Source organism: Streptomyces sp. NBC_01261 (assembly GCF_036226385.1).
Lineage (GTDB): Bacteria > Actinomycetota > Actinomycetes > Streptomycetales > Streptomycetaceae > Streptomyces.
On record NZ_CP108463.1, the window covers coordinates 5492293 to 5548947 of the forward strand.

The following is a 56655-nucleotide window of genomic DNA, read 5'->3' on the forward strand; positions in this document are numbered from 1 at the left end:
ACCAGCCAGTGGCCCAGGACGACACCGAGGATCGCGAGGGCGCGCAGGGCGTCCACAGCGCGGTCCCGGTCGGGCGGGGTCGTGGTGTCGACGCGGGCGGCAGCGTGCCGTATGCCGTGCAGACCCCGCCGTATCCCGGTCCCGCCCGTCGTACTGCCCAGAGTCCGCTCACGCATGGGTCACCTCCGAGGTCTCGCCCAGGACGATCCGGGCGAGGTTGGCCAGGGAGGCCGTGCCCGGGGTGAAGTAGTCGCTGTGGCCGACGTCGCCGGCCGCGAAGACATGGGCGCCGAACGCCGGGGACACCGGGTCGGTGCCGAAACCGACGGTCGTGCCGAACAGGTCCGCGCTGACGTGCGGCACACCTCCGACCCAGTCGTCGGCACCGCGACCCGCCCAGATTCGGGCCGGGGTGCGCAGGTCGGCGGCGGAGTCGACTCCCGTACCGGGGCTGCCGATCAGGGCGATGTCGGACACGGCCAGGCCGGGGGCGGCTCGGCCGCAGACCACCGTGCCGTAGGAGTGGCACACCAGCGTGATGTGCGCCGCGCGGCCGGTGACGGCGTGCAGTTGCCGTATGAACTCCCGCAGGTGCGGGGCCGCTTGGTCCGCTCTGCCCGCCGTCAGGACCGTAGTGCTCACCGTGCGCGGGGTCCGGTAGCCGAGCCAGGACACCACCGCCGTACGGGAGTTGGGGGCTTCGCGGGTCAGTTGGCGGTGCAGGTCGAGCGCGGTCGCGCGGAAGCGGTCGTACGTGTCGAGCGTGGTGTCGGAGCCCGGGACCAGGACGGCCACGCGGTCGGCGTGCGCCAAGTCGCCGAAGACTTCGGTCGCTTGGCCCTCGCCCCGGCCGTCGAAGGCGAGGAAGGTCCGGTCCGGGCCGGCCATCGCGTGGTCCACCGCGGCACGACGGTCGTCGCCGTCGGCGGCGGCCATCCGGGACGCCTCACCGGCGTTGGCCCGGTTCGCCGCGTACGCCTCGTCCAGCGTGGCCGGTGCGAGCGGGGCGAGAGCGGCGGGCGCGGGCGCGGGGATCTCCGGCTGCGCCGCGGCCGAGAGGGGGATCACGACGGCCCCGGTGACGAACGCGGCGAGAAGGGCGCGACGCCATCCGCCAGCACGGCGACGCCTACCCGCCCGCGGCCCGGACACCTCGTCGACTTCCTTACTCAGCCCGGCAGTTGCCGCCTCGGCCGCCCCCGTATCGAGCCCTGTGTCGAGCCCCGCCCCCGCACCCATCCCGGTCTCCCCTCCCGGTCCGCCCAGTTGTCGGGCTGGATCATCCGGAAGGAAAACTACGGATCCGAGGTCGTCGTCCGCGTCACGCCAGAGAGCTCACCCGCGCCGTAGCTCTCAGGTACTACGGGTATGACCGGGACGGCCGACCGACAACCGGCAGCCACCCGCCCGGTCACCCACCACGCCCCCGGTCGCTCACCACGCCAGCTGGGCGATCTCCTCCGCCACCACCGCGCACGCGTCCGCCGCCGGGTCGATCAGCGGGAAGTGGCCGACGTCCTCCAGCAGCGTGAGGCCGACGACCTCGCCCGACTTCGCCGCCGCGTCCGCGTAGGACTCGGCGACCGCCTGGGGGACGTCGATGTCGGCGCGGCCCTGGACCAGGGTGGTCGCGATGCCGGTGGGGAGGAGGAGCGACGGGTCCGCGTACGGCAGGCGCTCGGCGAACTTGGCTTCTCCGCCCAGGAGTTGACCGGCCGCTCCGCCGCACACCGCGAGCTTCTCGGCGACCGTGAAGTCGGCGATCGGGGCGAGGGCGACGACGCCGCGCAGCGCGGCGGGGGCGTCGGTGCGCCAGGGGGCGTCCTTCGGGAGGACGTGCCGGGCCGCGGCCCAGAGGGCGAGGTGGCCGCCCGCGGAGTGCCCGGTGATCACCGTGCGGCGCGGATCGGACTGCGGCAGTGCCTCCCGTACGAGCGCGGGGAGCGCGTCCAGCGCCGCCGCGACGTCGTCGAAGGTGTCCGGCCAGCGTCCCGCGACCGGACTCGTCCCGCCCTGCGCGGGCAGGGCCGCGCCCCGCCGGTACTCGACGTTGGCCACCGCGAACCCCCGTCGCGCCAGGAAGTCCGCGAACGGGGTGATGTGGCGGCGGTCGTACGGGGCGCGCCACGCGCCCCCGTGCAGTACTACGACCAGGGGTGGAGCCTCGCCCGGCATACGTTCGCCGCGCGGGGCGTAGAAGTCGATCACCTGGTCGGGGTGCTCGCCGTACGCGGCGGTGCTGTCGGGGTCGACGGCGGGATGCGAGAAGGCCGACTCCTCTTCTGCGGCGGCACGTGCGGCTGCGGCGTCCGGCATGCTCCAACCTCTCAGCGACGATGGGGGTACCTCCCAGGCTTTCGGCACTGGGGGAGGATTTGGACGGTTCGGATGTGGCGGACCTGGGGAAGGTTGCGGCCGTTGGCGGGACGCTATCAGGCCGGTGACGTGCGCGGACACGCGGATGTCACGCTCGGTGAGGGTTAAACGGTTCTGCTGTTTCGTTACGCTGACGCCGTGCCCGTCACGGCACCTCGTCAGCACCCCCAGGAGCCCATCATGTCTGCCGAACCCGACCCCGAACCCGACCCCGAGCCCGGCACCCTGCGCCCCGGTGGCCGCACGGCACGTGTGCGTACGGCGGTGCTGCGGGCCGCGGGTGACGTGCTGGCCGAGCAGGGCGTCGACCGGCTCGACCTCTCGGACGTCGCCCGGCGGGCGGAGGTCGGCAAGACCACGGTGTACCGGCGCTGGGGTTCGGTGACCGCGCTGGTCGCGGACCTCCTCGTCGACATGGCCGAACAGTCGCTGCCGCGCGAGGAGACGGGTTCCCTGCTCGGCGACCTGCGCGCCAACGCCCTGCTCGTGCAGGGCACCCTCGCCGATCCCCGACAGGGTGCCCTGTTCCGCGCCGTCATCGCCGCCGCGACCTGCGACGCCCGTACGGCAGAGGCCCTGCGCCACTTCTACGAGGTACGGGTCGCCGAGTGGACGCCCTGTGTCGAACAGGCCGTGGCGCGTGGGGAGTTGCCCACCGGTACCGATCCCTCTCAGGTCGTACGGGCCGTATCGGCGCCCCTCTACTACGAGTTGCTGACCACCGGGACCGCCCCGGACACCCCCGCCGCGGAGCGCGCCGCGCGCGCCGCGCAGGCCGCCGCCGTGGCAGGGGTGTACGTCATCGGCCTCTCCGGCGATCTAACCGCTCGCATTCCCTACGGCGGTTAGATCGAGGTACAGCTTCTAGCGGACCACGTCTCCCAGCGTCCGGGCCGCCCGCTCCACGTCCCCGAACCCGACGTACAACGGCGTGAATCCGAACCGCAGCACGTCCGGATGCCGGAAGTCGCCGACCACGCCCCGCTCGATCAGCCGTTTCATCACGTCCCCGGCGTCCGCACACCGCAGCGCGACCTGGCTGCCGCGCTCCGCGTGGGCCACCGGAGTCACCGACTCCACCCGCCCGTCGGGCACGTACGACGCCACGCACTCCAGGAAGAAGTCCGTCAGGGCAAGGGACTTGGCCCGCACCGCCTCGATCGAGACACCGTCGCCGTCGCCGTCCCACACCTCAAGGGCCGCTTCGAGGGCGAGCATGGACAGGATGTCCGGCGTACCCACACGACCGCGCAGGGCTCCGGCGGCCGGTTCGTACGCGGAGCGCATACCGAAGGGCTCGGCGTGCGAGTTCCAGCCGGGGAGCGGCGAGTCGAAGCGGTCCTGCAACTCCCGGCGCACATAGAGGTACGCGGGTGAACCCGGGCCGCCGTTCAGGTACTTGTAGGTGCAGCCGACCGCCAGGTCGACCCCGTGCTCGTCCAGCCCGACCGGCAGGGCGCCCGCGCTGTGGCACAGGTCCCAGACGACCACCGCACCCGCCGCGTGCACCGCGGCCGTGAGCGCGGGCAGGTCGTGCAGCCGCCCGGTGCGGTAGTCGACGTGGTTGAGGAGCACCGCCGCCGTACGGTCGCCGAGCGCGCCCGGCACCTCGGCCGGGGCCACCGGCCGCAGCGTGCACCCGGTCATCCGGGCCGCCGACTCGGCGATGTACCCGTCCGTGGGAAAGGTCGTGGCGTCGACGACGATCTCGTCCCGCCCCGAGCCGGCCGTCATCCGCACCGCCGCCACAAGTGCCTTGAAGACATTGACACTTGTGGAGTCGCCGACCACGATCTGCCCGGCCGCCGCCCCGACCAGCGGAGCGATCCGGTCGCCGATCCGCTCGGGCGCGGTCCACCAGCCGCTCTCGTCCCAGGAGCGGATACGCAGCTCGCCCCACTGACGCCGGACGACGTCCTCGACCCGCCCGGGAACACCGACCGGCAGCGCGCCGAGCGAGTTCCCGTCGAGGTAGACAACGTCATCGAGGACGAACTGCGCGCGCACACCGGCCAGTTCGTCACCGGCGTCCAACTTCTCGGCCTTCAGAGCGAGTTCAGACATGGGATCGCGCCGTCCACAGCTCGGGGAACACGTTCTTCTGCGCGCGCTTCTCCAGCCAGGCCACGCCCGCGGAGCCGCCGGTCCCGGTCTTCGCGCCCATCGCGCGCCGGGTGGCGACGAGATGGTCGTTGCGCCATCGCCAGACGAGTTCGGCGACATCGGTCAACGCCTCGCCGAGCCGGGCGAGTTCGTCGTCGGCGGCACCGGAGTAGAGGGCGGTCCACACCTGCTCGACCGCGTCCGACGGCTCGTACCGCAGCGTCACGTCACGCGTCAGTACGGCCTCGGGGACCGCGTGCCCGCGCCGGTCGAGAAGCCCCAACACCTCGTCGTAGAGGCTCGGTTCGTGCAGGGCCTTCTCCAGCTCGGCGTGCACGCGCGGCGCTCCGCGGTGCGGGACGAGCATGGACGCGGACTTCTCGCCGAGGAGGAACTCCATGCGGCGGTACATCGCGGACTGGAAGCCGGAGCCCTCGCCGAGGGCGGCGCGGTAGGAGTTGAACTGGGCCGGGGTGAGCTGGCCGAGGGGCCGCCAGGAGGCGTTGAGCGCGTCGAGTTCCCGTACGGAACGCTTCAGCGCGTCGATCGCGACCGGCACCCGGTCCTCGCGCAGGGCCCGCGCGGCGGTCTCCCACTCGTGGACGATGACGGTGAACCACAGCTCCATGACCTGGGTGGTGACCAGGAAGACCATCTCGCCGGGGTCGTCGGAGCGGGTGTGCTGGAGGTGGGTGAGGACGTCGGCCTGGACGTAGTCCTCGTAGGGGGTCGTCCCCTGAAAGTCGAGATGCGGGGCCTCGGGCTCCTGAGGTTCCTGAGCCGGTTGGGACATCGCTGTCTCCTGATGCGTACTCCGGGTAGCGGTCCGCCCCTGCCGTTGTCGACACGGTGGCCCCGGTCCCCAACGGGCATCCTCCCCAATCGTCCCCCGAGTCCGCAAGGTCCGCCTGGTCACACCAGGCGGACCTGCATCAACGTCCCCGGACTAGCCGAGCGTCTGGGCCGCCGTGGGCGAGGAGTCCTTCAGGAACTGGCTGCACCGCGCGTACTCCTCCTGCTCCCCGATCGCCTGCGCCGCACGGGCGAGGGCGTGCAGGGCGCGCAGGAACCCACGGTTCGGCTCGTGCTCCCAGGGGACGGGGCCGTGCCCCTTCCAGCCGCTCCGGCGCAGCGAGTCCAGCCCGCGGTGGTAGCCCGTACGGGCATAGGCGTACGACTCCACGACACTGCCGCGCTCGAACGCGTCGTCGGCCAGCAGCGCCCAGGCCAGCGAGGAGGTCGGGTACTTCGCGGCGACATCGGCGGGCGTCGCACCGCTCGCGAGGAGGTCGCGCGGCCCGGGGTCTTCGGGGAGGTGGGTCGGGGGCGGTCCCCCGAGGAGGTTCTCGTGAATCGTCATGGGTTCCAGTCTCCCCCAGGGGCGGGGATTGCCTGGCATCCCGTCCGCACGTCGACTCGCTTCGACAAGAGGTGGCTCCTGGATCGTCGTGAGTGACGACGGCAAGAGGGCAAGAGGTTCGGTGTCCATGCCGCCTCCGCGCTGTCGAGTGCGATCGCCCGCCGCGTCGGCAGCACGCCGTGGTCCGGATCATGCACGTTCACCGCGATGCCGTGGCCGAGGAGTTCGTCGCGGGTCAACGCCCTTACGGCGCGCAGGTTTTGGGGTGAGGCGTTGATGTGGGCGGCGAAACCCTGGGGGCGGGGGCGGAGGTAGTAGCCGGGGGTGGGGTGCGGGATGAGCGTAGGGATCGACGCGGGCTGCACGGGAGTGCCTCCTTGCGGTCATCGGGAACTGCTTCACCCTCACCGGCTTTCCAGCGCCCATGCCTTCCGTAGTCCTCTTGGAGAACCTCGGCGGCGCGACGTACGTTGAGGGCGACGATGCGACCCCCTTCGCCAAAGCCTTTGAACGCATCCGTGCAACGGCCCTTCCGGTGGAGGACTCGCTCGCGAGAATCGCCGAGCTGGAAGAGGGCCACCGGAAGTGAGTCACCTCAAGGCTGAGCTGTACGCGTACGACCTCACCGAGGCGATATGGCGGAAGGCCTCTGCCGGCGGCGCGGAGCACGACTGCGTCGAGATAGCCCAACTCCCGGCCGGAGGAAGAGCCGTTCGCGACTCCAAGGACCCCGGCCGAGCCGCCCTGCGCTTCACCGCCTCGGAGTGGACCGCCTCCCGGAAGGGTGTCGTCACCGGCCGGCTGTGACGCGCAAGCCATGTTCAACATGCCCTGCCGGCATGCCAGTCGGCGAGCTTGGCCGCGCGTGTGGTCGCGGTGAACTGTCCTGCGGCGGCCCCCGCCTAGGTGAGAGCGTCGCCTCCCGTTGGCGGCAGCTGCGTGTCGAGTCGGTCGGCGGGGACTCGCTCGATGCGGGTCCAGCCGCTCCAGCCGCGCTCCTTCAGAATCGCCAGCACCAGTTCGGCGCCCGGAGCGGACTCAAGCATGGTCGAGTCCATCAGGGCGACGAACTGATCGTCGAAGCCGTCGTCACCCACCTCGCCGGCCTCCACGGCGCGAATCATCAGGCGCTCCAGGATGTCGGCGATCTCGACGGTTCGTGGATCGTCGGCCGACCAGTCGAGCTCCCCGGTGAGGAAGCCGTAGAACTTCACCATGTCGGGGTCGTCCAGCTCCTCGTGCTTCTTGGCGATCACGGAGTCGATCAGGTCCGGCACCTGCGCGGCGATCATGATCCAGGCATCCCGCTCCAGCTCGATGTACCGCTCCCCGACGCCGAGACCGCGCAGCCGGTCGAGGTAGCCCACGACGCTCTGCGGCAGCGCCAGGTGCTCCCCTGCAGCGAGCCGGGCGAGCCGTCTGCGGGTGTCCCGCAGACGCCCGATCTCGGCGCGCAGATCCTTGTCGATCTCCTGGACACCCCCGGCGAACTCCTCCGGGCCGGCGTCGAGGAGTTCCTGCACCCTGGCCAGCGGTACGCCGGCATCGGCCAGGGTGCGGATCCGGATCAGTCGCACGACCGCGGCGGCATCGTAGGTCCGGTACCCGGACCGGTCGCGCTCGGGCTCCGGCAGCAGCCCGACATGGTGGTAGTGGCGTACCGCCCGTACCGTCACCCCGGCGTACGCCGCCAGCTGGCTGATGGTGAGCATGGGTCTCAGCCTGCCTCAGGCGATCTTCCGGCGATAGGCGGCCATCGCGAAGACGTACGCCACGACGAGGATGCCCCCACACCACGCGAGCGCGATCCAGATGTCGTCGCCGACCGGCTGCCCTGTGAACAGAGCACGGATCGTGTCGACGATCGACGTCACCGGCTGGTGCTCGGCGAACCAGCGCACCGGGCCGGGCATCGTCTTCGTGGGCACGAACGCCGAGCTGACGAACGGCAGGAAGATGAGCGGGTAGGCGAACGCGCCCGCTCCCTCGACCGACGACGCGGAGAGCCCGGGGATCACGGCGAGCCAGGTGAGCGCCAGGGTGAACAGGAACAGGATGCCGGTGATCGCGAGCCATGACGACACTCCCGCCCCCGTCCGGAAGCCCATGAGCACGGCGACGCCCACGACGAGCACGAGCGCGATCAGGTTGGCGACCAGAGAAGTGACGACGTGGGCCCACAGCACACCCGACCGTGCGATCGGCATGGACTGGAACCGCTCGAAGATCCCGCTCTTCACATCGGTGAACAGCCGGTACGCGGTGTAGGAGACGCCCGACGCGATGGTCATGAGCAGGATGCCGGGCAGCATGTACTTCACGTACGAGACCGACCCGGTGTCAATGGCGCCGCCGAACACGTAGACGAACATCAGCATCATGGCGACCGGCGTGATGGCGGTCGTGATGATGGTGTCCAAGCTGCGGGTGACATGGCGCAGGGTCCGCCCGGTGAGCGCGGCGGTGTCGCTGAAGAAGTACGCGGTCATCGTTGTCCTCCCGTGGTCGCGCCGCCGGCATCGCTCGTGTCGTCGCCGCCGATGACCGCGAGGAAGATCTCCTCCAGAGTCGGCTGCTTCTCGACGTACTCGACCTTGGCCGGCGGAAAGAGCCGCTTGAGCTCGGCGAGGGTGCCGTTCACGATGATCCGCCCCCGGCGGAGGATCGCGATCCGGTCGGCCAGTTGCTCGGCCTCCTCCAGGTACTGCGTGGTGAGCAGCACCGTCGTTCCCTGGCCTGCCAACTCCTTGACCGCGTCCCATACTTCGATGCGCGCCTCGGGGTCGAGTCCGGCCGTCGGCTCATCCAGGAAGATCACCGGCGAGTTCCCGACGAGGCTCATCGCGATGTCCAGCCGGCGGCGCATCCCACCCGAATACGTGGACACCCTCCGCGCGCCCGCCTCGCTCAGCGAGAAACGCCTCAGCAGGTCGTCCGCTATCGCGCCGGGGTCCTTGAGGTGGCGCAGTCTGGCGACGAGGGCGAGGTTCTCCCGACCGCTGAGGATCTCGTCGACGGCCGCGAACTGCCCGGTGAGACTGATGGATTCCCGCACGTCCGCCGGTTGGGCGGCGACGTCGAAGCCATGGACGGTCGCCGTCCCCGCGTCGGCCTGCAGGAGCGTGGCGAGGATCCTCACCGTCGTGGTCTTGCCCGCCCCGTTGGAGCCGAGCAGGGCGAAGATGCTGCCCGGCGCCACGTCGAAGTCCACACCGCGCAGCACTTCGAGCTTCCCGTACGACTTCTCCAGACCCCGCACACGCATCGCCGGACCGGCGATTGTCTGGGCCGTCATGGTCATCCGCCTCCTTCGCGGAGCTGTTCCAGGCGAGTGCGAGGAAGCTCCTGCCGGAAGGATGGAGGGTTGACCCTGCGTCAAGGTCAAGCCCGCTTTCCCGACGGGCGATGGTCGGCGTACCTGTACAGCGCCGACTCCCGCAAGGTCGCCCAGGCGCGCAGGTGGGGAGCGCCGAAGGGGATGAGGCCTGGAGCCGCTCACACCTACCCGGCGTCCAGACGCCCCTTCCCCGCCCGCGGCTCCAGCGGCGGAGCCGTCACCCAGCCGTGCGTGAGGCACTCCGGGCGGCGGCAGTCCGGGGCCGGGCGGCGGACGGTCGCGTAGGCCAGGACCGACCCCACCACCAGCACCCCCGCGCACCACAGCATCGCCCGGTCGAAGGCATGGTCGAAGGCGGAGGCCGAGCGGTACGCGTCCGGGCCCATGCCCGCCAGCAGGGGCAGGGCGGCTACCGCGATGAGGCCGGCCGCGCGGGCCGCCGCGTTGTTGATGCCGCTGGCCAGGCCCGCGCGGGCGGTGTCGACGGAGGCGAGGACCGTGGCCGTGAGCGGTGCGACGAGGGTGACCATCCCGGTGCCCATCACCAGGAGGGCCGGTACCACGTCGACGAGGTAGGAGGCGTCCGGGCCGACCCGCAGCATCAGCAGCATCGCCGTCGCGCAGAGCAGCGGGCCGACCGTGAGCGGGATGCGGGGGCCGATGCGCTGGGCCAGTTCGCCCGAGCGGGCCGAGAACAGGAGCATCAGGGCGGTCGTCGGGAGCAGTGCCGTGCCGGCCTGGAGCGCCGAGTAGCCCGCCACTACCTGGAGTTGGAGCGCGGTGAGGAAGAAGAAGCCGCCGAAGGCCGCGTAGACGCAGAGGGTGACGAGGTTGACCGCCGTGAACTGGCGCGAGGCGAAGATACCCGGCGGCATCATCGGGTCGGCGCTGCGCTTCTCGACGTGAACGAAGGCGATGCCTGCCGCCACACCGGCCAGGGCGGTCAGTACGACCACCAGCGAGCCGTTGCGCGCCTCGATCAGGGCGTACGTCACGAGCGCGAGCGACACGGCGCCCAGTGCCGCGCCGAGGACGTCGAAGCGGCCGTGCTTGCGGCCGTCCGCGGACTCGGGAACGTGGCGGACGGCGATGGGGGCGCAGATCAGGGCCATGGGGACATTGATCAGGAACACCCAGCGCCAGCCGGGGCCGTCCACCAGCCAGCCGCCCAGGAACGGGCCGATCGCCGCGCCGATGCCGCCGAAGCCGGACCACAGGCCGACCGCCTTGGCCCGGTCCCCGGGGTGGAAGGAGGCCTGGATCAGGGCGAGGGAGCCGGGAGTCAGGAGCGCGCCGCCGATCCCCTGGAGCGCTCGGGCGGCGACCAGGACACCCACGTTCGGGGCGAGTCCGCACAGCAGCGACGCCACCGCGAACCACACCACACCCAGGACGAAGATCTTGCGGCGGCCGTAGCGGTCGCCGAGCGAACCGCCGAGGAGGATCAGGCCCGCCAGCGTCAGCATGTACGCGTTGACCGTCCACTGAAGGGCGGCCAGGTCGGCGTCGAGATCGCGGCCGATGCGGGGCAGGGCGACGTTGACGACGGTGGAGTCCACCATGGCCATGCTGGAGCCGAGCACCGTGGTCAGCAGGATCCACTTGCCCTGGGGCGAGGCGAGCCGGACGTCGGAGGACATGACCCAGGTATACAACGAGCCCGGTGCCGTGGCACCGGGCTCGCAGCACACCGTATTGGTTACTTGATCTTCGTGCCCGTGGAGCGCAGGTTCGCGCACGCCTCGGTGACGCGGGCCGCCATCGACGCCTCGGCGAGCTTGCCCCAGGTGCGCGGGTCGTAGGTCTTCTTCGAGCCGACCTCGCCGTCGACCTTCAGGACACCGTCGTAGTTGCGGAACATGTGGTCCGCGATCGGGCGCGTGAACGCGTACTGGGTGTCGGTGTCGAGGTTCATCTTCACGACGCCGTTCTCCAGCGCGGTGGCGATCTCCTCCGCGCTGGAGCCGGAGCCGCCGTGGAAGACGAAGTTGAACGGCTTGCTGCCGGCCGGCTGACCGTACTTCGCGGCCACGCCCTCGTTCAGCTCCTTGAGCAGGTCGGGGCGGAGCACGACGTTGCCCGGCTTGTACACGCCGTGCACGTTGCCGAAGGACGCGGCCAGCAGGTAACGGCCCTTCTCGCCGAGGCCGAGCGCCTCGACCGTACGGATCGCGTCCTCGACCGTGGTGTAGAGGGAGTCGTTGATCTCGTGCGAGACACCGTCCTCCTCGCCGCCGGTCGGGGTGATCTCCACCTCAAGGATGATCTTCGCGGCGGCGGCGCGGGCCAGCAGCTCCTGCGCGATGGCGAGGTTGTCGGCGAGGGTCTCCGCCGAGCCGTCCCACATGTGCGACTGGAACAGCGGGTTGCCGCCGGCCTTCACGCGCTCCTCGGAGACGGCGATCAGCGGACGGACGTAGCCGTCGAGCTTGTCCTTGGGGCAGTGGTCGGTGTGCAGCGCGACCGTGACCGGGTACTTCTCGGCGACGATGTGCGCGAACTCGGCCAGGGCCACGGAACCCGTGACCATCTCCTTGGCGTACTGGCCGCCCAGGAACTCGGCGCCACCCGTGGAGATCTGGACGATGCCGTCGCTCTCGGCCTCCGCGAAGCCGCGCAGCGCAGCGTGCAGGGTCTGGGTCGAGGTCACATTGATGGCCGGGTAGGCGAACTTGCCTGCCTTCGCCCGGTCGAGCATCTCGTTGTAGACCTCGGGGGTTGCGATGGGCATCTGTCCGCTCCTTGGTATGTGCGGGTTGGCGATCTTCGCGATCTGCGTGCTACGGCCCTGACCTAGACCTTGGGTGCGACGTCATCGTCGCGCCCATCTTTCCAGACGGGGCCGGATGCTAAGAGTGGGCGGTCAGTCCAGGCCCAGTTCGTCCTTGGAGTAGGCGAAGAGATACGGCACTCCCGCACCCGCCTCGATCTTCTCGGCGGCGCCGGTCGCCCGGTCCACGATCGTCGCGACGCCGACGACCTCGGCACCGGCCGCGCGCACGGCCTCGACCGCGGTGAGCGGGGAGTCGCCGGTGGTGGAGGTGTCCTCGACGACCAGGACCCGGCGGCCCTTGATCTCGGGGCCCTCCACCTGGCGCTGCATACCGTGCGCCTTCGCGGCCTTGCGCACGACGAAGGCGTCCAGCCTCCGCCCACGCGCGGCGGCGGCGTGCAGCATCGACGTGGCGACCGGGTCGGCGCCCATGGTCAGCCCGCCGACCGCGTCGAAGTCCAGGTCCGCGGTCAGGTCCAGCAGCACCTGCCCGACGAGCGGGGCGGCCTCGCCGTCGAGGGTGACGCGGCGGAGGTCGATGTAGTAGTCCGCCTCCAGCCCCGACGACAGGGTCACCTTGCCGTGCACCACGGCCTTGTCCTTGATCTGCTGCAGCACCACGCCGCGTACGTCCGTCATGCCGCCCAGCTTAGAGGCGGGTCCACGCCCAGGTCATCGTGGCTTCCAGCGGCTCGATCGGGGTGACCAGCCGGGGCAGGGTGTTCAGGCCGTTCGGCGGGCCGGTCTGCGGTTCCACGCACACGGCGGCCTCCTGCTCGTCGTAGACGACGACCCACTCCTCCGGGCTCGTCACCTTCAGCTCCAGCTGGCCCGGCCAGGTCAGCGTGACGTCGACGCCGCCCGGCATACCGAAACAGTCGTCCCAGGGGCCCGGCCCACGGTCGACGCGCTTGCCGGTGGGCAGGTGGTCGTCGCCGCGCTCCTCCTGCCAGGCGGGGCTGAAGTCGACGGTCACGTCCTCGCCGCCGAGGTTGCGGTGGAACCACGGGTGCCAGCCGATCTGCGCCGGGAACGAGTCGTCGTACGCCTCCACCGCCATCGTGAGCGTCAGGGCGTCCCCGGTCAGCGCGACGACCTGGGTGACGCGGCCCGGGTGGGGCCAGGGCTCGACCAGGTCGTACGTGATGACCGCCTCGTCGGCCGACCTGCGGGCGGTGCGCCAGGCGCCGTCGCGGACGGTGCCGTGGATGGCGTGCGGCGGGGAGTTGAGCGGCATCTGGCGGACGGTGCCGCCGTCGAGGAAGCGGCCGTCGCGGATCCGGCCGCACCAGGGGACCATCGGGAAGCACCCGAACCGCTCGCCCTGGCGCAGGAGTTCGGTGCCGCCGACGCGGAGCCCTCCGATACGGCCGCCGTTGCCCGGCTGCACCGTCACTTCCGCGTCGCCCGCGGTCAGCGTGATCTCTTCGTTACTCACGGCACGACCCTACTGGTCGGATCAGCGGTCCGATCAAGAGGGCGTTCGGCGAAGCGTCAACGGCGTTTGCGCAACACCCTGTTGACCACGATCGCCGAGGCCACGATCACCGCAGCGGCCGGGGCCGCCCAGCGGAGGGTGGCGTTCGCCGACACGGTCTGCGGGGCGGGGACGGGGGCGTAACGGCCGCGCGGGGGTGCGTGGTCGACCTCCTCCGCGCTGCGGCCGATCATCGTGCGGCGCGCGTGCGCGGCCTCGGCGGGGGGTACGGGGGTGTCGGCGAAGGTCTCGGAGACGTGCGGTTCGGGTTCGTCCAGGCCGCCGATGCCGGCCACGGGTTCGTCGATGTCATCGACGTCGTCGCTGTCGATTTCATCGGGCTCGTCGGCCGACGAGCCCGTGGGCGGAGCCGGGATCTCGGTCGCGAGTGTCTCGAACATCGCGGTGGGATCGGTGAGTTCGGCCGCCCCCGGTTCCTCCAGCTCCCCATCCGCTTCCGCTTCCGCCCCCAGGTTCTCCGCGAACCGGTCCAGCAGCCTGGTCGTCGCCGTCCGCACCGCGTCCGGCGCCAGTTCGGTGATCCGGCCGTCCGCCGTCGCCGTACCGTCGAGGACGAGGGTGCAGCCGCCGTCGGATTCACGGACGCGCAACGTGAGCGCGAGTTTCACGGAACCGGTGCCGCGGGCCTCGGTGGCGTCGCCCTCCACGGCGTACGTACCGTCGTCCTGCGCACAGACGCGCACGGAACCCCGGTAGGTGATGGAGTGGCTGCCGACGCGGACCTTCAGGCGTCCGGCGACGGGTTCGGTACCGGCGTCCTGCTGGAAGCCGGGGACGGCGCGGGCGACCCGGGCGGGGTCCGCGAGTGCGCCCCGCAGTCGCTCGGCGGGAACCGGAACGTGCACCTCATGCTCCATGCTTGCCGAGCCTACCTAGGTTGACCGGGGGTACACCTGCCGTTGCCCGGAAGTCCCGGCGTGTTGATGCGGGCGCCGGATGATGCCGGCCCGCGCCGAAGAGCAGGCGTCCCGCCCGCGCACAGGACCTCCCGCACACAGGACCTCAGTACCGCGGATGCACCAACGTGGAAGCCGCCAGCCCCGGCACCCGGGTCCGCTCCGCCGACCGTTCCTCGCTCGCCAGCCCCGGCTCCGCGGGCACCGCCCCCCGCGCCGCCAGCACGAACCCCCAGTCGCGCGGCGCCCGGGACGTGCCCGTCGTACGGTCCGGGCCCGCCGCGAACCCCGAGGCACGGCCCCCCACCCGGTACGGGACGGGGTGGAGCCCGGCCGCGCGAACCGTCGAGACCACCGTCCAGAAGACATGGCGCCGGGAGGAGACGGGACCGGCGTGCACGACCAGCCGCCCCCGCTCCGTGAGGGCGCGGCGCGCGAGGCCGTAGAACTCCTGGGAGTACAGCTTCGTGCTGGCGGTGATGCCGGGGTCCGGGAGGTCCGCGATCACCACGTCGTACGACCCCGGGCGCACCGCGCGCAGCCGGTCGAAGGGGTCGCCCGTGGTGACGTGGACGCGCGGGTCGTCGTAGACGTGGCCGTTGAGGGCGGACAGGCCGGGGTCGTGGCGGGCCAACCGGACGACGCCCGCGTCGAGTTCGACGATGTCGACGCGGCGCACGCCCCGGTGGCGCAGCACTTCCCGCGCCGCGAGGCCGTCCCCGCCGCCGAGGACGAGCACGCGCGCGTGGGGGCCGTTCATCGCGGGGGCGACGAGCGCCTCGTGGTAGCGGTTCTCGTCGCGTCCGCTGACCCTGAGGCGGCCGTCGAGGAAGAGGTCCAGGGGGCGGCCGTGGTCGCCGCCGGTGAGGACGACCTCCTGGATGTCGGTCTGGAGCGCGACCCGGACGTCCTTGCCGTAGACCGCGTGCCGTGCGGCCCGTTCGAAGTCGTCGACGAGTACGGCGGCGGAGGCGAGCAGGCCGAGGACGGTGAGGTTGGTGATGACCAGGAGCCAGCGCCCCCGGCGGGAGAGGTCGCGGCGGAACAGGCCCAGGACCAGGGAGCCGCCGGCGACCACGTTGACCGTGCCGGTGAGCAGCGTGCCGGTCAGCTGGCCCAGGAAGGGCAGGAGGAGGAAGGGGAACGCCAGACCGCCCACCAGCGCGCCCACGTAGTCCGCCGCGAACAGGTCCGCCACCGCGCCGCCCGCGTCCTGGCGGCGGATCCGCTGGATCAGCTCCATCAGCAGCGGGACCTCCGCGCCGATCAGCAGCCCGATGGCGAGCGAGAAGGCGACCAGGAGACAGCGCGGGCCCTGGGCCCACAGGCCGCCCCAGTTCCCGGTCCAGGCGAAGACCGCGTACAACGCCATCGCGCTGCACCCGCCGATCAGCGCGAGGGCCGCCTCGACCGCGCCGAACCCGGCCGCCGCGTGCCAGCGCAGCCGTTTCGCGCCGAGCGAGCCGATGCCCATCGCGAACACCATCACGGAGAGGACGACGGACGCCTGGGTGACCGAGTCGCCGATCAAGTACGAGGCGAGGGCGACGAGTTCGAGTTCGTACACGAGTCCGCAGGCCGCGCAGACGAAGACACCCGCGAGCACCAGGAACCGGCCCGTGCCCGGGCGTACGGGCAGCCGCGCGGGGCCTGCCCACGGTGGCTGGGTACCCGGCCGGGCCGGCGCGTGCGGTTCGATCACGCTGCGACGTTACGTCACATGATGGGCACGCTTCGTCACCCACACGTGTGGAATGTGTTTACAGCGACCGGAGTTGGTGTCGACACACCGAGCCGGGACGGTGTCGGCCGCACAGGCTCGTCCGGCACCGTCCCGACCCGCACAGGCCCATCCGGCCGCCTACGGGCTCATACGGGCCATACGGCCCATGCGGGCTATACGGGCGACGGCACCGCGTGCCCCGCCGGCACCCGCACCCCCACCCGGGTCCGCGTCGCCACCAGCTGCCCGTCCTGCGGATACGCGTGCCAGGTGCGCCAGTGCACCTGCCCCTCGTGCCGCTGGGCGAGCATCGCGGTGAAGGCGTACGGGCTGCCGGGGAAGACCCCGGCCAGGCCGTTGGGGTGGTCGGCGACGAGGGCCAGGAGTTCCTGGGCGCGGCCCGCGAACTGCCCCGGGGACAGCACCTCGACCCGGGCCGCGAACTCGTACTCCCAGTCGCCGACCCGCTTGGCCACCCCGAGCGGCAGCGGTGTGCTGGAGCCCGGGATGCACGCGACCGTCTCCGAACAATTGCCCCGCTCCTCGTCCAGGAGTACCTGGTGGGACGCGCCGAGCAGTCTCAACTGGAGCTTCGCACCGGCCAGTTCGAGATCGAGCGTGGCCAGGGCGGGAAGCGGCTCGCGCCCCAGGGTCCAGGCGAGGTCGGCCGCGCGCGTATCGGTGTAGGAGGTCTTCAGGGTCGTGAGCATGGATCGGCTCCGCTGGCACGCAAAGAAAGGGGAGGTGTGGGGTCCGGCACACCCCGGCCGACACCGGGACATCGGCCCGGTCGGCCCAGTCAGGAGAAGGTGTCCGCAGGCGCCCGAGGGGCTGCGTTGGGGCTGCGTTGGTGTGTTAGAGGGAATCATGAGCGGTGGCGCCACCACAGCGTTTTTACCCAACTTCGTGGGGTTTCCATCCCTCAGGGGGCTGCACAGCTCAACTGTTCAACCAAGGCGTACGCCCAGGCGTGTCAGGCGCGCGCCGGAGCGCCCGCCGGGAGCGGTCTCCCGACGGGCGCCCCGACCCCCCGTGCCATCCCCGTCGGCGCTGCCCAGCTGCCCCGTGTCAGCTGTCAGCGCGTCCGGCTCACCGGGTCACCGCGTCCAGGCCGGCCGTTCACCGTGTCCGGCTCAGTTGCCGCCGCCGCAGCCGCCCCCACCCCCGCAGGACGACCCCCCGCCGCACGACGAGCCGCCCCCGCAGGACGAGTGCCCGCCGCCACCGCAGGAGTGGTGGCCCCCGTGGTGCCCTCCGGAGTGGCCGCCCGAGGACGACGAACCCCCGTCCCCCGCCCACCAGCTGCTGCTCGTACCGGCGGCGCTGCCGCCGTGGAACCCGGCCCGACGGCCCGATCCCTTGCTGAGCTTGTCCTTGCGCCCGGCGCGGACCACCGCGCCTACGAACGCCACTGCGACGACCGCCAGGATGATGCCGAAGAACATGACGTCACCCTCCTTCCAGTTCCCCCGAAGCGGCCCCCCGTGGGCGCCTCGTGTGGTGCGTGACACAGGGATGCCCGGCCGTCTCACCTGCCAAAGCAGAGTTGAGGAACTCCAGAGCTTGGGCGCAGGATGACGGGCATGACCTCCACCGCACGCCCCCTCCTCAACCGCCGGCTCGCCGAGTTCGGGACGACGATCTTCGCCGAGATGTCCGCCCTGGCCCTGAAGACCGGGTCGATCAACCTCGGCCAGGGTTTCCCCGACACGGACGGCCCCGAGGAGATCCGCGAGGCGGCGGTCCGCGCGCTGCGCGACGGACGCGGCAACCAGTACCCGCCGGGCCCCGGCGTCCCCGAACTCCGCACCGCGATCGCCGCCCACCAGCAGCGCCGCTACGGCCTCTCCTACGACCCCGGCACCGAGGTCCTGGTCACGGCGGGCGCTACGGAGGCGATCGCCGCGGCGCTGCTGGCCCTGGTGGAACCGGGCGACGAGGTCATCGCCTTCGAGCCGTACTACGACTCCTACGCGGCCTGCATCGCGATGGCGGGCGGCACCCGCGTACCGGTCACCCTGCGCCCCTCCGGGGGTCCCCGCGACGGAGTCGCACATCGACACTTCCACCTGGACCTGGACGAGCTGCGCGCCGCCGTCACCGACCGCACCCGCCTCCTCCTGATCAACACCCCGCACAACCCGACCGGCACCGTCCTGACCCGCGAGGAACTCGCCGCCATCGCCGAACTCGCCGTGGAACGCGATCTGTTGGTGATCACGGACGAGGTGTACGAGCACCTGGTGTTCGACGAGGCCGAGCACGTTCCGCTGGTGACGTTCCCGGGGATGCGGGAGCGGACGGTGTCGATCGGGTCGGCGGGCAAGACGTTCTCGTTCACGGGGTGGAAGGTCGGCTGGGTCACCGCCGCGGCCCCGCTGGTCACCGCCGTGCGCTCGGCGAAGCAGTTCCTGACGTACGTGGCGTCGGGCCCGTTCCAGTACGCGGTGGCGGAGGCCCTCGCGCTCCCCGACTCGTACTTCGACGCCTTCCGCGCGGACATGCTGGCCAAGCGGGACGTCCTGGCGACGGGCCTGACGGAGGCGGGCTTCGAGGTCTTCCGCCCGGCGGGCACGTACTTCGTCACGACCGACATCCGCCCCCTCGGCCCCGAGCTCTCCAGGAACGGTGACGGCTTCGCCTTCTGCCGAGCGTTGCCGGAACTAGCCGGTGTCGTCGCCATCCCGAACGCGGTCTTCTACGACCACCGCGAGGAGGGCGCGCCCTTCGTACGGTTCGCGTTCTGCAAGCGGGTGGGTGTGCTGGAGGAAGCGGTGGGGCGGCTCCGCAAGGCATTCGCGGGCTGACCGTCGTCCGCCGTTCCGGCGCTTGCCTGCACCGCAGGGACCGACGTACAATTTTCTGTACGCCGAAGGAGGTTCGACCGTGAAGACCATGACGTATTCCGAGTCGCGCGCGCGGTACGCCGAGGTGCTCAACTCCGTCACCGACGACCGCGAAGAGGTCGTCATCACCCGGGCCGGCCATGAGCCGGTCGTCATCGTCTCCCTTGAGGACTACGAGTCCCTGAAGGAGACGGCGTACCTGCTGCGCAGTCCGGCCAACGCCCGGCGCCTGCTCGCGTCCATCGACGAGCTGGAAAACGGCGGCGGCACCGTGCGCGAGCTGGCAACCGACGGTTAAGGGCCGCGAGTTGAAGATCACCTTCTCCTCCCGCGCCTGGGAGGACTACCTATGGTGGCAGCTTCAGGACCGGAAGATCCTTAAGCGCATCAACGCGCTCATCGCCGACATCACCCGGAACGGCAACGAGGGCATCGGCAAACCGGAACCGCTCAAGCACGGATTCCAGGGCTACTGGTCGCGCCGCATCAACGACGAGCACCGGCTGATCTACAAGGCCACCGAGGACGGCGTCCTGATCGCACAGTGCCGCTACCACTACGAAAGCTGACGGGACTCGGGGGGTCGGGCACAGCACCCTTGTCACACCTGACCCGCACCGCACACACATAGGCGCGCGAACACGGCGTGGGGTGGGTCACCGGCACCCCCGGACTGGTGTCGGCGGTCCGCTCGGCGAAGCAGTTCCTGACGTACGTGGCGACGGGCCTGACGGAGGCGGGCTTCGAGGTCTTCCGCCCGGCGGGCACGTACTTCGTCACGACCGACATCCGCCCCCTCGGCCCCGAGCTCTCCAGGAACGGTGACGGCTTCGCCTTCTGCCGAGCGTTGCCGGAACTAGCCGGTGTCGTCGCCATCCCGAACGCGGTCTTCTACGACCACCACGAGGAGGGCGCGCCCTTCGTACGGTTCGCGTTCTGCAAGCGGGTGAGTGTGCTGGAGGAAGCGGCGGGGCGGCTGAAGAAGCTGGCGGGCTGAGAGACGGACGGAAAAGACCGCTGCCCGTCCACAGGCTGTGGACGGGCAGCGGTGCGTTCACGCACGTCATGCGGGACCGAGGAGAACTACTCCTCGTCGTCCTCGGGCTTCTCGACGGCCTCGTCGACCTCCTCGGTGAGGCCGAGCTGCTCTACGAGCCAGCGGTCGAACTCGATCGCCGCGCGCACCCAGCTGACCGTCGAGGACACGAAGTGGTTCAGGTCGACGCCGGTGCCGATCAGCATCTGCGCCTCACCGATCAGACGGACGGTGCCGTCGTCATGGGTGTGGGTGTAGACCTTGGGCCACAGGGTGCGGCGGTTCCAGTCGTCGATCGACTCCAGCAGCTGCGGCTTGACGTCGATGTCGTGCGGGCGGTCGTAGAACGTCCGCACCGAGAAGACCAGCTGGTCGTCCTCACCGCGGAACATGAAGTACGTACGGAACTGCTCCCACGGCGCCGCGAGGTCACCCTCGTCGTCGACGACATACTTCAGCTCCATCTGTTCGAGGAGCTGCTTCACGAGGTCCTGATCCGGGACGACGGGGCCCGCCGGTCCTTGGGGGTTCGGCTCGGGCTGGCCCCCGAAGTTCGGAATCGAGGACGGGTCGATGCTCACCGTGTATTTCCCTTCGTACGGATTCCGCCATCCTCCCCCATCCGGGGAGGGGGGTGGCAACCCCTGCCGGGACTGTCCGCCCTGGGCTGACCTGATCCGGTCGGCGATCCGGTCGAACCGGTCGGCCCAGGGCCCCACGGTGTCACCTACAGCGTCTTGCCGGTCGCCGGCCCCACGATCAGACCCTCGCCGAACGCGTCCACCCGCACGGTGTCCCCGTCCTTGACCTCGCCCGCCAGGATCTCCTTGGCGAGCCGGTCGCCGATCGCCGTCTGGACGAGGCGGCGCAGCGGGCGCGCGCCGTAGGCCGGGTCGTTGCCGTTGTCCGCGAGCCAGGCCAGGGCCTCGTCGCTGATCTCCAGGGTGAGGCGGCGTTCCGCGAGGCGCTTGGCCAGGCGGCCGATCTGGAGCGCGGCGATGCGGCCGAGCTCCTCCCGGTTCAGGGCGGAGAAGACCACCAGGTCGTCCAGCCGGTTCAGGAACTCCGGCTTGAAGGACGCCTTCACCACCTGGAGGACCTGGTCCTTCTTCTCGTCCTCGCCGGTGACCGGGTCGATCAGGAAGTTGCTGCCCAGGTTGGACGTGAGGATCAGGATCGTGTTGCGGAAGTCGACCGTGCGGCCCTGGCCGTCGGTCAGGCGGCCGTCGTCCAGTACCTGGAGCAGGACGTCGAAGACCTCGGGGTGCGCCTTCTCGACCTCGTCGAGCAGGATCACCGAGTACGGGCGCCTGCGCACCGCCTCCGTGAGCTGGCCGCCCTCCTCGTAGCCGACGTATCCGGGCGGGGCGCCGACCAGGCGGGCCACGCTGTGCTTCTCGCCGTACTCCGACATGTCGATGCGGACCATGGCCCGTTCGTCGTCGAAGAGGAAGTCCGCGAGCGCCTTGGCCAGTTCGGTCTTCCCCACGCCCGTCGGGCCCAGGAAGAGGAACGAGCCGGTGGGGCGGTCCGGGTCCGCGATGCCCGCGCGGGTGCGTCGTACGGCGTCGGAGACCGCCCCTACGGCCTCTCGCTGGCCGATGAGGCGGCGGCCCAACTCCTCCTCCATGCGCAGGAGTTTCTGGGTCTCGCCCTCCAGGAGGCGGCCTGCGGGGATGCCGGTCCAGGAGCCGACGACGTCCGCGATGTCGTCGGGGCCGACCTCCTCCTTCACCATCGTGTCCTTGGATGCCTCCTCCTCGGCCTCGGAGGCTTCCTCCAAGTCCCGCTCCAGGGAAGGGATCTCGCCGTAGAGCAGCTTGGACGCGGTGTCGAAGTCGCCGTCGCGCTGGGCGCGTTCGGCCTGGCCGCGCAGTTCGTCGAGCTTCTCCTTCAGCTCGCCGACCCGGTTGAGGGACTGCTTCTCCTTCTCCCAGCGGGCGTTGAGGCCGCGCAGCTCCTCCTCGCGGTCGGCGAGGTCACGGCGCAGCTTCTCCAGGCGTTCGATGGAAGCCGCGTCGGTCTCCTTGTCGAGCGCCAGCTCCTCCATCTTCAACCGGTCCACGGAGCGCTGGAGTTCGTCGATCTCGACGGGGGACGAGTCGATCTCCATACGGAGGCGGGACGCCGCCTCGTCGACGAGGTCGATCGCCTTGTCGGGGAGGAAACGGGAGGTGATGTAGCGGTCGGAGAGGGTGGCGGCGGCCACCAGCGCGCTGTCCGCGATGACGACCTTGTGGTGCGCCTCGTAGCGTCCCTTCAGGCCGCGCAGGATCGCGATCGTGTCCTCGACGCTCGGCTCCGCGACCAGCACCTGCTGGAAGCGGCGCTCCAACGCCGGGTCCTTCTCGATGCGTTCGCGGTACTCGTCGAGGGTCGTCGCGCCGACCATGCGGAGTTCGCCGCGGGCCAGCATCGGCTTCAGCATGTTGCCGGCGTCCATCGCGGAGTCGCCCCCGGCGCCCGCGCCCACGACGGTGTGCAGCTCGTCGATGAAGGTGATGATCTGGCCGTCGGAGTCCTTGATCTCGGCGAGGACGGTCTTCAGCCGCTCCTCGAACTCGCCCCGGTACTTCGCGCCCGCGACCATCGCGCCCAGGTCCAGCGCGACCAGCCGCTTGTTCTTCAGGGACTCCGGCACGTCCCCCTTGATGATCCGCTGCGCCAGCCCCTCGACGACGGCGGTCTTGCCGACGCCGGGCTCGCCGATGAGAACCGGGTTGTTCTTCGTGCGGCGGGACAGCACCTGGACGACCCGCCGGATCTCCTGGTCCCGCCCGATGACGGGATCGAGCTTGCCCTCGCGCGCGGCGGCCGTGAAGTCCGTACCGAACTTCTCCAGCGCCTTGTACTGCCCCTCGGGGTCGGGTGTGGTCACCCGGCGCCCTCCCCTGCTCTTCTGGAACGCGTCCAGCAGCTTCTTCGCGCCGGCCCCCTGCTGGGAGAGTACGTCCCCGGCCGCGCCGCCCTTCGCGGCGATCCCGATCAGCAGATGCTCGGTCGAGAGGTAGTCGTCGCCGAGCTCCTTCGCGCGCTCACCGGCGTCCGCGATCACCGCGAGCAGCTCGCGGCTGGGCTGCGGGGGCGCGACGGTCGACCCGGTCACGCTGGGCAGCGAACCGAGCACCCGCTCGGCCCCGGCCCGTACGGCGGCCTGGTCGGCGTCGACGGCGGCCAGCAGGTCGGTGATGTTCTCGTTCGCTTGTCGGCCTCGCCCCTCAAGCAGCGAGAGCAGCAGATGCGCCGGGGTCAGATCGGCGTGCCCCCCGGTCACGGCACGGTTGCTGGCCGCGTTGATCGCGTCCCGGCTCCTGTTGGTCAGCTCGGCGTCCACGTTCCGGTACTCCTCCTCCTACGACCTTCGTGCACGGAATGACACGGTCAACGTGCACAAAGTTGAGTCTATTCCACTCAAGGCAATGGCGGGGAGGATCGAGGGACTAAGTTCCGGGACCATGGCCGCATATCCGGTGGACCCGGGCGATCCCGACCCGTCGTACCTCAGCTTCTGGCGGGAACGGCACCTGTGCACGCTCACCACCCCGCGCGCGGACGGCAGCCCGCACGTCGTCCCTGTCGGAGTGACATACGACCCGGAGGCACGCCTTGCTCGGGTCATCGCGAACAAGTCGAGCAGGAAGGTGGCGAACGTGCTGGCCGCCGGCCCCGAGGGGGCACGGGTCGCCGTGTGCCAGGTGGACGGGCGGCGCTGGGCGACGCTGGAGGGCCGGGCCTTCGTACGCGCCGAACGTGAGCGGGTCGCCGAGGCGGAGCGCCGGTACGCGGAGCGTTACGAGCGGGCGCCGTCGCCGAACCCGTCCCGGGTGGTGATCGAGATCGAGCTGACGCGGGCGATGGGGAAGGCGGTGGGGAAGCCGCCGGGGGCAATGCCGGGGCAGGGCTGAAGCGCCGATTTTCAGCCACCCGGGATCGTCCGATACCTGGAGATTTCGCACAAACTGCAGCGGCGTCACCGTGTTCAGGTCACGGTGACGCCGCTGCGGGGGGAAGCACCTGAGCGATCTTGTTACGACGGGGGAATCGCGTCAGGCACTGCGGGGGGTGGCTGAGATGGTCTGGATGTCGGGGGCATCCGGTTCCACCAGCCGGTGGTCTCGTTGGTCAAGATTCACAAAGATCATTCCGTACCGGATGGCACATCGCACTGGCTGCGGCGCCCCCCGGGGCCGTCGCAGACACCGGTACGCCCGTACGTCCTCGTCCTCGTCCCGCGTCACGACGACCGGCTCACCGAACACGGTCACCATGAGCGAGTCACCGCTGTGGGGGATGGCGGTGGCCAGATCGATGAAGTGCCAGCCGGACCGGTAGGCCGTGGCCATTTCTCGGCGGAAGCTGCGGTCGTCGGGAGGTGTCGTCATGTCACGACCATTGGGTGTCGCCGGGCGTGGCCACGACGTCGTCGATGGCGGCGTCGGCCCTCACCGATGACCATTGAGTGTCCCCCGCCCGCATGTCGCTCTTCGCACCAGAAAGGCCACTCAGCGTTCCGAAGGCCACAACGGCGGAGAAGGCGGCGACAAGCACCGAGCGAAGCATTCTCTTACGCATAGTCGGCTTCGTCCTCACTTGAAGGTCCCCTCTTCCCCCGTCTGATAAGACGATGGCTCATTCAGGCACGTCGTGACCACACAATGAGTGCATCATGTTCCTGCATGTTCAGGACCCTGGGGGGTGGAGATTTGACGACAAATCCGACAGAAGCGACACATCCCCACACGATCGCTGAACTGTGTGAGGAAGGAAGGCGCGTATACGCCAACGCACTGCGCACGGGACGCGTGGCACGCGTGGACGTGGAGGACGCTCCCTGCCTGATGGAGTTCGCCCTCCTCCATGCCGATCCGGACGACGAGAACTGGCTCCGGCCGGTACCCCCCTCGGTGGCGCTGTCCCTGCGGCTGAACCCGCTCGAACGCGAGATCTCCGAACGCAGGCGCACGTCCATGGAGCTGGCCGAGGTCTTCGAGCCGTTCATGACGCTCACCGTCCAGGGATCGGCCCCGGAGCACTCGATCACGGTGCTGGAGGGTCTCGACCGCATCAACGGTGCCCTCGACCTGGCGACGGACCAGTGCCGCAACGAAGTACTGACGGTCCAGCCGAGCGTCCGCCATCCCGAACGCCGGATCATGGAGGGCCTGGAACGCGACAAGACCCTGACCGATCGTGGCGTACGGATCCGGACGCTGTACCAGCACACCGCCCGGTACATCCCGGAGCGGCTGGCCTACGTGGACCAGTTCGCCAACGGCAAGGTGGAGTACCGCACCATCGACGAGCTGGTCGAGCGCCTCGTCATCTGCGACGAGACCGTCGCCTTCATCCCCATCCGGGACGACCGTCAGGTCGCCCTGGAACTGCGGCACCCCGGTCTCGTGAGCTACCTGATCAAGGTCTTCGAGTTCATGTGGAGCCGCGCGGTACCGCTGAGCGCCGGCAGCCCCTACGAAACCGCCGCCGACGGCATCACCGACATCCAGCACTCCATCGCCAAGCTCCTCGTCGAGGGCCATGTCGACGAGGCCATCGCCCGCCGCCTGGGCATGAACGTGCGGACGTGCCGGGCCCACATCGCCAAGCTCGCCACGGCCCTGGGCAGCGGCAGCCGCGCCCAGCTCGGCTTCCTCATAGCCCAGTCCGGAATCCTGCAGAAGGACGAGCCGACGCAGGAGGGAGAAGGGCAGCCGTGACCGAGGCGCACACGCACGGGGCGGAGGAACTGTGCGCGGAGGGCCTGGGCCTGTACGTCCGCGCGCTGCGCGACGGGCGAGTGGCTGTCGAGGACGCGGAGAAGTCACCCTGCCTGGTCGATCTCGGGCTGCTGCACTCCGACGTGGAGGATCCCGGGTTCCTGCGACCGGTCCCGCCCGCCTCCGTGCTCCATCGGCTGCTGCGGCGACGGCGGAGCGCATCGCGGACGAGCGACGGCGTGAGGAACGCCTGGAGTCCGTCTTCGAACCGTTGACGCGGCTCGACGGTTCCCGGACGGCGGCCATGGGCACCCCCATGATCACGGTCCTCGGTGACATGGAACGCATCAACCAGGCCATCACCGAGGCCATGGCGGACGCCACGGGCGAGCTCCTCACCATCCAGCCCGACCTCACCCCCCGCAGTCCGGAGGCCCAGGCCGTCGCGCTCGACCGCGACCAGGCCCTGCTCGACCGCGGCGGCCACATCCGCGCCCTCTACCAGCACACCCAGCGCCACCGGCCGCTCGTCCTGGCCCGCTACGAGCAGCCGCGGGGCGACGCGGAGGCCCGCACCCCGGACGAGGTCACCGACCGTCTCATCGTCATCGACCACGCGGTCGCCTTCATCCCCGCCAGCAGGGACCGCAGCCCCGCCCTGGAAATCCGCCACCCCGCGCTGATCGACTGCTTCGCCAACGTCTTCGACCGCCTCCGGCACCTCGCCACCCCGATGCACCCCACATCCGTCCGACGCCTCTCCCCCGACGTCGTCAGCCGGCGCCGGCGCGCCATAGCCGGCCTCCTCGTCGAGGGCCACACCGATGCCGTGATCGCCGACCGCCTCGGCATGAACATCCGCACCGCCCGCGTCCACATAGCCGGACTCGCCGCCACCCTCGGCAGCGAGAGCCGGGCCCAACTCGGCTACCTCATCGGGCGGTCGGGGATTCTCGATCCGCCGGGGTGAGCTGGACGGGGACGTCCGGGAGGCGGGACGAGGCGCCGTCCAGGCCGACTTGGGCTATCCGTACGCCCAGTTGGGTACGGCTCGCCGCGCCCAGGGTCTCCGACAGCCGGGCGATGTGCGCGCGGCAGGTCCGCACGCTTATGCCGAGCCGTTCCGCGATCACCGCGTCCTGGTGGCCGTCCGCGAGCAGGGCGGCGATGGACTGTTCGCGGTGCGAGATGCCCTCGATGCCGGTGTCGGGCAGGGGCGCCGCCACCGGGATGGCGAGGCGCCACAGGCGGTCGAAGACCGTGACGAAGTACTCGATCAACGCCGGGTGGCGCAGCTCCAGGGCCATCGTGTGGTCGGCGTTGGCGGGGATGAAGGCGACCGTGCGGTCGAAGAGGATCAGGCGGTCGACGACCTCGTCGAGCGTCCTCGCCTCCACCGCGTCGCCCATCAACTCCAGGTAGTTCAGGAGTCCTTGGCCGTGGCGGGCCACGTGGGTGTACAGGTCGCGCATCCGTACCCCGCGTGAGCGCAGGGCGACCGCCCGGTGCAGGCCCTCGGTGAGTTCCGGTTCGCGGCGGATGCCGCCGGGCTGGACGGTGAGGACCTCGCCGGTGCAGGCCTCGGTCGCGTCGTCCATCGCCGCCTGGATCCGGGAGAGCCCGTCCAGGACGCGGATCGCGGCACCGCCCTCCAGCGACACCGACGCCATCGCGGACGCCTGGATACGGCGGCCGAGACCGGCGTACCACTCGAAGGCGGCGACCGCCGAACCCACCCGCCGGTGGCTCTCGCTGACCTCGTCGTAGACCCCGCGCAGCAGCCGGGTCATGACCTCCTGCGGGGCGGTCGGGACCAGCCAGTCCATGTCGTCGGGGTCCGGGTGGAGGAGGGCCAGCTCCAGCAGGCACGGCACCGGTTCGGCGTCCGTGCGCGGTACGCGGCCCCTCCGTACGGCCCGGGAGTACACGCGGTCCCCGGCGTCGCAGAGTCGGTCAGCACCGTGTGGATGCTCGTCCGTCCCGTGCCCGGCCATCGCCCATCCCACCCCCGGTTCCCGGCTCTTTGCAGCGCAACTATGCGCGGACAGATCCTGCTCCGCAACACGGCTCCCCCTCGAACAGGCCCCGAAAACCTCCGATATCAACCACTATCTCCCGGCCTCCAGTGCCTCACCTTGCAACAAGCTGGGGGGTGTCCGGCCAGTAGCATCGCGTCTCTCGTCGTATCCCTTTCCGCGTGAGCTGCCGGAAATCACTCAGAGATCGTCGTGTTACGTATCGCACTTAACGTCCCCTCATGGCGGACATATTTGACGCATACGCGTTGGCCGATGCGTGGGACGAGATGTTTGTGCGGCCGGGTGAGGTCAGAACCGCCTACGAGCCGGTACTGGCGGCACTCCAGCCCATCGAGCCGAGTGAACTGCGCTTCCGCGCGGACCAGATGGCCCGCGCGTTCACCGACCGCGGCGTGACCTACGCCTTCGCGGGCGAGGAACGGCCCTGGCCACTGGACCTGGTGCCGAGGATCATCGACGCGCTGGAGTGGGACCTCATCCAGCGCGGGGTGGCGCAGCGGGTGCGGGCGCTGGAGGCCTATCTCTCCGACGCGTACGCACACTGCCGTGCCTTCGAGGACGGTGTCGTGCCCTGGCGGCTGCTCCTCAACTCGGCTCACTTCCATCGGGCCGCGCAGGGGGTCGAGCCACCGGGCGGGGTCCGCATCCACGTCGCCGGCATCGACCTCGTGCGCGACGAGGCGGGCGACTTCCGGGTCCTTGAGGACAACGTGCGGGTCCCGAGCGGGGTGTCGTACGTCATCGAGAACCGCAGAGCCATGACGCGGATCTTCCCCTCGCTCTTCGCCGAGCAGCACGTGGTCCCCGTCGACGGGTACGCGGGGCGACTGCTGGCCGCTCTGCGGGCCGCCGCGCCCACGGGCACCCAGGATCCCCGGGTCGTGGTCCTCACCCCGGGGCCGGGAAACGCCGCCTACTTCGAACACGCCCTGCTCGCCCGGCTGATGGGCGTGCAGTTGGTGGTGGGGCACGACCTCACCTGCCGCAACAACCGGGTGTGGATGCGGACCACGCGCGGCGAGGTGCCCGTCCATGTCGTATACCGACGGCTCGACGACGACTTCCTCGACCCGCTGCACTTCCGCCCCGACTCGGTGATCGGCTGCCCGGGCATCATGAACGCCGCCCAGGCCGGGAACGTCACACTCGCGAACGCGGTCGGCAACGGGATCGCCGACGACAAGCTCCTCTACACCTACGTCCCCGACCTCATCCGCTACTACCTCTCCGAGGAACCGATTCTCCCCAACGTGGAGTCCTACCGTCCCGACGAGCCAGGGCAGTTGGAGGCAGTCCTCGACCAGATCGACCAGCTGGTCGTGAAGCCGGTGGACGGCGCGGGCGGCATGGGCATCGTCATCGGGCCCAAGGCGGACGCGAAGACCATCGAACGCACTCGCAAAGCCGTCGCCGCCGACCCGCGCGGCTGGATCGCCCAGCGCCCCGTCGCCCTGTCCACCTCCCCCACCCTCGCGGGCGAACGCATGGCACCGCGCCACATCGACCTGCGCCCGTTCGCCGTGAACGACGGCACCGATGTCTGGGTGCTGCCCGGCGGCCTCACCCGCGTCGCCCTCCAGGAGGGCAACCTGATCGTCAACTCCAGCCAGGGCGGCGGCTCCAAGGACACCTGGGTGCTCGCGGAGGGCCCCGCCGAACAGCCCGGCCCGAGCATCCCGGAAGGCGCACTGCCCGAGGTGGCACCCCGTCAACTCGGCCCCGACGGCAACCCCATGGTCGTCCAGGAAGGGGCGCAGCAGCAGTGAACGACGTGATCCTCTCCCGGATAGCCGAGGCCCTGACGTGGACGGGCCGTTATGTCGAGCGCGCGGACAACACCGGGCGCATCCTCGACGCCTATCTGCACCGCCTGCTGGAGGACCCCTGGCGCGACGAGGACGTGGCGTGCCGGTCGCTGTACGCGATCCTCGGGGTCGACGCGGGCGGTCAACGCGTGCACATGCAGCAGGTGTTGGACCAGCTCGCCTTCGACGCCCGGTCCACCTGTTCCATCGAGGGCGCGCTCGGCGCCGCCCGGCTCAACGCCCGCAGCGCCCGGGAAGCCGTCTCCTCGGAGATGTGGGAGTGCCTCAACTCCACCTGGCACGCCCTGGCCGACCAACGCCTCGCGGCCCGCCGTACGGGCCCCTACGCCTATCTCGAACTCGTGCGCAGACGCGCCGCGTTGTTCTTCGGCCTCGCCGACTCCACGATGAGCCGCGACGACAGCTGGCGTTTCGTCGTCCTCGGCCGCAGCCTGGAGCGGGTGGACATGACCGTACGGCTGCTGTCGGTACGGGTGTTGGACGCGGCGCACGCGCCCGACTGGCCGACGCTGCTGAGCGCTTCGGGCGCCGACGAGGCGTACGCGCGGGTGTACGGCGGTTTCGGCGACACCCCGCGCGTGGCCGAATTCCTGCTGCTGGACCGGGACTTCCCGCGTTCGGCGCTGCACGCGCTGACGACCGCAGAGGAGTGCCTCACCGCGCTCGGGCGGCAGCGGCAGGACCCGGCCCGGCGGCCCATCGGCCGGCTGCGCACCCGCCTCGAATACCTGGACTCGCACGCCTTGGAAGAGCAACTGCCCGCCCTCCTCAAGGACTTGCAGCACGCCTGCATGGCCTCGGCGGAGGCGGTCGCGGAGTTGTTCTTCCCGTACCAGGGGCCCGTCGAGTGGGCCCAGGAAGGAGCCTGAGATGACCCGGAGGCTTCGCATCCGCCACACCACCCGCGTGTCGTACGCGCAGGCGGCCGTGTCCTCCCACAACGAGGTGCGGATGACACCACTGACACTCCCCGGCCAGACCACGCTGGACGCGCGCGTGACCGTCAACCCGACGACGCCGACGTGGTCGTACTGGGACTACTGGGGCACCCAGGTCACCGGCTTCGACCTGATGGACCCGCACGCGGACCTCACGATCACCGCGTCGAGCCTGGTCGAGACGTCTCCGCCGGAACTGCTCGGCCCCTCCCCCGGCTGGCAGGAGGTGACCGAACGGACCACGAACTCACGCCTGTTGGAGTTCATCGGCCCCACGGTCCGTACGACGGTCCCGCCCAAGCTGCTGAAGAAGGCGCGCAGGGCGGCCGGAGGACTCGATCCGCACGGGACGGCGGTGGCGGTCTCCGCGCTGGTCGCCGACCGGGTCGCGTACCTCCCCGGTGTCACCGGCGTGAACACGTCCGCCGCCGAGGCCTGGGAACAGGGCGCCGGCGTCTGCCAGGACATCGCCCATGTGACCATCGCGCTGCTGCGGGGCCTCGGTCTGCCCACCCGCTACGTCTCCGGCTACCTCCACCCGGAGCGCGAGGCGGAGCTGCACCGCCCGGTGGCCGGGCAGAGCCACGCCTGGATCGAGTACTGGGCGGGCGACTGGTGCGGCTACGACCCCACCAACCGGACCCGGCCCGACGAGTCCCATGTGGTGGTGGGGCGGGGGCGCGACTACGACGACGTGACCCCGCACAAGGGGATCTACCGGGGGGTGGCGGGCGGGCCGCCGGAGGTGACGGTGGAGTTCACGCGCGTGGCGTGAACTCCGTGGCGGGGCGGCGGGCTACTTCAGCCCGTGCGCCGCGCACGCCGACTTGTAGTCGGCCGTGCAGATGTCGGAGATCTTGTAGATCCCGTCCGCGACCACCGTCGACTTGATGTTGTCCCGGGTCAGCGCGACCACGGACACCAGCTGCGAGGGGATCTTCTTGTTCGTGGGGCTGTCGACCGTGTCACGGGTGAGGGCGTCGAACTCGATGTCCCTGCCCTGGACCTTGGCGACCGCGATCTTCGCGGCGGCCTCGGCGAGGTCGGGGTACGGCTTGTAGACGCTCATGTACTGCTCGCCGGTGACGATCCGCTGCACGGCGGTGAGTTCGGCGTCCTGGCCGGTGACGGGCGGGATCTTCGTCAGGCCCGACGCCTTCAGGGCCTTGATGATGCCGCCGGCCATGGCGTCGTTCGCGGAGTACACCGCGGCGATGTTGTTCTTGCCGAGCTTGTCGATCGCCTCGGTCATCTCCTGCTGGGCCACGACCGGGTCCCAGGCCTTGGTGTTGTAGCTCTCGGCGATCGTCACCTTGCCCTGCAGCTCGGACAGCGCCCCGCCCTTGAACACCGCGGCGTTGGGGTCGGTCGGCGAGCCGTTGATCATCACGATCTTGTCGGAGGTGTCCACGTTGCCGCCGAGCGCCTCCAGCAGGGAGCGGCCCTGCACCTCGCCGACCAGTTCGCCGTCGAAGGAGACGTACGCGTCGATCGGGCCCTCGGCCAGCCGGTCGTAGGCGATGACCGGGATGCCCGCGGTCTTGGCCTTCTTCACCATGGTCCGGATCGCGTGCGAGTCGACGGCGTCGAGCACGATGATGTCGACCTTCTCGTCGATCATCTTCTGCATCTGCTTGTCCTGCGTGGCCGCGACGCCGCCGGCGTTCTCGTAGTCGGCCTTGCCCTTGTTCGAGGTGAGTTCCTGGATCTTCGCCTTCATGATCGGGAAGTCGAACTCCGCGTACCGCGTGTTCGTCTTCTCCGGCATGAGCACACCCACCGTGATGTCGTTGCCCTTCGCCGGAGTCGCGTCCGTGCTGCTCCCCGACGAGTTGAGCACGCCACAGGCGGCCAGGGGGAGGGCCAGCGAGGACGCGGCCACGGATATGGCGATACGACGCATTGGGAGCTCACTTCTGGTGCCGTGCGGACGTGGGTGCAGCATTGCAACCCAGGTGACTGAAAAGCCAACGCGGCCACGACCACCGGCGTCAAGCGGAACTACTTAACGAGATGGCAACGCCACGTTCCGTTTGGTATGTGGAGACGCTGCGGAACCCCATCCAAACGCTCTTTACGGACCCTCCACTCAACGGGAGTTCATGAGAAGGCAAAGATCAGCACAACCAACTCCTTCCGAACATCCTGAGCACGCGGAAGGGGCCCGGAGGTGCAGCCTCCGGGCCCCTTCCGTGAGTGAGTGGACGTCAGTCCGAGGACTGCCGCTTCGGCCGCCACACCACCAGCGCGCTGGTCTGCTGGACCTCCTGGTACGGGACCAGGTCGCGGCGGTACGACGCGTGCACCGCGGCCTCGCGCTGCTGCATCGTCGCCGCCGCGCCCTCGACCGCCGACTGGAGTTCCGAGACGCGCTGCTGGAGCGCGACCACCTGGTTCTCCAGCTCGATGATGCGCTTGATGCCGGCCAGGTTGATGCCCTCGGTCTGCGACAACTGCTGTACGGTGCGCAGCAGTTCGATGTCGCGGGCCGAGTAACGGCGACCACGCCCGGCCGTGCGGTCCGGGGAGACCAGGCCGAGGCGGTCGTACTGGCGCAGCGTCTGCGGGTGCAGGCCGGAGAGCTGGGCCGCCACCGAGATGACGTAGACCGGGGTCTCCTCGGTCAGCTGGTACGGGTTGCGTCGACGGCCGTCCATCACTCTCATGCTCCCTTCGCGGCCTGGAACAGCTCCGCCCGCGGGTCCTCGCCCGCGGTCGCCTCTCGATATGCCTCCAGTGCGTCACGAGCATTCCCCGTGACGTCCGTCGGGACACTCACCTCGACGGTCACAAGGAGGTCACCCCGGGTGCCGTCCTTGCGGACCGCGCCCTTGCCGCGGGCGCGCATCGTCCGGCCGTTGGGCGTGCCCGGGGGCAGCTTCAGCGTCACCGGGGGTCCGCCCAGGGTGGGCACCCTGACCTCGCCGCCGAGTGCCGCCTCGGCGAACGTCACCGGGACCGTCACCGTGAGGTTGTCTTCCTTGCGGCCGAACACGGGGTGCGCGTCGACGTGCACCATGACGTACAAGTCGCCCCCGGGACCGCCCCGTTCACCCGGAGCGCCCTTGCCGCGCAGCCGGATGCGCTGGCCGTCCGTGACCCCCGCGGGGATCCGGACCTGCATGGTCCGGGAGGACTTGGCGCGCCCGCTGCCCTTGCAGTCCATGCAGGGGTGCTCGGCGATCAGGCCGCGGCCCTTGCAGTCCGGGCACGGGTCCGTGAGCGAGAAACCGCCGCCGGAGCCGCGCGCAACCTGCCCGGTGCCGACGCAGGTCGGGCACACGCGCGGTGTGCCGTTCTTGTCGCCGGTGCCCGAACAGGCTTTGCAGGGCTGCTGCGAGGACATCCGCAGCGGCACCGTGGCCCCTTCGATGGCCTCCGTGAAGCTGAGCGTGACCTCGGACTCGATGTCCTGGCCGCGCCGGGGCTGGGTACGGGTCGTGCCCGTGCCGCCGCGGTTGAACAGGCCGCCGAAGACGTCACCGATCCCGCCGCCGAAGCCGCCGGCTCCCCCGGCGCCACCACCGCCCTGGGCGCCGCCTCCGAAGAGGTCGCCCAGGTCGAAGTTGAAGTTGCCGCCGCCCGCGCCGCCCGGCCCCGGGCGGTAGCCGCCGTTGCCGAAGAGGGAGCGGGCCTCGTCGTACTCCTTGCGCTTCTTGGGGTCACCGAGGATGTCGTGGGCCTCGGAGATCTCCTTGAAGCGCTCCTCGGCCTTGGCGTTGCCCTTGTTGGCGTCCGGGTGGAACTCGCGGGCGAGCTTCCGGTACGCCTTCTTGATCTCGGCCTCGGTGGCGTCCTTGGGGACGCCGAGGACCTTGTAGTAGTCCTTCTCGATGAAGTCCTTGGTGCTCATCCTCGACGTCCCTCCTTCGGTCCGCTCGGTGCGTCAGCTGCGTCAGCCCTCTTCAGGGCCGTTGTCCTTCTCCTCGGCGGCCTCGGACTCGTCCTCCGCCTTGCCGGTCTGCGCGGCGCCGGGCTGCGGCTCGGCTACGGCCACCCGCGCGGGGCGGATGGTGCGCTCGCCGATGCGGTACCCGGGCTGCAGGATCGCCACGCAGGTCGTCTCGGTGACGTCCGGCGCGTACGAGTGCATGAGGGCCTCGTGGATCGTCGGGTCGAAGGGCTCGCCCTCCTTGCCGAACTGCTGCAGGCCCATCTTCGACGCGGCGGTCTCCAGCGACTCCGCCACCGACTTGAAACCGCCGACGAGTTCACCGTGTTCCCGCGCGCGGCCGATGTCGTCGAGCGTGGGCATCAGCTCGGTCAGGAGGTTCGCCACGGCGACCTCCTTGACCGCGATCCGGTCGCGCTCGACCCGGCGGCGGTAGTTCTGGAACTCGGCCTGGAGCCGCTGGAGGTCCGCGGTGCGCTCTTCGAGCGCCTTGCGCACCTGGTCCAGCTGGGCCGTCAGACCGGCGATCTGTGCACTTGCGTCCCCTGCCGGGGCCGCCCCCTCCCCACTGCTGGAGGGGGAGGCGGCCTGCGGCTCGGCGTCGTCGGGGGTGGCGCCGGAGGGGACGTCGGGCTTCTCGTCGAAGCCCGGGGTCTCCTCCGTCACGCGGCACCGTCCTTGCGCTCGTCGTCCACGATCTCGGCGTCCACCACGTCGTCGTCCGCCTTGGGCGCCTCGGCACCCGGGGCGTCGCCGCCCGCGGCCTGGGTGGCCTGGGCGTCGGCGTACATGGCCTGGCCGACCTTCTGCGAGACCGCGGCGACCTTCTCGGTGGCGGTGCGGATCTCGGCGGTGTCCTCGCCCTTCAGCGCGGCCTTCAGCTCCTCGACGGCGGCCTCGACCTCGGTCTTGACCTCGCCGGGGACCTTGTCCTCGTTGTCCTTGAGGAACTTCTCCGTCTGGTAGACGAGCTGCTCGCCCTGGTTGCGGGACTCGGCGGCCTCGCGGCGACGGTGGTCCTCGTCCGCGTACTGCTCGGCCTCCTGGCGCATGCGGTCGACCTCGTCCTTCGGCAGCGAGGAGCCGCCGGTGACGGTCATCTTCTGCTCCTTGCCGGTGCCGAGGTCCTTGGCCGTGACATGCATGATGCCGTTGGCGTCGATGTCGAAGGAGACCTCGATCTGCGGGACACCGCGCGGGGCCGGCGGCAGACCGGTCAGCTCGAACATCCCGAGCTTCTTGTTGTACGCCGCGATCTCGCGCTCGCCCTGGTAGACCTGGATCTGCACGGAGGGCTGGTTGTCCTCGGCGGTGGTGAAGATCTCGGACCGCTTGGTCGGGATCGTGGTGTTGCGCTCGATGAGCTTGGTCATGATCCCTCCCTTGGTCTCGATACCGAGGGACAGCGGGGTGACGTCGAGGAGCAGGACGTCCTTGACCTCGCCCTTGAGGACACCGGCCTGGAGGGACGCGCCGATGGCGACGACCTCGTCCGGGTTGACGCCCTTGTTGGCGTCCTGGCCGGCGGTCAGCTCCTTGACGATCTCGGCGACGGCGGGCATCCGGGTGGAGCCACCGACGAGGACGACGTGGTCGATCTCGTTGATGGAGATGCCGGCGTCCTTGATGACGTTGTGGAACGGCGTCTTGCAGCGCTCCAGCAGGTCGGCCGTCAGCTGCTGGAACTGGGCGCGGGTGAGCTTCTCGTCCAGGTGCAGCGGGCCCTCGGCGGACGCCGTGATGTAGGGCAGGTTGATCGAGGTCTCGGTGGAGCTGGACAGCTCGATCTTGGCCTTCTCGGCAGCCTCACGGAGACGCTGCAGAGCCATCTTGTCCTTGCCCAGGTCCACGCCGTGACCGGACGCGAACTGCTTCACCAGGTAGTCGACGACCCGCTGGTCCCAGTCGTCACCACCGAGGTGGTTGTCGCCGTTCGTGGCCTTCACCTCGACGACGCCGTCGCCGATCTCCAGGAGGGACACGTCGAAGGTGCCGCCACCGAGGTCGAAGACGAGGATCGTCTGGTCGTCCTTGTCGAGGCCGTACGCCAGCGCCGCGGCGGTCGGCTCGTTCACGATGCGCAGGACGTTCAGGCCCGCGATCTCGCCGGCCTCCTTCGTCGCCTGACGCTCGGAGTCGTTGAAGTACGCCGGGACGGTGATGACCGCGTCGGCCACCTTCTCGCCCAGGTAGGCCTCGGCGTCGCGCTTCAGCTTCTGCAGGATGAAGGCGCTCATCTGCTGCGGGTTGAAGCTCTTGCCGTCCAGCTCGATCTTCCAGTCCGTGCCCATGTGGCGCTTCACGGAACGGATGGTCCGGTCAACGTTCGTGACCGCCTGGCGCTTGGCCACCTCTCCGACGAGCACCTCGCCGTTCTTGGCGAAGGCGACGACGGACGGCGTGGTCCTGGCGCCCTCTGCGTTGGTGATGACGGTGGGCTCGCCGCCTTCAAGAACGCTGACGACGGAGTTAGTCGTGCCCAGGTCGATGCCGACCGCACGTGCCATGGTTGATTCCTCCAGCAATGACTTGAGTGGAACGGACTCAAGTGTGCACGACACTCACCGCTGGGTCAACAGAGCTGAGTCGACCAGACTCAACTCTTATCCGTTCCTTACACGCAACTGCGCCCTGACCTGCGTGGACGCTGCACGTCGTGCCCCGTAGACACTCACTTTAAGCAGCCCGAACACGACGACCAGGGCCCCGCCCACCACCCACACGACGGCGGATTCACCGATCCACCCGTTGTGCACGAGCACCCCGACGAGCACTCCGGAGAACCCCCCGACGGCCAGGACCACCACCGCGCCCTGCGGAGTGAGCCCCAACCGCCGCAGCCGATGGGCGAGATGGTCGGGCCCGCCCCGCAGCAACGCCCGCCCGGCCAGCCGTCGCGACAGCAACACCAGTACGGCATCCGCACTCGCGACGGCGGTGAGCGCGAACAGCACCCCCGCACTGGACGCGAACCCGCGCCCGGCCTGCGTGACCACGGCGGCCGAGGCGAGCACGAACCCCGTGAACAGCGACCCGCACGCGCCGAGCGCGATCCGCGCGGGATGCCAGTTGTGCATCAGGAACCCGGTGAGCGCGGCGGCCAGCACACTGAGCAGCACCGCGAGCCCGTCCATCACTTCCATCGCGGCACAGGCCCCGACCCCGAAGGCGGTGACCACCCCCACGGTCCCCGCGAGCCCGTCGGCGTGATCGAGCCCCTTGAAGGCACCGGCGACGAACACGATCCAGACCGCGGCCAGCGCTCCACCGGGCACCCCGATCTCGCCGTACGGCACGACGCAGGCCGCCGCCACGGCCGTACCGAGGACCAGGAACCGTGTCTTCAGCCGCCACACGTCGGCGACGAGCCCGAGCGCGGCCACGGCGGACCCGGCGCCCAGCAGCCCGCCGACGCCGTCGCCGAGCGGGGCGACGCCGGTCCAGTGGCACGCCCAGGTCACCGACACGACGGCGAGCGCGACGGCGAGTCCCCCGAGCAGCGGTACCGGACGCGTCCGCCGTCTGCGGTCGACGATTCGCGCCCGCAGTGCGGGCACCCGGAGCAGTGCGGCAAGGAGGGCGGAGAGGAGCAGGGCGGTCGTGGCGGCGAGAATCCCGTAGAGCACGGATCCAAATTAGACGCAAATGTACCAATTCAGTACGAATAACACGATCAGACCGTAACAAGCTCGGGAACAAGCCCGGAGCAGGTCTTTTTAGGCAACCCTCAGCGACACACATCACCGCACGGCTGGCTACAGTGCGACGCAAGATAGGGGTAGTCTCGGTCGAACCGATTAAGTTACCGCTTAGTAATGTGCTGGGTGGTAATGCCATGACCCCTCGCAGGCCCGAGGAGCCCTGAAATGCAACTCGCCGCGATCATCGTGTCGCTGGTACTGATCGTGGTCGGTGTGGCGCTGTTCGCCCGCGCCGTCCTGCAGATCTACACCTTCATGCGACTCGGCCAGAACGTGCCAGCGGGCACCCGCACCGACGAGCCCGTCCAGCGCACCGTCACCGTGGCCAAGGAGTTCCTCGGCCACACCAGGATGAACCGCTGGGGTGTCGTCGGCGTCGCACACTGGTTCGTCGCGGTGGGCTTCTTCTCGCTGCTGCTGACGATCGTCAACGCCGTCGGCCAGCTCTTCCAGGCCGACTGGCTGCTGCCGATCATCGGTGAGTGGGCGCCGTACAACGTCTTCGTCGAGTTCATCGGCACGATGACGGTCCTCGGCATCCTCGCCCTGATCGTGATCCGCCAGCTGAGCAAGCCGAACAAGCCGGGCCGCAAGTCCCGTTTCGCCGGCTCGAACTTCGGCCAGGCGTACTTCGTCGAGGCCGTCATCCTCATCGTCGGCGTCTGCATCTTCATGCTGCACGCGCTCGAAGGCGCCCAGCACCACGTCGACGGCTACGAGGCGTCCTTCTTCATCTCGTACCCCGTGGTCTCGGCCCTGCGGCACCTGGACGTCTCGACACTCCAGAACCTCACCTACTTCTTCGCCGGCCTGAAGATCGCGACCTCCTTCATCTGGATGATCACGGTCGCCCTGAAGACCGACATGGGCGTGGCCTGGCACCGTTTCCTGGCGTTCCCGAACATCTGGTTCAAGCGGAACGCGACGGGCGAGACCTCCCTCGGCGCCCTGCTCCCGATGACGTCGGGCGGCAAGCCGATCGACTTCACCGACCCGGGCGACGACGACGTCTTCGGTGTCTCCCAGGTCGAGCAGTTCTCCTGGAAGGGCCTGCTGGACTTCTCCACGTGCACCGAGTGCGGCCGCTGCCAGTCGCAGTGCCCCGCCTGGAACACGGGCAAGCCCCTCTCCCCCAAGCTCCTGATCATGTCCCTCCGCGACCACGCGCACGCCAAGGCCCCGTACCTGCTGGCGGGCGGCGGCAAGTCGATGGAGGGCGAGGAGAAGGCGACGGAGGAGCAGCTGAAGGACGTCCCCGCGGCGGCTCTCGCGGAGGCGGAACGCCCGCTGATCGGCACCCTCGAAGAGAACGGGGTCATCGACCCGGACGTCCTGTGGTCCTGCACCACCTGCGGCGCCTGCGTCGAGCAGTGCCCGGTGGACATCGAGCACGTCGACCACATCGTCGACATGCGCCGCTACCAGGTGATGATCGAGAGCGCGTTCCCGTCCGAGGCCGGGACGATGCTCAAGAACCTGGAGAAGAAGGGCAACCCCTGGGGCCTGGCGAAGAAGCAGCGCCTGGAGTGGCTCAAGGAGGTCGAGTTCGAGGTCCCGGTCGTGGGCCAGGACATCGAGGACCTGTCCGAGGTCGAGTACCTGTACTGGGTCGGCTGCGCGGGCGCGCTGGAAGACCGCGCGAAGAAGACGACCAAGGCCTTCGCGGAACTCCTCCACATCGCGGGCGTCAAGTTCGCGATCATGGGCGGCGACGAGAAGTGCACGGGCGACTCGGCGCGGAGGCTCGGCAACGAGCCGCTGTTCCAGGAACTCGGCATGGAGAACGTCATGGCCCTGAACATGGCGTTCGGCGAGGAACTGGACGACGACGGCAAGGTCGTGGCGGAGTCCGCGAAGCCGAAGTCGGCGAAGAAGATCGTCGCGACCTGCCCGCACTGCTTGAACACCATCGGCAACGAGTACCCGCAGCTCGGCGGTGACTACGAGGTCATCCATCACACCCAGCTGCTCCAACACCTCGTCGACGAGGGCAAGTTGGTCCCGGTGACCCCGGTCGAGGGCATCATCACCTACCACGACCCCTGCTACCTGGGCCGCCACAACAAGATCTACACACCCCCGCGCGAGATCATCGCCAGCGTCCCCGGCCTCCGCAACGAGGAAATGCACCGCCACAAGGAACGCGGCTTCTGCTGCGGCGCCGGCGGAGCGCGCATGTGGATGGAAGAGCGCATCGGCAAGCGCATCAACAACGAACGCGTGGACGAAGCCCTCTCCCTGAACCCGGACATCGTCTCGACGGCCTGCCCCTTCTGCCTGGTCATGCTCACCGACTCGGTCAACGGCAAGAAGAACGACGGCAAGGCCAAGGAATCGATCCAGGTGGTCGACGTGGCCCAACTCCTCCTGGACTCGGTCAGAAAGCCGTCGGACGACGAGCCCCCGGCAGGCACCGAGGAACCGGAGAACGCCCCGGAACCCCAGCCGGTGAAGTAACCAGCCGGTCTTCTACGACGACGCCCCGCACCCTTGCCAAAGGGTGCGGGGCGTCGTCGTAGGGGGTGGGGTGTAGCGGGCTACACCCCTGATCCGGGAGAACGGTCCCTCGTGACGGCGAGCGCGCGACGGAATCGTAGAGGCAAGAGAACACGCCCCCTCCGATGCCTCCGATGCCCTCCGATGCCCTCCGAAGGAACTCCCGTGAAGTCGCTGCTCGCCACCATGAAGTCGCTCGTCGCCAACCTGCTGCTGTGGTCGTTCTTCGTCGGCGGCCTCGCCGCGAGCACGGCCTCCGGGGCGGTGCTGGACGGTACGGCGAAGAACGCCGCCACCTACACCGGTATCGCCGTCTCGCTCCTGGCCGGCTCCCGCATCGCGAAGAAGCCGAAGATCAAGGCGTTCCTGTCGAAGCGGTCGACGCTGTGGTTCCTGTTCCTCTTCAACGGGGGTGTGGCCGCGTTCTGTTACTTCTCCATGGACGGCGTCAAGGGCATCGCGACCGCGGCGGGCATGGGCCTGGTCTCCCTGGGCGCGGCGGGCGGCCTGCTGGCGAACCGCCGCGAGCCGACCACCAAGGCACGACTGGAAGAGCCCTGGGCCTGACCCCACCTCGATCGCCCCGCGTACCCCCAGCCGGAACTCCCCTCGAAGGACCCTCCCATGCCCCCGAACCGCCGCACGGCCACCCTCGCCACCACAGCCGCAGCCATAGCCCTGACTGCCGGGCTACTGACGGCCTGCGACCCAACCACCCCCGCTGCCTCCTCCGACGCCTCCAACTCCCTGACCTGCCTGCAGAACTGGAACACGATCTCCGACAGCCTCAAGGCCATCCACGACAACGAATCCATCGCCAAGATCGACGCCGACTCGGACAACACCAAGTTCAACAAGGCAGTCGACAACCTCAACAAGGCGATCTCCGACTACAACAAGTCCATCCTGAACGGCGACACCACCCCCGACCCCAGCAAGATCGACACGGCGGCAAGCCAACTCAAGAACATCTGCACGCCGTAAAACACAAGGCGGGGAAGGCGAACGCGGCTTGACACATGAACATTGGGCCACTCGCTTCTCAGCCAGTGTCGTGCTTCCACGGCCCGAGTAAAGGGCGCTTCGCTGCGCTACGCGTCGCCTTCGGCGATGGCCCTGCGGGCCACCCTTGACTAGGGCCGCTCCAGCCCGTTCCAGAAGCGAGCGAGCGGCCCGGAAGGACGGGTGGCCAAGGTGGGCGGGCCCCTGTCTGTACTGCGTTCCGGGCCGGTGCGAAGGGGCGCGCTCGCGTCTCGCCAGCACGCCGGGCTGGCTCAGCGGCTATCGGCCGGTGGGGTGGGAGGCGCGGGTGGTGACCGCCGCCTTGGGCTGATCCGGGCCGGTGCGCGGGGACGCGCTCGCGTCTCGCCGGCACGCCGGGCTGGCTCAGCGGCTATCGCCCGGTGGGGTGGGAGGCGCGGGTGGTGACCGCCGCCTTCGGCTGATCCGGGACGGTGCGCGGGGACGCGTCCGCGTCTCGCCGGCACGCCGGGCTGGCTCAGCGGCTACCCGTCGGTGGGGTGGGAGGCGCGGTGGGACTGCCCCCTCTTGGTTAGATCCGGGCCGGTGGGACGGGACGCGTTCGCGTCTCGCCTGCACGCCGGGTGGGCTTGGCGGCTACCGACCGGTGGAGGGGGAGAGAGCACGGGGGTACGGGACATGGGGGCGTGTTGCCGTCTTGCCAGTACGCCGCCTCGGCTCAGCGGCCGACCCCGGGTGGGTGGGTGGGTGGATGGGTGCTGGAAGCCGGGGGTAAATATAACCACTGTCGCGACCTTTGCCGGTTAGAAAAGACCCCAGCCTCCCTAGGGGGCAGGGCTGGAAGTCGGAAGTCGGAACCAGGAGGGGGGAGGTGGGTCCGCGAAATGTGACACTTCCGCCTTGACTGTCACATTCTGCCGACCGAGTACCCCGGGGCCCGGGGCCCGGGGAGAGCCGACCGGCAAACGGGGGGACGGCCATCGCCCGGGCCACCACCCACACCATCGCCCGGGCCGCCGCCCGGAACCGGTCCGGAGTCTCCCCCTGTCCATGCCCGTGGCCCGGAACTGCCCACCACCCGCGGCCTGTTGCCCATGACCCGATGCTCGTGACGTTGGTCCCCGTCCGGTGCACTCTGCACCCCCACCCGGAGTCCTGATGCACGCCCGAGGTACAGATCCGCAGATCACCCTCTCTCCCCCCGACCACGAACTCCCCAGCACTCCTTGCCACTTAGCCTCCTGCTCAGCAAGTCCCCGCCAGGCGGCAGCCGCTGAGCCGGCCCGGCGTGCTGGCGAGACGCGGACGCGTCCCCTCACCCCGGCCCGGAACGCAGTACAGGTGGGGGATGCGTACTTGGGCCGCCCATCCCTCGGGGCCGCCCGCTCGCTTCTCGCAGTCCTGACACTGGCCAAGAAGCGGGCGGTCCGACGGTCACGTCACGACGTACGCAAGTGGCAGTTCCGGGTAGCGAGTTGAGCCCCAGCTGTTGTCATCGCCGCACCCGCCCCGAGAACCCCGCCCGCCTCCGAAGTCACGTACAACCTTTACGCACCACGACAGGTCTCCTGATCGCCAACCACCCGTGAAGCCAGGGACAACTCCCGGCAAACATGGACGGTCCGCAACCACATCGACGCGGATGCCCGCCACGCATCCCCCGCATGCCGCAGGAGAACCCCGCATGCACCAGAAGCATCACCCGCACCTGCGTCTCGCCCTGGCGACAGCCGCCGCGGCCGCGCTCACGGGCGGTCTGCTCACGCTCTCGGCGACGACGGCCAGCGCCGCCGACTCGTTCAAGGTCGCGAAGGCCGACTTCAACGGCGACGGATTCGGCGACGTCGTGGCCTCGGCCCCCGGCGCCTATGTCAGCGGCCACGCCAACGCCGGCCAGATAGTCGCGCTGTACGGCAGCGCCTCCGGCGTGACCTCGGCCAAGCGCTCGGTCATCAGCCAGAACTCCGGCACCGTGCCCGGCACCGCCGAGGCCGGCGACTGGTTCGGCGGCGCGACCGCGTACGCCGACTTCAACGGCGACGGGTACGACGACCTCGCCGTGGCCTCGCCGAGCGAAAAGGTCGGCACCGACACCGACGGCGGCGCCCTCGCGATCCTGTGGGGCTCGGCGAGCGGCCTCACCGGCAAGAGCAGCGACGTACCGGACCCGGCCGTCTCCTCGCACGACTACTGGGGCCTGTCCCTGGCGGCCGGCGACTTCGACGGCGACGGCAAGGCGGACCTGGCGGTGGGCAGTTCGGCCGCCACCCTCTATGTCTACAAGGGCGGTTTCAGCAGCTCCACCGGTCGGCCCGGCGGCCGTTACACCGTCAAACCCCCGATCCAGCCCGGCAGTTCCGGCTACCCGTACGGACCCGAGCAGCTCACCGCCGGCGACGTGAACGGCGACGGCCGTACCGACCTGGTGGTCGACGGCTACGAGACGCAGACCGACAACGGCTGGAACACCAACTACTACCTGCCCGGCAGCGCGACCGGCCTGAGCGTCGCGGGCGTCAAAACCCTCAAGCCCGGCATCGTCACCGGCATAGGCGACATCAACGGCGACGGTTACGGCGACATCGTCACCGGCGCCGACTGGGACGCGACCACCAGCGACGGCCAGACCATCCCCGACTCCGCGAACGGCGGCAAGGCCAGCATCACCTACGGTTCCGCGTCCGGCCCGGCCTCGACCACCGGCATCACCCAGAACACCGGGAACGTACCCGGCAGTTCGGAGAAGGGCGACGGCTTCGGCTGGGACCTGGACCTGGGTGACGTCAACGGCGACGGCTACCAGGACCTCGTGGTCTCCACCCCGGCGGAGGACCTCGGCAGCGTCTCCAACGCCGGCATGGTCACCGTCATGTACGGCTCCGCGAGCGGTATCAACACCTCCACCGGCCTCCAGTCCTTCGCCCAGAGCACGGCGGGTGTCCCCGGCACGGACGAGAAGAACGACCTGTTCGGCGAGGACGTCAAGCTCGACGACGTCAACGGCGACGGCAAGGCGGACCTGATCATCGGCCAGGCCGAGGACGGCGGCGACGGAGCGGTGACCTACCTGCCCTCCACCGGCACGAAGATCGGTACGATCGGCTCCCGCGCCCTCTCCGTGACCTCGGTGGGCGTCTCCACCTCGGGCACGGCCCAGTTCGGCTCCCTCTTCGCCGACTAGGACCCGCCTCGACCTGTACTTCTTCTCCGCCGGGCCCGCGCCGACCGACCACCACGGCCGACACGGGCCCGGCCCCTGTCACCCCCTCAGGGCTCCCGCCTGACTCCCCTTAGGGGATGTCACAGCTCGGCAGCAAAGCCCCGGCCGAAAGCCCCGGCCCGGCACGTGTCTCCGCGGAACCAGGTACGTTCGATGACGTGGCTGGATTCAGGATCGGACGCGGCGGCCGGGACGGCAGGGCCCCGCAAGCGCGCCCTCAACAACCTCCGTACGGGCAGCAGGCACCCCCGGCGCCGCAGGGACAGCCGTACGGCTACCCCGCGGCTCCGCAGCCGTACCCGCAGCAGCAACCGCAGTACGGAAGTGCTGCGGGCGGCGGCCGGCAGTGGTCCCAGGGGAACGGCGGGAACGGCGCCTACGGCGACGAGCCGGAGTACTTCGGCGGCGGCGGGTACGGCCAGGGCGCCCACCCGGGCACCCCCGACCCGTACGCGGCGAACAACCCGGGCAGCACCCAGGCCTTCGCCGTAGGGGAGGACCCGTACACCCAGGGCGGTACGTACCGCGCGGGCTCGGCCCAGGCGCCCACCGGCCCGGTCGGCCCCCGCCTGCACTGGAAGGACCTGCTGAGAGGCATCGTCCTCGCCCCCCAGCAGACCTTCCTCCAGATGCGGGACTACACGATGTGGGGCACCGCCCTGATCGTGACGTTCCTCTACGGCCTGCTCGCGGTCTTCGGTTTCGACGGCGCCCGCGCGGACGCGATAAGCGCCACCCTGGCGAACGCGGTCCCGATCGTCCTGATCACGGCCGTGGCGATGGTGTTGTCGTCCTTCGTCCTGGGCGTGGTCACCCACACGCTGGCCCGCCAGCTCGGCGGCGACGGCGCCTGGCAGCCCACGGTCGGCCTCTCCATGCTGATCATGTCCCTCACGGACGCCCCCCGCCTGGTCTTCGCCATGTTCTTCGGCGGCGACGCGACCTTCGTCCAAGCTCTCGGCTGGGCCACCTGGGTAGCGGCCGGCGCCCTCCTCACGATGATGGTCAGCCGCTCCCACGACCTCCCCTGGCCGAAGGCCCTGGGCGCATCGGCGATCCAACTCATCGCCCTGCTGTCGATCGTGAAACTGGGCACGTTCTAGAGGCTCCTCGGCTACGACAGTTCCTCCGCTACGACGACGAAGGGCTCCCGGTTCACGCCGGGAGCCCTTCGTCGTCGTAGAAGATGCCTCCATGACAGACGATTCAAGGCGTCCCATGATGCGACCCGCGCGTGCGCTGCTTCCCCTTTTCCTGCTGCCAGTTCTCCTCACGGGATGCGGCTCGGACAAGAACGGCGGGACGGCTGCCGACAGCGCCGACCTCGACGCAGCCGCGCGCAGCTGGGGTGTGGCACCGGAACTCGTCTATGTCACCGAGGTCTCCGGCTACACCGTGTTCCAGGCGTCGGTCGGCGAGTACGAGGACGAGTTCGTCACCGCGTACCGGTCGGAGGAAGGTGCCAGCAAGTTCGGCCTCTTCGCAGGTCACGGCACGCTGACAGCGGAGAGCTGCCCCAAGCAGCCGCTGGGCGAGGTGACGGACAAGCCGGTCACCTGTGAGCACGACGGCGACGCCTGGTACCGCACAGCGGGTGAAAGCCACGAATACGCGGTGCCCATCGACGCCGTGGTGGTCCATCTGATCGCGGACGCGGACAAGGTCGACCGCGCCGTTCTGCGCAAGGCGGCCGAGGCGGTCCACCGCCCGGACGACAGCGAGTTGGCGGCGCTCCTGCCGACCCCCGATGACGCGGACACATGAGAGCAGGGGCCGGGTTGGCTGAGTCAGGAGTAGAAGCGCGAGAGATCCCCAGGTCACGCCCCCGACCGTCCAACCTCGGTCCCAGAGCAGTGACTCCCTGACAACCAGCGGCAGCACGTCGATCAGCCCTGTGCGCACGGGCCGGCCATGTTCGCCGACGAGTTGCACCGCGCCCGCACATCGGGACAGCAAGAGAGTCCCTCGCCGATCATCTGGCAAGGGACTCTCTCAGGGACCTGGAGAAGGCGCAGGTCAGAGCGCTTCTTTTGACGGCGTGGTCGGCTCGCCCGACCTACGTACCACTGGCAGCACACTCCACGGGAAGTTGATCCACTCGTCGGTGCGCTTCCACACGTACTCGCACTTCACCAGGGACTGCGACTTCTCGTAGACGACCGCGCTGCGGACCTCGGCGACGGCGTCGAGGCAGAAGTCGCGGACCAGTTTGAGGGTCTTGCCGGTGTCGGCGACGTCGTCGGTGATCAGGACCTTCTTGTCGGAGAAGTCGATCACGTCCGGGACGGGCGCGAGCATGACGGGCATGTCGAGGGTGGTGCCCACGCCCGTGTAGAACTCGACGTTCACGAGGCTGATGTTCTTGCAGTCGAGGGCGTAGGCGAGGCCGCCGGCGACGAAGACTCCGCCGCGGGCGATGCTGAGGATGATGTCGGGCTCGTAGCCGTCGTCGGCGATGGTCTGCGCGAGTTCGCGCACGGCGACGCCGAACGCCTCGTAGGTCAGGTTCTCCCGCACACCGCCCACGGTCACACCTGCGTCCGGTGGAAGTTGAGGAAGGAACGGGAGGCGGTCGGGCCGCGCTGGCCCTGGTAGCGGGAGCCGTAGCGCTCGCTGCCGTAGGGGAACTCGGCCGCCGAGCTGAGCTGGAACAGGCACAGCTGGCCGATCTTCATGCCCGGCCAGAGCTTGATCGGGAGGGTCGCGAGATTCGACAGCTCCAGCGTCACGTGGCCGGAGAAGCCGGGGTCGATGAACCCGGCGGTGGAGTGCGTGACGAGCCCGAGCCGGCCGAGGGAGGACTTTCCTTCGAGGCGCGAGGCGAGATCGTCGGGGAGGGTCACGACCTCGTAGGTCGAGGCGAGCACGAACTCGCCGGGGTGGAGGATGAACGGCTCGTCGCCCTCCGGCTCCACCAGCCGCGTCAGATCCGCCTGTTCGACGGACGGGTCGATGTGGGGGTAGCGGTGGTTCTCGAACACCCGGAAGTAGCGGTCGAGGCGCACGTCGACACTCGACGGCTGCACCATGGATTCGTCGTAGGGATCGATCCGGACCCGCCCGGCGTCGATCTCGGCCCGGATGTCCTTGTCTGAGAGAAGCACGCCCCGAGGATACGCAAGACGCGCGGACCGACCACAATCGGACGGACCCGCGCGCCAGCGACTACCGCGATACCGCTGCTGATACCGCTACTTCTCCTGCCGGTTCTACGGCAACTGCTACTGCTACTGCTGGTTCTACGGTTACTGCTACTGCTTCTCCAAGGTCACCAGCACCACACTCCGGAGCCGGGCACACCGCGGACACCGCACGAGTCGGCCGGGGCCGAGCCGCTCCGCCTGCTGCATCGGGAACGAAGCGGTACTGAACACGTGCCCATCGGCACATCGGACGACGGTGCGCTCCATCAAGTCCATGAGTCCCTTCCCCAAGAGCCGCGCCCGACTGCTGCTCGCCGGACGCCAAATGCCACATTACGGGATGAAAGGAACGACTCTCCAGGCGGCACTCCGGTCCCACCCAGACCCTCTTCCACGCCTCCACCGTACGCCCCAACTCCGGCCCACCGCAGCCGCGTCCGCCCTGCGGAACACAGCCGGGCCCCCATGGCCTCAGCGCCGGGGAGCGGACATGCGGTACAGTGACGGGGCGTTCCGACACCGGTTCAACCGGCGTTTTCGCGGGTGTAGTTTAGTGGTAGAACATCAGCTTCCCAAGCTGAGAGTGCGAGTTCGATTCTCGTCACCCGCTCCAACACGAACCCCCAGGTCGATGACCCGGGGGTTGTTTGTTGTCTGGACCAGTGGGCGGGGTGCGCACCACATCCGCACCATAAGGGCGCTGCTGCAGATCTCTAACGGTGCGCGTTACGCCAGTTCGTGGCGTTTGGTGTGGGCCGCGCTATTCCGGAGGGATGAAGTATCCCGATGGCGGTGGGCCGACGAGCCGGCTCGGCGCGAGCAGGTCCGGCTCGCAGCCGCTGCTTGATCGAAGCAGGGGCCAGTGACGGGGAGGTGGCCCGGCGGCTCCGGGTAGGCGGCCCAGGCCCGAGGCCGCCGGAAGGCTGTCCCTTGGGCCGCTGCGGCCAACCCCGGTGGTACGGGTCACTGCCAGGCACCAAACATGTCTCGATGGCTGCGCTGATCTGCACCAAAGCCGACCGCCGACTGCCGCTGATCTATCGCATCCACCTCGACCGCAGCCCCGCCAAGGGCCGACGCAAGGGCTTCATCGAAACCGACTGCGGCCGCCTGCTGGATGCCGTACACCAGACAGCTCGGCGGCCCCGTCGTCCTGGTGCGGGACAACTTGAACACGCACGTCAGCCGCACCACGCGGGAGCTGATCGCGGCCCGGTTACGGCTGACCGTCTACCAGCTGCCGCCGTACGCTCCCGAGTTCAACCGGGTCGAGGGCGTGTGGTCGCACCTGAAGAGGTCACCGGCCAATGTCGCCAAACACAACCTCGACCAGCTCACCATGCTGGTGAAGACCCGGCTCAAACGGATGCAGTACCGACCCGGCCTCATCGAGGGCCTCGTCGCCGAGGCCGAACTCGACCTCCAACCGCCGTCACCCAGCCCTTGACGATCTCTAGCTGCTCGGCGGGCGCGTCCGCTGCCTTTTCCGCTCCACCAAGTAGCCGACCGCGGTTGTGCCCAGTAGCACCAGCCCCATGAAGACCCCGCTGAAGAGCCAACTGACCGGAGTGCCTTTCGCTCTTTCCATACTCCAGAAGACCACCGCCAGCACGCCCCAGGACGTACACAGGTGCGCAAAGGCCCGTCCGAGGCCACCAGTGCGCGGACGGTGCGCAGGCAGACGGGCGGCGGCGCCGTAGCCGACACGCTCGTAGTGCAATTGAGTCAGGCGCTCCAACCGCAGAAGCAGTGCGAAGAACAGTGTGAACCCAGCGCCCAACAAGACCGCTTGCAAAAAACGCCCCCCATCGGTGAACGCCCCGAAGGTCGCGCCGCCCAGCGCCGCGAGCGGCACGGACAGGACAGCCGCGGAGCGCAGTGGGCGGCTGGTGACACGCACCGCGATGGGCGCCGGAGGCCCGTACCTCGCGCCCATGCCGAGAGAACGATCGGCTTTCAGGACCGCCGTAAGCAGCAATATCTCCGCCTTCCGCAATACCTGCAGTACCCGCTTCATAGGTCCCTCGCACGTCGACGATGCCAAATACACACGATGGACCATCCGCAGGGCGGCAAGGTTGCCGTCGCTGTGCGATTCAGTCGGCCGCGGCCGCCCAGCAACCGCACGCCACCACGTACGCATGACGCCGAACCCCCGCTGCCAGTGCAGGGGGGTTCGGCATGCAGTATCGCCCAGGCTTCAGCGAGGGACTCGTAGCCAAGACCGGACTCGACTTCCGACCGCTAACCCCAGCCCTCAAAGATCCCTAGCTGCCAGTGGGCTTCTCCTTGTGGTGCGAGCGGTCGTCGACGTGATGCTTCGCACGTTCGACGCGGACCATGTCGTCGAGTCCGGCGGCCAGGTCGCGCTGCCGCTCCTCGTCGGAGTGCTGATAGGTCAACGCGGCCTTTTCGGAGGACTGGCCGGCGCGCACCATCGTGTCCTTGAGAGTGGCGCCCGAGCGGGTCGCGAGTGTGTGTCCGGTATGGCGGAGGTCGTAGAAACGGAAGCCCTCCGGGAGGCCGACGACCGTACGGGCCCGACGCCACTTTCGGCCGAAGGAGGTGCGGCGGAAGGGGCTCCTTTCTCGCCGACGAAGAGCAACCCGTCCGCGTCACGCTCGACGGCCCGTCTGGCCGGCACCTGGCAGGAGAAGCCGTGCCGCATCAACAGCTTGCGCACCCCCTGCGGGGTGTAGCTCTTGTGGAACCGACGGCCGATCACGGTCTTGATCCGCGACAGCGTCCACCGCTGGTCCGGCCAGCCGTGCGCGACCGGCCCCTTCGCCAACTCCCGCTCCAGCTGGGCGAACTGGGCCTCGCCCAACCGGGGCACAGAAGCAGCTCCCGCTGACCGCAGGGCCCGCGGACCTGCCTTGTCCCATAACCTGCGCCACCGCTGGATGGACCGGACGCTGACCCGTAACTCCTTCGCGATCGCCGAGCTCGGCTCACCGGCAGTGAACCGTTCGGCGGCCATCATGCGAATGCCCTCGCGGAACTGCCGGCGTTCGTCCGACAGTCCACCACCCTGCGCGTACCTCATGACAACGACGTACCGCGAGGATCAAGCCCTGTCAGCAGCTACGACAACCCAAGTTCAAGCTCAGTACCCACCAAGCGATTGACTCACCCGGTGTTTGCGGGATGGCTTGTAAAAGGTGCGTGCGCCACAGGGACCTCACGTCGTTCGACGAGCGCCTGCACTCGCCGCACCAGCCCAGCCGAGGGCCCATGCATCGTCCGTCACGGGCTGGCCGTCGCGGCTTACTCTGCTCGACGACACAAGCCAGTAGCGTGGCTGAGGCCGGTGGGGGTGCAGCGAGGCATATGCGTGCGTGGTTGGTCGGCGCACCCGCCGTCGTGGCGTACTGTCGTCTGCTCAGGCTCAGACTGGGCGCGCTGAAGGTGCCGACCGTCGGGCGAGCGCGGCGAAGCTGGGCCGTCCCTGGGGGGAGGTTGCGTGCAGGCCGTACCCGAGTTGGGCGTTGAGACCCTGCGAATCCGGCTTCACCGGCGTGCCCGCCAGGTGCCGTAGAGCCCGACGACGGCGCTGGTGATGACCGTGAAGCCCGCGTCTCCGACTGCAAGGTACACGGTCGCGGTGACGCCCAACAGGGCAACCAGGGCCGCCAGATCCACCAGCCGGCGCTTCTGTGATGTCTCCTCGGGCGCCTCGGAGGGTGCCGATGTGGGGCCGTTGGGGGCAGGGTCCGCCGTGCGGTTGGTGTCGTCCATGACTACAGAAGACCGGTACGCACGATCGGGGAGAAGCGGACCGGACGGGCTCGCACCAACCCGTATGCCGACAGTCAACGACTGTACGACTGCACGCTGTTGGCGAACGACGACACCGTTCAGGTTTGTTCAGGAGTTTCCGTGGACGTTCGACACAGCGAGTACCTAACGTAGGTTCATACGACGCTACGGGGGGACTTGGTGACACAGGCGGCTCAGGATTTCGACGAGGATGACGTCGCAGCCGCGGCCGTGTACGACGCAGCTCTGGCGGAGTTCACCGATGCCCTCAACCGTCTGCACATCGAGTTCGGAGCCCCCTCCTACAGCGAGATCGTCAAGGCATCGGAACGTCCGAAGCTAAGCAGGGCCGGCATCAACGAGGCCCTGTCCGGCAAACGTCTGCCTTCCCTGGACGCCCTCGTCGAATTCGTCCGCGTCGTCACCAACTCCGGCTCTCAGACGCGCAGTACGGCGCCGGGTCACGCGGCCTTCCCAGAACGTGTCGGCGAATGGCGCGAGCGGTGGCGAGAGGTCAAGTACCGGCAGCGAGAAGTCCAGGCTCCGGCACGGCGTGTTCGGCGTGCCACCAAGACACTGGTCGCAGAAGCTCTCGCCGAAGCCGAGTCGGTCAGGGCGCAGGCACATGAGCAGGCGGAACGCATCAGGAATGAGGCTCTTGCCCAGGCGGATCACGTGTCCAGCCAGGCACGCCAGGACGCGGTCACCATGAAGCAGCAGACCGATGAGCTGTGGTTCCGCGTCGAACGCGAGGTCGAGGAGTTGCGCCAGCGAACACGGAACGAGTCGGCGCAGCTCCTTCAGGACGCCGGCAAACGCGCCGAAGAGATCATCCGGGCGGCGAACGACCGGCTGTCCGAGGCCGAGGTCAGGGCCCAGGAGATGTTCCAGCAACCGAAGGGCAGCAAGATTTGGCCTCCTGCGGTCAGGAGGTCCGAGGCTCTGCGTCAGTTGCGGGACGCCGCCCAGCAGGTTGTCCGCGGGGAGCTATACATCCTGATCGATGCCCTGTCCAGGTCGGATCCACAGCACGTGGATGTCTCGGTCAAGTCCGTGGGCACCTTCTCCAATGGAGAGATCAACCAACTTGCCCGGACGTTTGACGAAGTTCTCCGGGAAGCCGTACGGCTGGCAGCCGAGCAGGCGCTGCTACGGAACAGCGTCAACGCGATGTTCATCAACCTCTCGCGCCGCTCCCAAAGTCTGATCCAGCGTCAGCTCTTGCTCATCGTCGAGTTGCAATCCCGCGAGGCCGACCCGGGCCAGCTGTCCTCGCTCTTCAAACTCGACCACCTCGCGACCCGCATGCGTCGTAACGGTGAGAACCTTCTATTCCTCGCCGGTGAAGAGCCCGGCCGCCGCTGGACCAGCCCGGTCACGTTGGTCGACGTGCTCCGCGCCGCCGCCTCCGAAGTGGAGCAGTACGACCGCATCGAGTTGGTCTCCATACCGGCCACCGGAGTGGCCGACCGGGTCGTCAACGACCTCGTGCACCTGCTTGCAGAACTCCTTGAGAACGCGACCTCCTTTTCCCCGCCGCACACCACGGTGAAGGCCACAGGTCACGCGCTGCCCGACGGCCGCGCCCTGATCGAGATCCACGACACCGGTATCGGCCTCTCTCCCGAGGACCTCATGGCGATCAACGAGCGGCTCGCCTCACCACCCGTCGTGGACCTCTCGGTTTCCCAGCGCATGGGACTTTACGTGGTCAGCCGACTGTCCCAGCGTCACGGGATCCGCATCCAGTTGCGCCCGTCCGGTACAGGTGGAATCACTGCGCTGGTCATGCTGCCTGTTGATGTCGTGGCAGTACCGCCTGCGCCTGAGTCCCCCGCACCGGGACCAGCGAACTAGGCACCAGCTGCGCCGGTCTCTCCGTGCCGTCTCATCCGCGCCGATCCGCTTCAGGTTCGCCTTCCCCGTCGACGATCGGCCCAAGGGACAGCCGGAAGGCGTCGGCAATGGTGGCGTACCGGGCAGCAACGTCCAGTTCGGGTCCGCCGATGATGTCTGCGGCTTTGACCTGCGCCTCGTAGAGGAAGTACTTCACCCTCTCCAGGCAGAAGGCACGGACCTGGGCGTCGGTCATGTTGAGGATGTCGGCTCCCTTGTACCGAAAGACGCCGATGACGTCTTCGGTCTGGGGAACATCGGGGACTTCCTTGGGTTGCGGCCGGTCCCACGGCCTTTTGTCCTTCGTCATATCAGGCACTTTTCCTGCACCGGGACGATGGCGCGCCAGTGCGGGGCACGGCTGTCGACCGTGCCCCGCTCGCCCACACACGCTCATACCTCGGTCTCGGCCTCCGCCTGGAGCTGGGCCAATTCCGCTTCGAGGTGGGCCATCGCCTCGCCGCCGGCCATGAGGTCGGTGATCTGCTCGCGGGTGCGCTCGCCCTTGCGGAAATCGTCGGCCTTCTGGCCGCGGATGAAAACGGCGAAGTGGTCGCCGACCATCATGGCGTGGCGCACGTTGTGGGTGACGAGGATGACCGCGACGCACTCGGCGCGGGCCTGCATGACGATCCGCAGGACGTGGGCGGCCTCCTTCTGTCGTCGGCTGAGGCTCAGACACTCCGGGGCGCAGCTCCGCCAAGGGACGTTCGAGGCGGAGGGACCGTGCCATTCGCGTGCCAGATCATGCGGGGAACCACGGGGAACAGCGGAGACTGGCCCAAGATGCGGCTAGGGCTCCAGCACCGCTCCGCCGCAAGTCAGTACAGGAACCGCCGCCAAAGGACCCGAGCTTCCCAAGCTCAGGGCTCAGTCCGACAGAATGCGGGGGTGTCCCTTGATGCCATTGACTCCGTGGACTGGTCGGCGATACCCAACCCGACGTGGGACCAGTGCGACGAACCGGAACGGGTTGCTCACGCACTACGGCTGCTGGCGGTGTCCACCACGGCCAACGAGACGGGCGACGCCGCGTCTCTGCTTGCCGGTGGGGGATTCGTCTGCAGCCACGCCGCCATGGTGTTTCCGGCGGCCTACGCTGCCACCCCGATCCTGCTGGACCTCGTCGAACACGGCCAGCGACCGCGCATCAAGCAGGCAGCCCTCGGGCTCCTGGCAGACGCACTGGGCTACTTCCCGACCGCCGGCCACAACCGGGTCGACACCCCCTACGACACCGACGTCCCACTCTGCTGCGCCATCGCACGCCTCATCCGCGGCCGTCGCAGCGCTCTTCTCGTCCATGGGAATTACGGCAAGCGACTCCTGGCAGAAGCGGAGCTTCACTGGCGGATGACCATCGAGGAGACAGAACTCCAGCCTGACGGCACTCTGACCGCCCTCGCCACGCTCGAAGGCACACCCTTCGAAACACCGGGCGAGGCCGAGTTCCACAGCCCGCTTTCCGAACGACCTGAAGCCTCCGTGTGGATCGACGCACTGACGGCCGACCTCTCGGGCGCCGCGTGCATCCAACTCGGCCGCATACAGTACGACGCCCTCCCGGGTTCGGTCCTCTACCCGGCTGAGTGCGGCCGACGCGAGCACTGACCGCGTTGCCAAGTCTCAGCGGTCGCACCACAACCGCACCAGATCGAGCGGGAGCAGCGGGGAACTGCGGTGCAGGCGGCCTGGGTCGGAAAGGCCTCACCGTGACCGTTCGCGCAGATCAGCGGCCGAACTCCAACAAATGCTCGCTGCCTCCCAATCTCGGAGCGCGCACTGCTGTGTTGACGATCTCGACAACCCGAACAGCGTCACCGAGGATCACGATGTGACCGACGACGAACTCATCCTGGCTACCCGTGCACGCGTGGCCAGCCGGAGGCTGCCAGGTCCCGCGTCCGCCGAGGACGTCACCAGGTTCGAGCGAATCGTGGGCCACCCGATGCCCGAACTGTTGAAGCGGATGTACCTCGAAGTCGCCAACGGCGGCTTCGGCCCGTCGAAAGTGCTGTCCCTCACCGACACGGGCAAGTGGTTCGGCGACCGCGCGGACACTGCCATGGCCTACGACGACTTCGCCGCCGACCCCGATCACCCACTCCCGCCAGGGATCGTGCCTCTCATGAATCGCGGCTGCGCCATGTGGACGCTGATCGACTTCCGTACCCCAGACGGGCAGATGTGGGACTGGGATCCCAACCTCTGCTGTCTCCAGCACGCCCTCGCCCCGCTCGAACAGTCACTGGCCCAGTGGCTCGCCGACTGGCTGCACGACGTCATGCCCGATGGGCCCTACCCACACCGCGAACTGTCCAGCTGGGATTGCCCGCACTGGTGACGTCCGGGACGAGTACGCCGTCTCACTTTCCGTCTCATTCAGCACCGTTCACGATCGTTCAGGCGAGACCCGAAGCCGTCTCCGCAGCGGCGACCGACCGCCCATGAACCCAGGTGAACGCCCCCGAATACAACCCCGCTCCCCACCACCACAGTTGGAAAGCGTGTTGGGGGCAACCCCTCACGAGTTCGAATCTCGTATCCTCCGCCAGTGCCTCACCGGGCACGATGTCGAAGGGCCCCACCGTTCGCGGTGGGGCCCTTCGTCGTGCACTGGTTGCATTTCTGGTTGCATTCATAAGCTTCGATTTCAGACATTCCGCCGACCTGTCGGCCCTCTCGCCCCGCAATTGAGACGGATCACGGGGATACGCCATCCTTGAACCCGGCCCCGCTACGAAGCTCCCTGGTCTGACGAGGTGCACGTCGCATGAAGTCCCGATCAACGCTGGCGACATGGCTCGGCAGCCTCGACAGCTCTCGTCTGGCACGTGTGCTCGGGGCACGGCAGGACGCCGTGTCGCTTCCGGAGCCGCGTTCGTTGGGCGAACTGGCGGATCGGCTTCAGCGCCCGGGATCGGTAGCGCTGGTCCTGCCGCGGCTCGCGCTGCCGCACCTCCAGGTGGCCGAGGCGCTGGCGGCACTGGGGTCGCCCGCATCGCGCGATGCTCTGGTGGAACTGCTGGGAGCTGTCGACGACGCAACCACCCGTGAACTGGACGCTGTCCTGGAGGTGCTGGCCGATCAGGCTCTGGTCTG

General features: G+C 69.3%; 56 protein-coding genes, 1 tRNA gene and 4 pseudogenes (2 of these 61 cut by a window edge). 25 read left to right on the top strand and 36 right to left on the bottom strand.

Going from position 1 to position 56655, the window contains the following annotated elements; genetic code table 11:
• The 3 genes from OG226_RS24110 to OG226_RS24120 all read right to left on the bottom strand — a co-directional run.
• A protein-coding gene (locus tag OG226_RS24110) for an acyltransferase family protein (RefSeq protein WP_329349996.1) crosses the window boundary here: on the bottom strand, positions 1-176 show its beginning. Its footprint begins 1045 nt before the window's first position; 176 of the gene's 1221 nt are visible here — the first part of the coding sequence; it begins with the start codon at positions 174-176; its stop codon lies off the left edge, out of view.
• Positions 169-1266 (bottom strand): alpha/beta hydrolase, encoded by a 1098-nt coding sequence (locus tag OG226_RS24115; RefSeq protein ID WP_443067005.1) that lies wholly within the window; start codon positions 1264-1266, stop codon positions 169-171. The genes OG226_RS24110 and OG226_RS24115 overlap by 8 nt, the downstream gene beginning before the upstream one ends.
• A 168-nt stretch (positions 1267-1434) precedes the next feature.
• Entirely contained in the window at positions 1435-2316 is an 882-nt protein-coding gene (locus tag OG226_RS24120) for an alpha/beta hydrolase (RefSeq protein ID WP_328680911.1), read from the bottom strand.
• Positions 2317-2556: 240 nt separating this feature from the next.
• On the opposite strand from OG226_RS24120, the gene OG226_RS24125 reads away from it, so the two are divergent.
• Positions 2557-3225: a TetR/AcrR family transcriptional regulator gene (locus OG226_RS24125; RefSeq protein WP_329349998.1), complete on the top strand. Its 669-nt coding sequence runs from the start codon at positions 2557-2559 to the stop codon at positions 3223-3225.
• A 15-nt stretch (positions 3226-3240) separates the two neighbouring features.
• On the opposite strand, the gene kynU is transcribed toward OG226_RS24125, so the two are convergent.
• The 3 genes from kynU to OG226_RS24140 all read right to left on the bottom strand — a co-directional run bounded on the left by kynU (position 3241) and on the right by OG226_RS24140 (position 5839).
• On the bottom strand, positions 3241-4440 hold the full coding sequence (gene kynU / locus OG226_RS24130; RefSeq protein WP_329349999.1) for a kynureninase: 1200 nt from the start codon (positions 4438-4440) through the stop codon (positions 3241-3243).
• Complete coding sequence (locus OG226_RS24135; RefSeq protein ID WP_328680917.1) at positions 4433-5272, bottom strand: tryptophan 2,3-dioxygenase family protein; 840 nt, start codon at positions 5270-5272, stop codon at positions 4433-4435. The genes kynU and OG226_RS24135 overlap by 8 nt, the downstream gene beginning before the upstream one ends.
• Positions 5273-5425: 153 nt before the next feature.
• Entirely contained in the window at positions 5426-5839 is a 414-nt protein-coding gene (locus OG226_RS24140; protein WP_327402497.1) for a DUF3151 domain-containing protein, read from the bottom strand.
• Between the two features lie 385 nt (positions 5840-6224).
• Here OG226_RS24140 and OG226_RS24145 point away from each other — a divergent pair, with 385 nt between their 5' ends.
• A complete protein-coding gene (locus OG226_RS24145) occupies positions 6225-6428 on the top strand; it encodes a Scr1 family TA system antitoxin-like transcriptional regulator (RefSeq protein ID WP_328686407.1) in 204 nt (67 codons plus the stop codon).
• The gene (locus OG226_RS24150; protein WP_329350000.1) at positions 6425-6646 is read left to right on the top strand and encodes a DUF397 domain-containing protein; all 222 of its coding nucleotides are present in this window, start codon (positions 6425-6427) and stop codon (positions 6644-6646) included. The genes OG226_RS24145 and OG226_RS24150 overlap by 4 nt, the downstream gene beginning before the upstream one ends.
• Before the next feature lie 95 nt (positions 6647-6741).
• On the opposite strand, the gene OG226_RS24155 is transcribed toward OG226_RS24150, so the two are convergent.
• The 11 genes from OG226_RS24155 to OG226_RS24205 all read right to left on the bottom strand — a co-directional run bounded on the left by OG226_RS24155 (position 6742) and on the right by OG226_RS24205 (position 17511).
• Entirely contained in the window at positions 6742-7551 is an 810-nt protein-coding gene (locus OG226_RS24155) for a MerR family transcriptional regulator (RefSeq protein ID WP_329350001.1), read from the bottom strand.
• Positions 7552-7566: 15 nt separating this feature from the next.
• Positions 7567-8328, bottom strand: a complete 762-nt coding sequence (locus OG226_RS24160; RefSeq protein WP_329350002.1) for an ABC transporter permease — start codon at positions 8326-8328, stop codon at positions 7567-7569.
• Entirely contained in the window at positions 8325-9134 is an 810-nt protein-coding gene (locus OG226_RS24165; protein WP_329350003.1) for an ABC transporter ATP-binding protein, read from the bottom strand. Before OG226_RS24165 ends, OG226_RS24160 begins: the two co-directional genes overlap by 4 nt.
• A gap of 206 nt (positions 9135-9340) precedes the next feature.
• Entirely contained in the window at positions 9341-10816 is a 1476-nt protein-coding gene (locus OG226_RS24170) for an MFS transporter (protein ID WP_328680935.1), read from the bottom strand.
• Positions 10817-10875: 59 nt separating this feature from the next.
• A complete protein-coding gene (gene fbaA, locus OG226_RS24175; protein ID WP_328680938.1) occupies positions 10876-11907 on the bottom strand; it encodes a class II fructose-bisphosphate aldolase in 1032 nt (343 codons plus the stop codon).
• Between the two features lie 132 nt (positions 11908-12039).
• Positions 12040-12588, bottom strand: coding sequence for an orotate phosphoribosyltransferase (gene pyrE / locus OG226_RS24180; RefSeq protein WP_328680939.1), 549 nt, complete (start codon positions 12586-12588; stop codon positions 12040-12042).
• Between the two features lie 10 nt (positions 12589-12598).
• The gene (locus OG226_RS24185; RefSeq protein ID WP_328680942.1) at positions 12599-13387 is read right to left on the bottom strand and encodes an aldose epimerase family protein; all 789 of its coding nucleotides are present in this window, start codon (positions 13385-13387) and stop codon (positions 12599-12601) included.
• A 56-nt stretch (positions 13388-13443) separates the two neighbouring features.
• Positions 13444-14304 carry an SRPBCC family protein gene (locus OG226_RS24190; protein ID WP_329350004.1) on the bottom strand — a complete coding sequence of 287 codons (861 nt, stop codon included), beginning with the start codon at positions 14302-14304 and terminating at the stop codon, positions 13444-13446.
• A 145-nt stretch (positions 14305-14449) separates the two neighbouring features.
• Positions 14450-16045 (bottom strand): polyamine aminopropyltransferase, encoded by a 1596-nt coding sequence (locus OG226_RS24195; protein ID WP_328680946.1) that lies wholly within the window; start codon positions 16043-16045, stop codon positions 14450-14452.
• 194 nt (positions 16046-16239) lie between these two features.
• Positions 16240-16776 (bottom strand): DUF2617 family protein, encoded by a 537-nt coding sequence (locus OG226_RS24200; RefSeq protein WP_328680948.1) that lies wholly within the window; start codon positions 16774-16776, stop codon positions 16240-16242.
• A 423-nt stretch (positions 16777-17199) separates the two neighbouring features.
• The gene (locus tag OG226_RS24205; RefSeq protein ID WP_328680950.1) at positions 17200-17511 is read right to left on the bottom strand and encodes a hypothetical protein; all 312 of its coding nucleotides are present in this window, start codon (positions 17509-17511) and stop codon (positions 17200-17202) included.
• 129 nt (positions 17512-17640) lie between these two features.
• Between OG226_RS24205 and OG226_RS24210 the strand changes: the two genes are divergently transcribed.
• From OG226_RS24210 to OG226_RS24225, 4 genes and pseudogenes are all read left to right on the top strand, one after another.
• Entirely contained in the window at positions 17641-18873 is a 1233-nt protein-coding gene (locus tag OG226_RS24210) for a pyridoxal phosphate-dependent aminotransferase (RefSeq protein WP_329350005.1), read from the top strand.
• 79 nt (positions 18874-18952) lie between these two features.
• A complete protein-coding gene (locus tag OG226_RS24215; RefSeq protein WP_189263334.1) occupies positions 18953-19210 on the top strand; it encodes a type II toxin-antitoxin system Phd/YefM family antitoxin in 258 nt (85 codons plus the stop codon).
• Between the two features lie 10 nt (positions 19211-19220).
• Positions 19221-19481: a Txe/YoeB family addiction module toxin gene (locus OG226_RS24220; RefSeq protein ID WP_328680960.1), complete on the top strand. Its 261-nt coding sequence runs from the start codon at positions 19221-19223 to the stop codon at positions 19479-19481.
• 77 nt (positions 19482-19558) lie between these two features.
• A pseudogene (locus tag OG226_RS24225) lies at positions 19559-19909 on the top strand (aminotransferase); the annotation flags it as partial.
• 86 nt (positions 19910-19995) lie between these two features.
• Here OG226_RS24225 and OG226_RS24230 read toward each other — a convergent pair.
• Together OG226_RS24230 and clpB are read right to left on the bottom strand one after the other, a co-directional pair.
• Positions 19996-20529 (bottom strand): YbjN domain-containing protein, encoded by a 534-nt coding sequence (locus OG226_RS24230; RefSeq protein WP_328680962.1) that lies wholly within the window; start codon positions 20527-20529, stop codon positions 19996-19998.
• A 146-nt stretch (positions 20530-20675) separates the two neighbouring features.
• Positions 20676-23282 carry an ATP-dependent chaperone ClpB gene (clpB, locus tag OG226_RS24235; protein ID WP_328680964.1) on the bottom strand — a complete coding sequence of 869 codons (2607 nt, stop codon included), beginning with the start codon at positions 23280-23282 and terminating at the stop codon, positions 20676-20678.
• Positions 23283-23403: 121 nt separating this feature from the next.
• Between clpB and OG226_RS24240 the strand changes: the two genes are divergently transcribed.
• Positions 23404-23853: a pyridoxamine 5'-phosphate oxidase family protein gene (locus OG226_RS24240; RefSeq protein WP_328680966.1), complete on the top strand. Its 450-nt coding sequence runs from the start codon at positions 23404-23406 to the stop codon at positions 23851-23853.
• A gap of 141 nt (positions 23854-23994) precedes the next feature.
• Here the strand turns inward: OG226_RS24240 and OG226_RS24245 are convergent, their stop codons facing one another.
• Positions 23995-24330: a hypothetical protein gene (locus tag OG226_RS24245; protein ID WP_328680969.1), complete on the bottom strand. Its 336-nt coding sequence runs from the start codon at positions 24328-24330 to the stop codon at positions 23995-23997.
• A 1-nt stretch (position 24331) separates the two neighbouring features.
• Positions 24332-24496 carry a hypothetical protein gene (locus OG226_RS24250; RefSeq protein ID WP_329353755.1) on the bottom strand — a complete coding sequence of 55 codons (165 nt, stop codon included), beginning with the start codon at positions 24494-24496 and terminating at the stop codon, positions 24332-24334.
• 128 nt (positions 24497-24624) lie between these two features.
• Between OG226_RS24250 and OG226_RS24255 the strand changes: the two genes are divergently transcribed.
• Both OG226_RS24255 and OG226_RS24260 read left to right on the top strand, forming a co-directional pair.
• Positions 24625-25662, top strand: a complete 1038-nt coding sequence (locus OG226_RS24255) for a helix-turn-helix transcriptional regulator (RefSeq protein ID WP_443044784.1) — start codon at positions 24625-24627, stop codon at positions 25660-25662.
• Positions 25659-26632, top strand: a pseudogene (locus OG226_RS24260) (helix-turn-helix transcriptional regulator). Before OG226_RS24255 ends, OG226_RS24260 begins: the two are co-directional and overlap by 4 nt.
• Here OG226_RS24260 and OG226_RS24265 read toward each other — a convergent pair.
• The gene (locus OG226_RS24265) at positions 26595-27656 is read right to left on the bottom strand and encodes a helix-turn-helix transcriptional regulator (RefSeq protein ID WP_328680973.1); all 1062 of its coding nucleotides are present in this window, start codon (positions 27654-27656) and stop codon (positions 26595-26597) included. The pseudogene OG226_RS24260 and the gene OG226_RS24265 sit on opposite strands and share 38 nt — an antisense overlap.
• A gap of 263 nt (positions 27657-27919) precedes the next feature.
• Here OG226_RS24265 and OG226_RS24270 point away from each other — a divergent pair, with 263 nt between their 5' ends.
• The 3 genes from OG226_RS24270 to OG226_RS24280 are packed head-to-tail and all read left to right on the top strand — an operon-like array spanning position 27920 to position 31240.
• A complete protein-coding gene (locus tag OG226_RS24270) occupies positions 27920-29467 on the top strand; it encodes a circularly permuted type 2 ATP-grasp protein (protein WP_328680975.1) in 1548 nt (515 codons plus the stop codon).
• Positions 29464-30396 carry an alpha-E domain-containing protein gene (locus OG226_RS24275; RefSeq protein ID WP_329350006.1) on the top strand — a complete coding sequence of 311 codons (933 nt, stop codon included), beginning with the start codon at positions 29464-29466 and terminating at the stop codon, positions 30394-30396. Before OG226_RS24270 ends, OG226_RS24275 begins: the two co-directional genes overlap by 4 nt.
• A 1-nt stretch (position 30397) precedes the next feature.
• Positions 30398-31240 (top strand): transglutaminase family protein, encoded by an 843-nt coding sequence (locus tag OG226_RS24280; RefSeq protein WP_329350007.1) that lies wholly within the window; start codon positions 30398-30400, stop codon positions 31238-31240.
• A 21-nt stretch (positions 31241-31261) separates the two neighbouring features.
• On the opposite strand, the gene OG226_RS24285 is transcribed toward OG226_RS24280, so the two are convergent.
• The 6 genes from OG226_RS24285 to OG226_RS24310 all read right to left on the bottom strand — a co-directional run bounded on the left by OG226_RS24285 (position 31262) and on the right by OG226_RS24310 (position 37983).
• On the bottom strand, positions 31262-32368 hold the full coding sequence (locus tag OG226_RS24285; RefSeq protein WP_328680980.1) for a sugar ABC transporter substrate-binding protein: 1107 nt from the start codon (positions 32366-32368) through the stop codon (positions 31262-31264).
• Positions 32369-32672: 304 nt separating this feature from the next.
• Positions 32673-33122: a heat shock protein transcriptional repressor HspR gene (locus tag OG226_RS24290; protein WP_328680982.1), complete on the bottom strand. Its 450-nt coding sequence runs from the start codon at positions 33120-33122 to the stop codon at positions 32673-32675.
• A 5-nt stretch (positions 33123-33127) separates the two neighbouring features.
• Positions 33128-34318: a molecular chaperone DnaJ gene (dnaJ, locus tag OG226_RS24295; RefSeq protein ID WP_328680985.1), complete on the bottom strand. Its 1191-nt coding sequence runs from the start codon at positions 34316-34318 to the stop codon at positions 33128-33130.
• Between the two features lie 42 nt (positions 34319-34360).
• On the bottom strand, positions 34361-35023 hold the full coding sequence (gene grpE, locus OG226_RS24300) for a nucleotide exchange factor GrpE (protein WP_328680987.1): 663 nt from the start codon (positions 35021-35023) through the stop codon (positions 34361-34363).
• Positions 35020-36864 (bottom strand): molecular chaperone DnaK, encoded by a 1845-nt coding sequence (gene dnaK / locus OG226_RS24305; protein ID WP_328680990.1) that lies wholly within the window; start codon positions 36862-36864, stop codon positions 35020-35022. The genes grpE and dnaK overlap by 4 nt, the downstream gene beginning before the upstream one ends.
• Before the next feature lie 96 nt (positions 36865-36960).
• Entirely contained in the window at positions 36961-37983 is a 1023-nt protein-coding gene (locus tag OG226_RS24310; protein ID WP_329350008.1) for an MraY family glycosyltransferase, read from the bottom strand.
• Positions 37984-38223: 240 nt separating this feature from the next.
• Between OG226_RS24310 and OG226_RS24315 the strand changes: the two genes are divergently transcribed.
• The 6 genes from OG226_RS24315 (at position 38224) to OG226_RS24340 (ending at position 46519) form a co-directional block, all read left to right on the top strand.
• Positions 38224-40515, top strand: a complete 2292-nt coding sequence (locus tag OG226_RS24315; RefSeq protein WP_329350009.1) for a (Fe-S)-binding protein — start codon at positions 38224-38226, stop codon at positions 40513-40515.
• 204 nt (positions 40516-40719) lie between these two features.
• Complete coding sequence (locus tag OG226_RS24320) at positions 40720-41121, top strand: hypothetical protein (RefSeq protein ID WP_328680994.1); 402 nt, start codon at positions 40720-40722, stop codon at positions 41119-41121.
• Between the two features lie 57 nt (positions 41122-41178).
• Positions 41179-41538, top strand: coding sequence for a hypothetical protein (locus OG226_RS24325; protein ID WP_328680995.1), 360 nt, complete (start codon positions 41179-41181; stop codon positions 41536-41538).
• A gap of 1681 nt (positions 41539-43219) precedes the next feature.
• Positions 43220-44716, top strand: a complete 1497-nt coding sequence (locus tag OG226_RS24330; RefSeq protein WP_328680996.1) for an FG-GAP and VCBS repeat-containing protein — start codon at positions 43220-43222, stop codon at positions 44714-44716.
• A 116-nt stretch (positions 44717-44832) separates the two neighbouring features.
• Positions 44833-45858, top strand: a complete 1026-nt coding sequence (locus tag OG226_RS24335; protein ID WP_328680997.1) for a Yip1 family protein — start codon at positions 44833-44835, stop codon at positions 45856-45858.
• Between the two features lie 91 nt (positions 45859-45949).
• Entirely contained in the window at positions 45950-46519 is a 570-nt protein-coding gene (locus OG226_RS24340) for a hypothetical protein (RefSeq protein WP_329350010.1), read from the top strand.
• Between the two features lie 252 nt (positions 46520-46771).
• On the opposite strand, the gene OG226_RS24345 is transcribed toward OG226_RS24340, so the two are convergent.
• Positions 46772-47281, bottom strand: coding sequence for a phosphoribosyltransferase (locus OG226_RS24345; protein ID WP_328680999.1), 510 nt, complete (start codon positions 47279-47281; stop codon positions 46772-46774).
• Positions 47282-47283: 2 nt separating this feature from the next.
• Positions 47284-47859 carry a dCTP deaminase gene (gene dcd / locus OG226_RS24350; RefSeq protein WP_318017687.1) on the bottom strand — a complete coding sequence of 192 codons (576 nt, stop codon included), beginning with the start codon at positions 47857-47859 and terminating at the stop codon, positions 47284-47286.
• A gap of 578 nt (positions 47860-48437) precedes the next feature.
• On the opposite strand from dcd, the gene OG226_RS24355 reads away from it, so the two are divergent.
• A tRNA-Gly gene (locus tag OG226_RS24355) sits at positions 48438-48511 on the top strand.
• A gap of 284 nt (positions 48512-48795) precedes the next feature.
• A pseudogene (locus OG226_RS51590) lies at positions 48796-49345 on the top strand (transposase); the annotation flags it as partial.
• A gap of 6 nt (positions 49346-49351) precedes the next feature.
• Here the strand turns inward: OG226_RS51590 and OG226_RS24365 are convergent.
• From OG226_RS24365 to OG226_RS24380, 4 genes and pseudogenes are all read right to left on the bottom strand, one after another.
• Positions 49352-49915, bottom strand: coding sequence for a hypothetical protein (locus OG226_RS24365; protein ID WP_329350012.1), 564 nt, complete (start codon positions 49913-49915; stop codon positions 49352-49354).
• Between the two features lie 250 nt (positions 49916-50165).
• A complete protein-coding gene (locus OG226_RS51595; protein WP_443066908.1) occupies positions 50166-50333 on the bottom strand; it encodes a hypothetical protein in 168 nt (55 codons plus the stop codon).
• A gap of 172 nt (positions 50334-50505) precedes the next feature.
• Positions 50506-50944, bottom strand: a pseudogene (locus tag OG226_RS24375) (winged helix-turn-helix domain-containing protein); the annotation flags it as partial.
• Positions 50945-51408: 464 nt separating this feature from the next.
• Positions 51409-51636 carry a hypothetical protein gene (locus tag OG226_RS24380; protein WP_329350013.1) on the bottom strand — a complete coding sequence of 76 codons (228 nt, stop codon included), beginning with the start codon at positions 51634-51636 and terminating at the stop codon, positions 51409-51411.
• 201 nt (positions 51637-51837) lie between these two features.
• Between OG226_RS24380 and OG226_RS24385 the strand changes: the two genes are divergently transcribed.
• Positions 51838-53514, top strand: a complete 1677-nt coding sequence (locus OG226_RS24385; protein WP_329350014.1) for a sensor histidine kinase — start codon at positions 51838-51840, stop codon at positions 53512-53514.
• A 31-nt stretch (positions 53515-53545) separates the two neighbouring features.
• On the opposite strand, the gene OG226_RS24390 is transcribed toward OG226_RS24385, so the two are convergent.
• Positions 53546-53863 carry a hypothetical protein gene (locus tag OG226_RS24390; RefSeq protein WP_329350015.1) on the bottom strand — a complete coding sequence of 106 codons (318 nt, stop codon included), beginning with the start codon at positions 53861-53863 and terminating at the stop codon, positions 53546-53548.
• A gap of 83 nt (positions 53864-53946) precedes the next feature.
• The gene (locus OG226_RS24395; RefSeq protein ID WP_329350016.1) at positions 53947-54180 is read right to left on the bottom strand and encodes a hypothetical protein; all 234 of its coding nucleotides are present in this window, start codon (positions 54178-54180) and stop codon (positions 53947-53949) included.
• A gap of 264 nt (positions 54181-54444) precedes the next feature.
• Here OG226_RS24395 and OG226_RS24400 point away from each other — a divergent pair, with 264 nt between their 5' ends.
• The 3 genes from OG226_RS24400 to OG226_RS24410 form a co-directional block, all read left to right on the top strand.
• Complete coding sequence (locus OG226_RS24400) at positions 54445-55164, top strand: hypothetical protein (RefSeq protein WP_329350017.1); 720 nt, start codon at positions 54445-54447, stop codon at positions 55162-55164.
• 223 nt (positions 55165-55387) lie between these two features.
• Complete coding sequence (locus OG226_RS24405) at positions 55388-55897, top strand: SMI1/KNR4 family protein (protein ID WP_329350018.1); 510 nt, start codon at positions 55388-55390, stop codon at positions 55895-55897.
• 429 nt (positions 55898-56326) lie between these two features.
• Positions 56327-56655 carry the 5' portion of a helicase C-terminal domain-containing protein gene (locus OG226_RS24410; protein ID WP_329350019.1) on the top strand. The gene runs 2110 nt beyond the window's last position, so only the first 329 of its 2439 coding nucleotides appear in the window; its start codon is at positions 56327-56329; its stop codon lies beyond the right edge, outside the window.

Bases quoted from the DNA above. Each gene is read 5' to 3' on its own strand.
- OG226_RS24120 (WP_328680911.1), bottom strand. From the start codon at position 2,316: ATGCCGGACGCCGCAGCCGCACGTGCCGCCGCAGAAGAGGAGTCGGCC.
- OG226_RS24125 (WP_329349998.1), top strand. From the start codon at position 2,557: ATGTCTGCCGAACCCGACCCCGAACCCGACCCCGAGCCCGGCACCCTG.
- kynU (WP_329349999.1), bottom strand. From the start codon at position 4,440: ATGTCTGAACTCGCTCTGAAGGCCGAGAAGTTGGACGCCGGTGACGAA.
- OG226_RS24135 (WP_328680917.1), bottom strand. From the start codon at position 5,272: ATGTCCCAACCGGCTCAGGAACCTCAGGAGCCCGAGGCCCCGCATCTC.
- OG226_RS24140 (WP_327402497.1), bottom strand. From the start codon at position 5,839: ATGACGATTCACGAGAACCTCCTCGGGGGACCGCCCCCGACCCACCTC.
- OG226_RS24155 (WP_329350001.1), bottom strand. From the start codon at position 7,551: ATGCTCACCATCAGCCAGCTGGCGGCGTACGCCGGGGTGACGGTACGG.
- OG226_RS24160 (WP_329350002.1), bottom strand. From the start codon at position 8,328: ATGACCGCGTACTTCTTCAGCGACACCGCCGCGCTCACCGGGCGGACC.
- OG226_RS24165 (WP_329350003.1), bottom strand. From the start codon at position 9,134: ATGACGGCCCAGACAATCGCCGGTCCGGCGATGCGTGTGCGGGGTCTG.
- OG226_RS24170 (WP_328680935.1), bottom strand. From the start codon at position 10,816: ATGTCCTCCGACGTCCGGCTCGCCTCGCCCCAGGGCAAGTGGATCCTG.
- fbaA (WP_328680938.1), bottom strand. From the start codon at position 11,907: ATGCCCATCGCAACCCCCGAGGTCTACAACGAGATGCTCGACCGGGCG.
- pyrE (WP_328680939.1), bottom strand. From the start codon at position 12,588: ATGACGGACGTACGCGGCGTGGTGCTGCAGCAGATCAAGGACAAGGCC.
- OG226_RS24190 (WP_329350004.1), bottom strand. From the start codon at position 14,304: ATGGAGCATGAGGTGCACGTTCCGGTTCCCGCCGAGCGACTGCGGGGC.
- OG226_RS24200 (WP_328680948.1), bottom strand. From the start codon at position 16,776: ATGCTCACGACCCTGAAGACCTCCTACACCGATACGCGCGCGGCCGAC.
- OG226_RS24205 (WP_328680950.1), bottom strand. From the start codon at position 17,511: ATGTTCTTCGGCATCATCCTGGCGGTCGTCGCAGTGGCGTTCGTAGGC.
- OG226_RS24210 (WP_329350005.1), top strand. From the start codon at position 17,641: ATGACGGGCATGACCTCCACCGCACGCCCCCTCCTCAACCGCCGGCTC.
- OG226_RS24240 (WP_328680966.1), top strand. From the start codon at position 23,404: ATGGCCGCATATCCGGTGGACCCGGGCGATCCCGACCCGTCGTACCTC.
- OG226_RS24245 (WP_328680969.1), bottom strand. From the start codon at position 24,330: ATGACGACACCTCCCGACGACCGCAGCTTCCGCCGAGAAATGGCCACG.
- OG226_RS24255 (WP_443044784.1), top strand. From the start codon at position 24,625: ATGTTCAGGACCCTGGGGGGTGGAGATTTGACGACAAATCCGACAGAA.
- OG226_RS24265 (WP_328680973.1), bottom strand. From the start codon at position 27,656: ATGGCCGGGCACGGGACGGACGAGCATCCACACGGTGCTGACCGACTC.
- OG226_RS24270 (WP_328680975.1), top strand. From the start codon at position 27,920: ATGGCGGACATATTTGACGCATACGCGTTGGCCGATGCGTGGGACGAG.
- OG226_RS24280 (WP_329350007.1), top strand. From the start codon at position 30,398: ATGACCCGGAGGCTTCGCATCCGCCACACCACCCGCGTGTCGTACGCG.
- OG226_RS24285 (WP_328680980.1), bottom strand. From the start codon at position 32,368: ATGCGTCGTATCGCCATATCCGTGGCCGCGTCCTCGCTGGCCCTCCCC.
- OG226_RS24290 (WP_328680982.1), bottom strand. From the start codon at position 33,122: ATGGACGGCCGTCGACGCAACCCGTACCAGCTGACCGAGGAGACCCCG.
- dnaJ (WP_328680985.1), bottom strand. From the start codon at position 34,318: ATGAGCACCAAGGACTTCATCGAGAAGGACTACTACAAGGTCCTCGGC.
- dnaK (WP_328680990.1), bottom strand. From the start codon at position 36,864: ATGGCACGTGCGGTCGGCATCGACCTGGGCACGACTAACTCCGTCGTC.
- OG226_RS24315 (WP_329350009.1), top strand. From the start codon at position 38,224: ATGCAACTCGCCGCGATCATCGTGTCGCTGGTACTGATCGTGGTCGGT.
- OG226_RS24325 (WP_328680995.1), top strand. From the start codon at position 41,179: ATGCCCCCGAACCGCCGCACGGCCACCCTCGCCACCACAGCCGCAGCC.
- OG226_RS24330 (WP_328680996.1), top strand. From the start codon at position 43,220: ATGCACCAGAAGCATCACCCGCACCTGCGTCTCGCCCTGGCGACAGCC.
- OG226_RS24335 (WP_328680997.1), top strand. From the start codon at position 44,833: ATGTCACAGCTCGGCAGCAAAGCCCCGGCCGAAAGCCCCGGCCCGGCA.
- OG226_RS24340 (WP_329350010.1), top strand. From the start codon at position 45,950: ATGACAGACGATTCAAGGCGTCCCATGATGCGACCCGCGCGTGCGCTG.
- OG226_RS24365 (WP_329350012.1), bottom strand. From the start codon at position 49,915: ATGAAGCGGGTACTGCAGGTATTGCGGAAGGCGGAGATATTGCTGCTT.
- OG226_RS24380 (WP_329350013.1), bottom strand. From the start codon at position 51,636: ATGGACGACACCAACCGCACGGCGGACCCTGCCCCCAACGGCCCCACA.
- OG226_RS24390 (WP_329350015.1), bottom strand. From the start codon at position 53,863: ATGACGAAGGACAAAAGGCCGTGGGACCGGCCGCAACCCAAGGAAGTC.
- OG226_RS24395 (WP_329350016.1), bottom strand. From the start codon at position 54,180: ATGCAGGCCCGCGCCGAGTGCGTCGCGGTCATCCTCGTCACCCACAAC.